Source organism: Actinomadura parmotrematis (assembly GCF_019458805.1).
Classification (GTDB): Bacteria; Actinomycetota; Actinomycetes; order Streptosporangiales; family Streptosporangiaceae; genus Spirillospora; species Spirillospora parmotrematis.
The window spans coordinates 54,992-103,355 of record NZ_JAIBOA010000027.1; the positions used below are offsets into that span (position 1 = coordinate 54,992).

Annotated in this window: 46 protein-coding genes and 1 pseudogene; 25 read left to right on the forward strand and 22 right to left on the reverse strand. The window is 74.9% G+C overall.

Going from position 1 to position 48,364, the window contains the following annotated elements; all coding sequences use genetic code 11:
- Nucleotides 1-44 precede the first annotated feature (44 nt).
- From K1Y72_RS31080 to fxsT, 4 genes are all read left to right on the forward strand, one after another.
- Nucleotides 45-377 (forward strand): effector-associated domain 2-containing protein, encoded by a 333-nt coding sequence (locus K1Y72_RS31080; protein WP_220170088.1) that lies wholly within the window; start codon nucleotides 45-47, stop codon nucleotides 375-377.
- Complete coding sequence (locus K1Y72_RS31085) at nucleotides 374-1,879, forward strand: VMAP-C domain-containing protein (protein ID WP_220170089.1); 1,506 nt, start codon at nucleotides 374-376, stop codon at nucleotides 1,877-1,879. The genes K1Y72_RS31080 and K1Y72_RS31085 overlap by 4 nt, the downstream gene beginning before the upstream one ends.
- A 213-nt stretch (nucleotides 1,880-2,092) precedes the next feature.
- Complete coding sequence (locus tag K1Y72_RS31090) at nucleotides 2,093-3,214, forward strand: AAA family ATPase (RefSeq protein WP_220170090.1); 1,122 nt, start codon at nucleotides 2,093-2,095, stop codon at nucleotides 3,212-3,214.
- A 77-nt stretch (nucleotides 3,215-3,291) separates the two neighbouring features.
- Nucleotides 3,292-7,662, forward strand: coding sequence for an FxSxx-COOH system tetratricopeptide repeat protein (gene fxsT / locus K1Y72_RS31095; protein ID WP_308287306.1), 4,371 nt, complete (start codon nucleotides 3,292-3,294; stop codon nucleotides 7,660-7,662).
- Here fxsT and K1Y72_RS31100 read toward each other — a convergent pair.
- Together K1Y72_RS31100 and K1Y72_RS31105 are read right to left on the reverse strand one after the other, a co-directional pair.
- The gene (locus K1Y72_RS31100; protein ID WP_220170092.1) at nucleotides 7,644-7,880 is read right to left on the reverse strand and encodes a DUF397 domain-containing protein; all 237 of its coding nucleotides are present in this window, start codon (nucleotides 7,878-7,880) and stop codon (nucleotides 7,644-7,646) included. The two genes, fxsT and K1Y72_RS31100, sit on opposite strands and share 19 nt — an antisense overlap.
- 433 nt (nucleotides 7,881-8,313) lie before the next feature.
- Nucleotides 8,314-8,535 (reverse strand): DUF397 domain-containing protein, encoded by a 222-nt coding sequence (locus tag K1Y72_RS31105; RefSeq protein WP_220170093.1) that lies wholly within the window; start codon nucleotides 8,533-8,535, stop codon nucleotides 8,314-8,316.
- 292 nt (nucleotides 8,536-8,827) lie between these two features.
- Between K1Y72_RS31105 and K1Y72_RS31110 the strand changes: the two genes are divergently transcribed.
- On the forward strand, nucleotides 8,828-9,709 hold the full coding sequence (locus K1Y72_RS31110) for an NAD-dependent protein deacetylase (RefSeq protein ID WP_308287307.1): 882 nt from the start codon (nucleotides 8,828-8,830) through the stop codon (nucleotides 9,707-9,709).
- Nucleotides 9,710-10,197: 488 nt separating this feature from the next.
- On the opposite strand, the gene K1Y72_RS31115 is transcribed toward K1Y72_RS31110, so the two are convergent.
- A complete protein-coding gene (locus tag K1Y72_RS31115; RefSeq protein WP_220170095.1) occupies nucleotides 10,198-10,380 on the reverse strand; it encodes a YegP family protein in 183 nt (60 codons plus the stop codon).
- Nucleotides 10,381-10,666: 286 nt separating this feature from the next.
- On the opposite strand from K1Y72_RS31115, the gene K1Y72_RS31120 reads away from it, so the two are divergent.
- The 4 genes from K1Y72_RS31120 to K1Y72_RS31135 are packed head-to-tail and all read left to right on the forward strand — an operon-like array spanning nucleotide 10,667 to nucleotide 13,116.
- Nucleotides 10,667-11,131, forward strand: coding sequence for a hypothetical protein (locus tag K1Y72_RS31120; RefSeq protein ID WP_220170096.1), 465 nt, complete (start codon nucleotides 10,667-10,669; stop codon nucleotides 11,129-11,131).
- The gene (locus tag K1Y72_RS31125; RefSeq protein WP_220170097.1) at nucleotides 11,128-12,357 is read left to right on the forward strand and encodes an NRAMP family divalent metal transporter; all 1,230 of its coding nucleotides are present in this window, start codon (nucleotides 11,128-11,130) and stop codon (nucleotides 12,355-12,357) included. The genes K1Y72_RS31120 and K1Y72_RS31125 overlap by 4 nt, the downstream gene beginning before the upstream one ends.
- Nucleotides 12,357-12,776 (forward strand): hypothetical protein, encoded by a 420-nt coding sequence (locus K1Y72_RS31130; RefSeq protein WP_220170098.1) that lies wholly within the window; start codon nucleotides 12,357-12,359, stop codon nucleotides 12,774-12,776. Before K1Y72_RS31125 ends, K1Y72_RS31130 begins: the two co-directional genes overlap by 1 nt.
- The gene (locus K1Y72_RS31135; RefSeq protein ID WP_220170099.1) at nucleotides 12,763-13,116 is read left to right on the forward strand and encodes a hypothetical protein; all 354 of its coding nucleotides are present in this window, start codon (nucleotides 12,763-12,765) and stop codon (nucleotides 13,114-13,116) included. Before K1Y72_RS31130 ends, K1Y72_RS31135 begins: the two co-directional genes overlap by 14 nt.
- Before the next feature lie 4 nt (nucleotides 13,117-13,120).
- Here K1Y72_RS31135 and K1Y72_RS31140 read toward each other — a convergent pair whose 3' ends face one another.
- From K1Y72_RS31140 to sigJ, 3 genes are read right to left on the reverse strand one after another with little or no spacing between them, the layout of a single operon-like run.
- Nucleotides 13,121-14,155, reverse strand: a complete 1,035-nt coding sequence (locus K1Y72_RS31140) for a 1-acyl-sn-glycerol-3-phosphate acyltransferase (protein ID WP_220170100.1) — start codon at nucleotides 14,153-14,155, stop codon at nucleotides 13,121-13,123.
- A 2-nt stretch (nucleotides 14,156-14,157) separates the two neighbouring features.
- Entirely contained in the window at nucleotides 14,158-14,994 is an 837-nt protein-coding gene (locus K1Y72_RS31145; RefSeq protein WP_220170101.1) for a patatin-like phospholipase family protein, read from the reverse strand.
- A 57-nt stretch (nucleotides 14,995-15,051) separates the two neighbouring features.
- Entirely contained in the window at nucleotides 15,052-15,984 is a 933-nt protein-coding gene (gene sigJ / locus K1Y72_RS31150) for an RNA polymerase sigma factor SigJ (protein ID WP_220170102.1), read from the reverse strand.
- A 164-nt stretch (nucleotides 15,985-16,148) separates the two neighbouring features.
- Between sigJ and K1Y72_RS31155 the strand changes: the two genes are divergently transcribed.
- The 5 genes from K1Y72_RS31155 to nrfD all read left to right on the forward strand — a co-directional run bounded on the left by K1Y72_RS31155 (nucleotide 16,149) and on the right by nrfD (nucleotide 24,080).
- The gene (locus tag K1Y72_RS31155) at nucleotides 16,149-17,612 is read left to right on the forward strand and encodes an MFS transporter (RefSeq protein WP_220170103.1); all 1,464 of its coding nucleotides are present in this window, start codon (nucleotides 16,149-16,151) and stop codon (nucleotides 17,610-17,612) included.
- Nucleotides 17,613-17,698: 86 nt separating this feature from the next.
- Nucleotides 17,699-18,877, forward strand: coding sequence for a zinc-dependent alcohol dehydrogenase (locus tag K1Y72_RS31160; protein ID WP_220170104.1), 1,179 nt, complete (start codon nucleotides 17,699-17,701; stop codon nucleotides 18,875-18,877).
- Between the two features lie 66 nt (nucleotides 18,878-18,943).
- On the forward strand, nucleotides 18,944-22,189 hold the full coding sequence (gene fdh / locus K1Y72_RS31165) for a formate dehydrogenase (RefSeq protein WP_220170105.1): 3,246 nt from the start codon (nucleotides 18,944-18,946) through the stop codon (nucleotides 22,187-22,189).
- A gap of 2 nt (nucleotides 22,190-22,191) precedes the next feature.
- Nucleotides 22,192-23,076 (forward strand): 4Fe-4S dicluster domain-containing protein, encoded by an 885-nt coding sequence (locus K1Y72_RS31170; RefSeq protein WP_220170106.1) that lies wholly within the window; start codon nucleotides 22,192-22,194, stop codon nucleotides 23,074-23,076.
- Entirely contained in the window at nucleotides 23,073-24,080 is a 1,008-nt protein-coding gene (gene nrfD / locus K1Y72_RS31175) for an NrfD/PsrC family molybdoenzyme membrane anchor subunit (RefSeq protein WP_220170107.1), read from the forward strand. The genes K1Y72_RS31170 and nrfD overlap by 4 nt, the downstream gene beginning before the upstream one ends.
- Nucleotides 24,081-24,087: 7 nt before the next feature.
- Here the strand turns inward: nrfD and K1Y72_RS31180 are convergent, their stop codons facing one another.
- From K1Y72_RS31180 to K1Y72_RS31190, 3 genes are all read right to left on the reverse strand, one after another.
- Nucleotides 24,088-24,885, reverse strand: a complete 798-nt coding sequence (locus tag K1Y72_RS31180) for an adenylate/guanylate cyclase domain-containing protein (RefSeq protein WP_220170108.1) — start codon at nucleotides 24,883-24,885, stop codon at nucleotides 24,088-24,090.
- Nucleotides 24,886-24,973: 88 nt separating this feature from the next.
- The gene (locus K1Y72_RS31185; RefSeq protein WP_220170109.1) at nucleotides 24,974-26,161 is read right to left on the reverse strand and encodes a PucR family transcriptional regulator; all 1,188 of its coding nucleotides are present in this window, start codon (nucleotides 26,159-26,161) and stop codon (nucleotides 24,974-24,976) included.
- Between the two features lie 482 nt (nucleotides 26,162-26,643).
- Nucleotides 26,644-26,790, reverse strand: coding sequence for a GPGG-motif small membrane protein (locus tag K1Y72_RS31190; protein WP_220170110.1), 147 nt, complete (start codon nucleotides 26,788-26,790; stop codon nucleotides 26,644-26,646).
- A 338-nt stretch (nucleotides 26,791-27,128) separates the two neighbouring features.
- Here K1Y72_RS31190 and K1Y72_RS31195 point away from each other — a divergent pair, with 338 nt between their 5' ends.
- The 3 genes from K1Y72_RS31195 to K1Y72_RS31205 all read left to right on the forward strand — a co-directional run bounded on the left by K1Y72_RS31195 (nucleotide 27,129) and on the right by K1Y72_RS31205 (nucleotide 30,229).
- Nucleotides 27,129-28,430, forward strand: a complete 1,302-nt coding sequence (locus K1Y72_RS31195) for a L,D-transpeptidase (protein ID WP_308287309.1) — start codon at nucleotides 27,129-27,131, stop codon at nucleotides 28,428-28,430.
- 153 nt (nucleotides 28,431-28,583) lie between these two features.
- Nucleotides 28,584-29,663 (forward strand): rod shape-determining protein, encoded by a 1,080-nt coding sequence (locus tag K1Y72_RS31200; protein ID WP_220170111.1) that lies wholly within the window; start codon nucleotides 28,584-28,586, stop codon nucleotides 29,661-29,663.
- A gap of 35 nt (nucleotides 29,664-29,698) precedes the next feature.
- Nucleotides 29,699-30,229, forward strand: coding sequence for a DUF1269 domain-containing protein (locus K1Y72_RS31205; protein ID WP_220170112.1), 531 nt, complete (start codon nucleotides 29,699-29,701; stop codon nucleotides 30,227-30,229).
- An 11-nt stretch (nucleotides 30,230-30,240) separates the two neighbouring features.
- Here the strand turns inward: K1Y72_RS31205 and K1Y72_RS31210 are convergent, their stop codons facing one another.
- A complete protein-coding gene (locus K1Y72_RS31210) occupies nucleotides 30,241-30,828 on the reverse strand; it encodes a lipocalin family protein (protein WP_220170113.1) in 588 nt (195 codons plus the stop codon).
- 188 nt (nucleotides 30,829-31,016) lie between these two features.
- On the opposite strand from K1Y72_RS31210, the gene K1Y72_RS31215 reads away from it, so the two are divergent.
- Nucleotides 31,017-31,868, forward strand: coding sequence for an oxidoreductase (locus K1Y72_RS31215; RefSeq protein WP_220170114.1), 852 nt, complete (start codon nucleotides 31,017-31,019; stop codon nucleotides 31,866-31,868).
- Between the two features lie 90 nt (nucleotides 31,869-31,958).
- A complete protein-coding gene (locus K1Y72_RS31220) occupies nucleotides 31,959-32,423 on the forward strand; it encodes a DUF3237 domain-containing protein (protein WP_220170115.1) in 465 nt (154 codons plus the stop codon).
- Between the two features lie 4 nt (nucleotides 32,424-32,427).
- Here K1Y72_RS31220 and K1Y72_RS31225 read toward each other — a convergent pair whose 3' ends face one another.
- The gene (locus tag K1Y72_RS31225; RefSeq protein ID WP_220170135.1) at nucleotides 32,428-33,261 is read right to left on the reverse strand and encodes a phosphoribosylaminoimidazolesuccinocarboxamide synthase; all 834 of its coding nucleotides are present in this window, start codon (nucleotides 33,259-33,261) and stop codon (nucleotides 32,428-32,430) included.
- Between the two features lie 114 nt (nucleotides 33,262-33,375).
- Nucleotides 33,376-34,137: pseudogene (locus tag K1Y72_RS31230) on the reverse strand (UTRA domain-containing protein); the annotation flags it as partial.
- 412 nt (nucleotides 34,138-34,549) lie between these two features.
- On the opposite strand from K1Y72_RS31230, the gene K1Y72_RS31235 reads away from it, so the two are divergent.
- Nucleotides 34,550-36,343, forward strand: coding sequence for a tetratricopeptide repeat protein (locus K1Y72_RS31235; protein ID WP_220170116.1), 1,794 nt, complete (start codon nucleotides 34,550-34,552; stop codon nucleotides 36,341-36,343).
- A gap of 101 nt (nucleotides 36,344-36,444) precedes the next feature.
- Here the strand turns inward: K1Y72_RS31235 and K1Y72_RS31240 are convergent, their stop codons facing one another.
- From K1Y72_RS31240 to K1Y72_RS31275, 8 genes are all read right to left on the reverse strand, one after another.
- A complete protein-coding gene (locus K1Y72_RS31240; RefSeq protein ID WP_220170117.1) occupies nucleotides 36,445-37,698 on the reverse strand; it encodes a hypothetical protein in 1,254 nt (417 codons plus the stop codon).
- On the reverse strand, nucleotides 37,683-38,063 hold the full coding sequence (locus K1Y72_RS31245) for a stress-induced YchH family protein (protein WP_220170118.1): 381 nt from the start codon (nucleotides 38,061-38,063) through the stop codon (nucleotides 37,683-37,685). The genes K1Y72_RS31240 and K1Y72_RS31245 overlap by 16 nt, the downstream gene beginning before the upstream one ends.
- On the reverse strand, nucleotides 38,060-39,154 hold the full coding sequence (locus tag K1Y72_RS31250) for a molybdopterin-dependent oxidoreductase (protein ID WP_308287310.1): 1,095 nt from the start codon (nucleotides 39,152-39,154) through the stop codon (nucleotides 38,060-38,062). The genes K1Y72_RS31245 and K1Y72_RS31250 overlap by 4 nt, the downstream gene beginning before the upstream one ends.
- Complete coding sequence (locus K1Y72_RS31255; RefSeq protein WP_220170120.1) at nucleotides 39,151-39,762, reverse strand: class I SAM-dependent methyltransferase; 612 nt, start codon at nucleotides 39,760-39,762, stop codon at nucleotides 39,151-39,153. Before K1Y72_RS31255 ends, K1Y72_RS31250 begins: the two co-directional genes overlap by 4 nt.
- Nucleotides 39,759-40,376: a TIGR04282 family arsenosugar biosynthesis glycosyltransferase gene (locus tag K1Y72_RS31260; RefSeq protein WP_220170121.1), complete on the reverse strand. Its 618-nt coding sequence runs from the start codon at nucleotides 40,374-40,376 to the stop codon at nucleotides 39,759-39,761. The genes K1Y72_RS31255 and K1Y72_RS31260 overlap by 4 nt, the downstream gene beginning before the upstream one ends.
- Nucleotides 40,373-41,026, reverse strand: a complete 654-nt coding sequence (locus K1Y72_RS31265) for a glycosyltransferase family 2 protein (RefSeq protein ID WP_220170122.1) — start codon at nucleotides 41,024-41,026, stop codon at nucleotides 40,373-40,375. The genes K1Y72_RS31260 and K1Y72_RS31265 overlap by 4 nt, the downstream gene beginning before the upstream one ends.
- Nucleotides 41,023-42,009: an NAD-dependent epimerase/dehydratase family protein gene (locus K1Y72_RS31270; protein WP_220170123.1), complete on the reverse strand. Its 987-nt coding sequence runs from the start codon at nucleotides 42,007-42,009 to the stop codon at nucleotides 41,023-41,025. The genes K1Y72_RS31265 and K1Y72_RS31270 overlap by 4 nt, the downstream gene beginning before the upstream one ends.
- Nucleotides 42,010-42,083: 74 nt before the next feature.
- Nucleotides 42,084-42,251, reverse strand: coding sequence for a hypothetical protein (locus K1Y72_RS31275; protein ID WP_220170124.1), 168 nt, complete (start codon nucleotides 42,249-42,251; stop codon nucleotides 42,084-42,086).
- Between the two features lie 30 nt (nucleotides 42,252-42,281).
- On the opposite strand from K1Y72_RS31275, the gene K1Y72_RS31280 reads away from it, so the two are divergent.
- The 4 genes from K1Y72_RS31280 to K1Y72_RS31295 are packed head-to-tail and all read left to right on the forward strand — an operon-like array spanning nucleotide 42,282 to nucleotide 44,542.
- Nucleotides 42,282-42,911, forward strand: a complete 630-nt coding sequence (locus K1Y72_RS31280; protein ID WP_220170125.1) for a hypothetical protein — start codon at nucleotides 42,282-42,284, stop codon at nucleotides 42,909-42,911.
- Nucleotides 42,912-42,952: 41 nt separating this feature from the next.
- The gene (locus K1Y72_RS31285) at nucleotides 42,953-43,549 is read left to right on the forward strand and encodes a sulfite oxidase-like oxidoreductase (RefSeq protein ID WP_220170126.1); all 597 of its coding nucleotides are present in this window, start codon (nucleotides 42,953-42,955) and stop codon (nucleotides 43,547-43,549) included.
- Nucleotides 43,519-44,238 (forward strand): ferredoxin reductase, encoded by a 720-nt coding sequence (locus K1Y72_RS31290; protein WP_220170127.1) that lies wholly within the window; start codon nucleotides 43,519-43,521, stop codon nucleotides 44,236-44,238. The genes K1Y72_RS31285 and K1Y72_RS31290 overlap by 31 nt, the downstream gene beginning before the upstream one ends.
- Before the next feature lies 1 nt (nucleotide 44,239).
- Nucleotides 44,240-44,542, forward strand: a complete 303-nt coding sequence (locus K1Y72_RS31295; protein WP_220170128.1) for a DUF6510 family protein — start codon at nucleotides 44,240-44,242, stop codon at nucleotides 44,540-44,542.
- Here K1Y72_RS31295 and K1Y72_RS31300 read toward each other — a convergent pair.
- Nucleotides 44,529-45,953, reverse strand: coding sequence for an MFS transporter (locus K1Y72_RS31300; protein WP_220170129.1), 1,425 nt, complete (start codon nucleotides 45,951-45,953; stop codon nucleotides 44,529-44,531). The two genes, K1Y72_RS31295 and K1Y72_RS31300, sit on opposite strands and share 14 nt — an antisense overlap.
- A gap of 106 nt (nucleotides 45,954-46,059) precedes the next feature.
- Between K1Y72_RS31300 and K1Y72_RS31305 the strand changes: the two genes are divergently transcribed.
- Entirely contained in the window at nucleotides 46,060-46,554 is a 495-nt protein-coding gene (locus K1Y72_RS31305; protein ID WP_220170130.1) for a winged helix-turn-helix transcriptional regulator, read from the forward strand.
- Between the two features lie 9 nt (nucleotides 46,555-46,563).
- Here K1Y72_RS31305 and K1Y72_RS31310 read toward each other — a convergent pair whose 3' ends face one another.
- Complete coding sequence (locus K1Y72_RS31310; RefSeq protein WP_308287312.1) at nucleotides 46,564-47,817, reverse strand: L-lactate MFS transporter; 1,254 nt, start codon at nucleotides 47,815-47,817, stop codon at nucleotides 46,564-46,566.
- Nucleotides 47,818-48,364: the final 547 nt, after the last annotated feature.

The following is a 48,364-nucleotide window of genomic DNA, read 5'->3' on the forward strand; positions in this document are numbered from 1 at the left end:
ACTGACGGGCGACGAGCCGGTGGAGAGCCCGCGAGGACGAGCGCATGACCGCTGCACCGTTTGACGAGCCGGACGGCCGGAACCCCGTGCTGCTCCTGGCGGAGGCGGTGGCGACGCTGCCGTCGTTCGTCCGCCCCGGCGGGCGCGACGCGCTCGTGCGGACGCTGCCGCCCGACATCGCCGCCGCGGTCCGGCAGGACGGCCGCCCCCTGATCCACTCCTTCAGCCTCGTGCAGGCGTGCCTCGACCGGCCCGGCGGGCTCGCCGCGCTCCTCGCCGCGCTGGAGGCGGTGGAGCACGGCTCGGCGCCCATGGCGCGCGTCCGGGCGATCGCGGCGCTGGTGCCCGCCGAGCGGTGGCGGGGTGAGCGCCGTTGAGCGACGGGCTCCGTCCCCTGCGAGCGGGACGCGGCAGGGCCGGCGGCGTCGACGTCGTGCGGGTCGCCGACGCGCTGGCCGACATCCGCCACCTGCACGACGAGAACGGCCGCGCCACCTTCGTCGGCGTCATCGGGGAGGTGCTCGGCGAGGCGCTGCCCGTCGAGCCGGCGCTGCACCTGCGGACCTACGCGTTCCAGGTCGTGCGCGCCTGCCTGGACCGGCCCGGCGGCGTCGCGGCCCTGCTCCAGGGGGTCCACTACATGGCCCGCGGCACCCACGCCGAGGCGCGCGTCCAGCGGCTCCTCGGCCCCGCCGACGACCTGCTGGAACCCGAGGCCGAGGACCACCTGCAGACCCTCCTCAAGGGCCTGCCGGTGCCGCTCCTCGGCCGGATCTTCCAGCTGGCGAGCGGCGGCAGCGGCCCGCCGCCCGACGCGCTGGACGACGCCTGGCAGGCGTTCTCCCTCCTGCTGGACGCCAACAGCATGCCCGGCCGCATGTCCCCGCACCTGTACTACGTGGCGCTGGTCCTGCTGGTGCTGGAGCGGACGGCGGGCCCCGCCGGGGAGCCGGGCTCGGGCGAGTCCTGGGCGGCCGAGCAGCTGCGCGCCTGGTACGACGCCGAGCAGGCCCGGCTCGGCGTCGGGGCCGCCGACGCCGCGGCGGAGCTGGCGCGGATCGGGGCGAGCAGGGAGCTGGGGGCGCTGTTCGAGGACCTCACCATCCACCTGATCGTCCAGCTGGAGGCGGCCGGCCCGGGCCTCGTCCGCGTCGCGCACTGGCACCAGTCCCACCCGCTGCGGTGGCGGCCGCTGCGGGGCGAGGACGCGACGGTCCCGCTCGCGGAGGTCCCCGACGTCGTCCGCGACCTCGTCCGCGAGGCCGAGACCGGCTGGGCCTACCGGCTGCGCGGCTCGCTCATGCTGCAGTTCGTCCTGCCCGACGACTTCCTGGAGGCGGACACCGCGCCCGACGCCTGGACGCGCGACCCGCCCGACGAGCCCTACCCGACGCCCCTCGGCATGGACTACGCGGTCGTGCTGCGCAGCCACCGCCGCATGTACGACCGGACCACCCACCGCCAGTGGTGGGAGCGGTGGGAGACGCTGATGGGCGCGGTGGGGTGCGCCGTGCACCGGGGCGACGGCGCCGACCCCCGCGAGCTCGGCGGGCGGCTGCTGCGCGAGCGCGGCATCGTGGCGTGCGTGCTGTCCTCGCCGCCCACCCGCGAACCCGGCCGGTCCGAGCTGCGCATGGCGCTGCGGATGGGCGTGCCGGTCGTCCTGTGGAACCGGAGCGGGCCGCCCGGCGGCGGGCCGCACGACGAGATGGAGCCGATCCTCGATGGCACCGATCTGCGCGAGCTCCCCGACACCGTCAAGCAGGTCCGGCGGCAGCGGCCGCCGACCGCCGCCGGCGGCGGCGCGGAGATCAGCCTGCTCTACGACAACCCCTGGCACTTCCTGGACGAGGTCCGCCCCCTGCGGCCGCCCGAGTGACACGGCGGCGCGCCCGGCGGGCGGCCCGGCGGGCGGCGCGGCGGACCGGGCCGATATCGGCGACCGTAACCCGTGCCGCAACCGGCCGCGCCCTTGCCATCGGGCGCCCGCCGGGGGAGCGTTGGGGACGACCGTCCGCAGCCGGGTCGACGCCCCCGTCCGCCGGCCGGCGCGGCGCCCGCGCACGCCCCCGGCCGGAGAGAGGCACCGCCGATGAGCGCCGACCAGCCCCCCGGCCGCCCGGCGGCCGCCCCGCGCGACGGGAACGGCGGCGGCCCCCCGGCGGGCGAGCGCCCGCCGGCGTGGTGGCTGTACCACGGCACCGGCCGGCCGCGACCCGATTTCGACCTGCGGCGGGAGCTGCCCGCCCCGCCGCCCTGGCGGACCTTCGGCGGCGGCGACCCGCAACCGCCGCCGCCCGAGGACGACGACTTCGCCCGCCGCCTCGGGCCGGTGGAGAACCTCCGCCCGACCGCCGCCGACCGGGCGGAGATCGAGGCGGTGAACGCCGCCCTCCTGCTCCGGCGGCCGCTGCTGGTCACCGGGCCGCCCGGCGTCGGCAAGTCGTCGCTGGCCTACCGGATCAGCCGGGAGCTGCGCCTGGGCCGCGTCCTGAGATGGCCGATCAGCAGTAGGAGCACCCTGGCCGGGGGCCTCCACGCCTACGACGCCGTCGGGCGGGTCCAGGCTGCCGCCGCGGAGCGCGCCGAACGCAGAAAAAATGATACAGAAACGGATATTGGGGATTTCTTGCGGCTCGGCCCGCTGGGCACCGCACTTCTTCCCCACGCCCTTCCCCGGGTGCTCCTCATCGACGAGCTGGACAAGAGCGATATCGACCTTCCGAACGATCTGCTGGACGTCCTGGAAGAAGGACATTTCCGGATCCCTGAACTGGAGAGAGTAAGCGGGAACTTCCCGCAGGTCAAGGTGCATACCGCTGATCCCGGGGTTAGGGCATTGGTCCGCAACGGGCATGTCCAGTGCGCCGAGTTCCCGCTTATAGTCATCACCAGTAACGGGGAGCGGGCTTTTCCGCCCGCCCTCCGCCGCCGCTGCCTGCACTTCGAGATGGAGGAGCCGGATGAGGAGCGCCTCGCCGACATGGTCGCCGCGCACTTCTCCGGCCATGCCGGGCCCGACGTGCAGCGCATGGTCGCCGACTTCCTGCGGCAGCGCCGGGCGCGCGGCGGACTCGCCATCGACCAATTGCTCAATGCGGCTTATCTGCTGAGGTCCGGGACCGGCGCCGAGACCGACGAGGCCGGCTTTCGGCGAATTCTCGATCTTATTTGGCAGCGGCTGAACGACGTCGAGCTGAAGGCGGTTGAGTGAACAGGCGAGCCCGCGGTGTCCGGCGCCAGGAAACGGCAGCTCCTGACGTCGCCGATACCCGTCTCGCCTTCCTCGACGTGTCCGACGCCCTGTGGCTCGCCGCGCACCGCCACGCCGCCGAGGCCGCCGCCGGCGGGACCCTCGGACCGGACGACCCCGCCCCGCCGGCGCCACCCCCGCCCGCCGGACGCGAGCCGGGCGTCCCGCCGCCCGCCGCGCCGCCGCGCGCGGACCGGTGGCCGGACGTTGCCAGAGAGGCGACAGCGAACGGTGGGGTGCGAGAGCCTGCCGAGGCAGACGATCACCGTGAGATCGGAAGCCGCATGCCCCGCGCCGCCGGCGTTCGCCCGGCCGCCGGCCGCGTGCCGGGCGGCGTCCCGGCCGCCCCGCCGGCCGCCGTCCCGCCGCTGCGCTCCGGCTCGCCCGCCGGCCTCCTGCCGGACGCCCCACCGCTCCCCGCGCGCCGCCTGCTCACCCGCGCCCTCGCGCCCCTCAAGCTGACCGTCGGATCGCGCCTCGGGGACGTGGAGCTCGACGAGGCCGCCACCGCCGAGCGGGCCGCGCAGGACCGGCTCTGGCTGCCGGAGTGCCGGCCCGTCCGCGAGCGCCGGTTCGACCTGGACGTCATCGTCGACGACGGCTCCCTCGCCCGGCTGCACCGGCCTCTCTACGAGGGGTTCGTCGACTGCCTCACCGAGCTCGGCGCCTTCCGGACCCTCCAGGTCCACCTGCTCGACACCGACCAGCGCGACGGCGCCGTCCCGCTGCTCCGCGGTCCCGGCCCCGCACCCGTCCCGCGCCCCGCCACCGGCCCGGGCGGCGGCCTCGCCGGCGTCCCGGCGGGCCGCCACCTGGTCATCGTGCTCACCGACGGCGCGGGCGCCGCCTGGCACTCGGGCGCCGCGCAGCGGCTGCTGGCCCGCTGGGGCGCGACGGCCGCGGTCGCCGTCGTCTGCCCGCTGCCGCAGCGCACCCTGCGCCGCACGGGGCTCGCCGTCCGGTCCGCGACCGTCACCGCGACGGCCGCCGGCACGGCCAACGGCCGCTACCGGATCGGCGGTCCGGCCGGCGGCCGCACGGCGGGCGAGGTGTGCGTCCCCGTCCTGGGGTTCGACCCCGACCGGCTGCACGACTGGGCGGAGCTGGTCGCCTGCGTGCGGCCCCGCTGGCACGGGCGGGCGGTCTTCTGCGCGCCGGACACCGCCGGCGACGCCGACCCGCCCGGAACCGGACGGGAGCCACCGGACCGCCGGGCGCGGCGCGGTGATCCCGACGCCGCCGCCGAGCTGGTGGACCGCTTCCGCGCCGCCGCTCCGCGGACCGCGTTCGACCTCGCCGTCTCGCTGGCCGCCGCCGCGCCGCTCAACACGCACGTCATGCGGCTGATCCAGCGCGAGCTCGTCCCGCGCTCGGGACCGTCCGACCTCACCGAGCTGCTCGGAAGCGGCCTGCTACAGGTTTTGCCGCCGGCCGCTCCTCGCCCGCCCGCCGAAGCGCTGGACGCCGCCACCTACGATTTCGTCCCCGGCGCGCGGGCGCACCTGCTGGCCGAGGGCCGCCGCTCGCACACCGCCCGCGTGCTGACCACGCTCAGCACGCACCTGGGCGACCTGATCCCGGTCCTCGGCGATCTCGGCGAGGTCGTCGCCGCACCCGGCGAAGCCCCGCCGCCGAACCTCACCCGCGACAACGTCGCCGTCGCCGCGCCTCTTCTGCACGCCCTCCGGGCCCTCTCCGGCAAGTACACGCCCCGCGCGAAAGCACTCGAACGCTCGGTAGAGGAGATCACGGAAGGGGCCTCTCCTTCCGCCGGGCCGGAAATCACGGCCGCCGATACCGGCGGCGATGACGACCGATCGGAACACGCGCATCCCGTCAAGCTCTTCCCTCCCCCGCCAGGAGTCGGTGTGACTATCAGGGACACCCCGCCCGCGCCCCCGAGAAGCCCCGAAGAGCCGCCTCCCATATGGGGGAATATACCGGCAAGGAACCGGAATTTCGTGGGGCGCGATGAAATACTCGAACTACTTCATGAACGCCTGTCCCAGGGCACGACGGCCGTTCTTCCCGAAGCGCTGCACGGAATGGGCGGCGTCGGGAAATCGCAGATCGCCATCGAGTACGCGCACCGGCACTCCACCGACTACGACCTCGTCTGGTGGATCCCCGCGGAGCGGCCGGGCCAGATCCAGCAGGCGCTCACCGAGCTGGCATCCCAGCTCAACCCGCTGATCAGTCCCGAGGCCAACGTCGCCGTGCCGGCCGTACGCGAGGCGCTCCGCCTCGGCCGCCCCTACCGCAACTGGCTGCTGATCTTCGACAACGCCGAGCAGCTGGAGGACGTGCAGAAGTTCTTCCCCACCAACGGGCCCGGGAAGATCCTGGTGACCTCGCGCAACCAGGCGTGGACGACGGTCGCCAACTCGCTGGAAGTGGACATCTTCAAGCGGGTGGAGAGCAAGAAGCTGCTGAACCTGCGCGGCCCGGGCCTCAGCGACGGGAGCGCCGACGAGCTGGCGTCCCTCCTCGGCGACCTGCCCCTCGCCATCGAGCAGGCGGCGGTCTGGCTCTACGAGACCGGCATGCCGGTCGACGAGTACCTCACCCTGTTCAAGGAGAAGCACGACCGGGCCGTCGAGCTGCTGGGCGACACCGCCCCCGCCGCCTACGACCTGCCGGTCGCCGCCGCGTGGAACGTCTCGCTGGACCAGCTCCGCGAGTCCAATCCGGGCGCCCTGCGGCTCCTCCAGGTCTGCTCCTTCTTCGCGCCCGAGCCGATCTCCCGCCGGCTGTTCAGCGGCGCCCGCCACGTCGACGGCCCGCCCGAGCTGCTCGACGTCCTGGGCGACCCGATCAAGCTGTCGCGCGCCTTCCGCGCCATCAACCAGTACGCCCTCGCCAAGATCAGCCACGGCACCGGCACGATCGCGCTGCACCGCCTCGTCCAGCGCGTCCTGATCGACCAGCTCACCGCGCAGGAGGCCGCCGAGCTCAAGCACTGCGGCCACCAGATGCTCGCGCAGGTCGACCCCGGCGACCCCGCGCTCAGCGAGAACTGGAGCCGCTACGCCGACCTGCTCCCGCACGTCCAGTACTCCGGCATCATCGACTGCGACGACAAGTGGGCGCAGCAGCTCGTCCTCAACGAGATCAACTTCCTCTGGCAGTGGGGCAACCACGACGGCTTCCTCGGCCTCTCCGAACGCGTCGTGCGGGCGTGGACCGACCGGCTCGGCGACGAGGCCGAGCAGACGCTGGCCGCCGGGCAGCTGTACGGGCGCGCGCTGCGCATCCTTGGCCGGTTCACCGAGGCCTACGAGCAGCACCTGCACGTGCGCGACATCTTCATGAAGAACCACGGCCCCACCGACGAGCGGACCCTGGAGGCGCAGACCCTGCTCGGCGCGGACCTGCGCTATCTCGGCAGGTTCACCGAGGCGCTGGAGCTGGACCGCGCGTCGTACGAGGTGATGCGGCGCCGCTTCGGCCCGAACGAGCCGATGACCCTCGACCAGGCCCACCTGCTCGCCATCGACCTGCGTCTCACCGGCGACCCGCGCGCCGCGCTGGAACTCGACACGAGGACCCGCGACACCAAGGCGCTCGAACTCGGCGAGAACCATCTCAAGACCATGGCCACCCACGTCGCCGTCGCGATCGACGAGCTGGAGCTCGGCCGGTACACCGTCGCGCGCGACCAGCTGCGGCAGATCGAGCAGCGCTACCGGACGCTGTTCGGCGAGGACAACCCCGGCACGATCGAGACCCTCAACGTGCTGGCGGTAGCCGAGCGGAAGACCGGCGCGCACGAGCGGGCCGCCGAGCTGTCGGAGAAGGCGCTGGCCACGTCCCGGATCCGGTACGGCGACCTGCACCCCGGCACGCTGGCCGCCGCCCTCAACCACGCCATCAGCCTGCGGCAGATCGGCGACCTCGAAGGGGCCGTCCGGCTGTCAGAGGGATCGGGCCGGCAGTACGCCGAGCTGTTCGGCCCCGACCACCCCAACACCCCCACGTCGCAGGTCAACCTCGCGGTCACGCTGCGGCTCGGCGGCCGCCCGAACCAGGCCCTCCAGCTGGACGAGGCGGCCCTCGCGAACCTCACCCGGTCGATGGGCGAGGAGCATCCGCGGAGCATCGTGTGCGCGATCAACCTGGCCAGCGATCTCGCCGCGCTCGGCCGCGTGGACGAGGCGCTGGAGAGGGGCACCGCGACCATGGCCGTCAGCGAGCGGATCCTCGGCGAGGACCACCCGACCTCGCTGGCCTGCTCCCTCAATCTCGCTTTCGACATGCTCGCCGCCGGCACCGACGAGGACGCGGCGAAGGCGCGGCTGAACGAGACGCTCACCCGCTACCGGGAGGTGTTCGGCCCGACCCACCCCGCGACGCTGGCGGCCGTGCAGAGCATCCGCGCGGACTGCGACATCTACCCCATTCCAGTCTGATCCCCCGCTCCGGCCGATGAGTCGAGCCGGCCGGAACGGATCGCCTCCAGAAGAGCGGCCGCCCCGCTCCGGGAAAGAGCCAGCCGGGCACGACCGGGATCCCTGCTGTCCCTGACCAGGATGCACGCGTCCAGCGAGGCGAGGCTCACACATCCGGTGCTGTCCGACCGCGAACTCTTGCGCCAGACGATCTCTCCCGCTCCACCCTGGCTGATCATTTGACCTCTTCCACCCTCTATCGAGGCTCAGTCGACCGAGTGAATGGGGACGCCGCTGTCCACCGGCCACATTTATCGCAATGTGTCGCGTTCAATTGTTTGACGGTCTTTCGAGGATCGAACGAACATGCCGTGCCATATCACACCCGACCGCATAACGCATTCGCGTCCACTCTAGGTCGGGGGAAACAGGATGTCCAGGCGGGAAGTCGACAGAGCACTTGACCCGGCGCCTGTAATGGAAAGCACATAAATACGGTTAACTGGCACCCGCAAGACGCCGCGCGGCCCTGGGCTGCGCATCCTCGCTTTATGCGCCGATGGACGTACGCTCCGGTTCAGGAACGCAGTGTCACCACCCCGACCGGACGCGCCACCGGGAGGCGGGGAGCGCTCCGACCCCCGCCTCCCGGCCTAATGCGACAGGGCGCCGTTAAAGGTCCAGGTCGCCGTTCTTCACCGCGCCCAGCAGAGCGCGCAGCTCACCGACCGAGAAGGCGAGCGCCGGCCCGTCCGGGTTCTTGGAGTCGCGCACGCCGCGCATTCCCCCGGCCGGCGCGAGCTCGACGCAGGTACCGATTTCCGGGTCGCCGCTGTAGGTGCTTTTGCGCCACTTGAGAGACGCCACGGTCGTGGCGGCCAGGATTCGAGCCATTTCCCTTACTCCCCGTTGCACTGGTAATGGAATACCCGGCACGACCGGACGGCCCTGCCGCGGCTCCGCCGAATCTACCGCTAGGATCTTGCCTGCGGGGCGCACTCGGAAAAGCCTGGCAACATTTGGGGAATATCCAGAATATCCCTTCAATCCTCGCGTTCGAACATGTTCCACGCTTTAGCACCCGGCTGGTTTATGAATGGCGACCGGCACGGATCCGTCCATTCACCGCCGCGCTCCCGCCCGGCCTGGGCGTCCGGCATCGCGCGCGGCGAGGCAGTATGGAGGGGTGAGCGTTGCGGGGGTGGGGGTCGAGGCGGCGTTCGAGCTGCTCGGCGAGCTCGTCGGCGAGGGCGAGGTGGTGGTGCTGAGCGGCGCCGGGCTGTCCACCGAGTCCGGCATTCCGGACTACCGGGGGCCGACGGGGCGGCGGCGGCCCGCGACGCCGATGACGTACCAGGCGTTCACCGGCAGCGCGGCCGCGCGGCAGCGGTACTGGGCGCGCAGCCATGTCGGCTGGCGGCACGTGACGGGGGCGGCGCCGAACGCCGGGCACCGGGCGGTCGCCGAGCTGGAGCGGCGCGGCCTGGTCGTCGGGACGGTCACCCAGAACGTGGACGGGCTGCACCGCGCCGCCGGGACGCGGGAGGTCGTCGAGCTGCACGGTGCGCTGGACCGGGTGCGGTGCCTCGGCTGCGGCGTCCGGTCGTCGCGGGAGGAGCTGGACGCGCGGCTGACGGCGGCCAACCCGGGCTGGAGCGCGGTGTCCGACGAGGTGAACCCCGACGGCGACGTGGTGCTGCCGGACGCGCTGGTGGAGGGGTTCCGGACGGTGGACTGCCTGCGGTGCGGGGGCGTGCTGAAACCCGACGTGATCTTCTTCGGGGAGAACGTGCCGGGCGAGCGGGTGGCCGAGTGCTTCGGGCTGGTCGAGCGGGCCGGGCTGCTGCTCGTCCTCGGGTCCTCGCTGGCGGTCATGTCGGGCTACCGGTTCGTGCGGCGCGCGGCGGAGCTCGGAACGCCGGTCGCGATCGTCAACCAGGGCGAGACGCGCGGCGACGCCGACGCCCTCCTGACCCTGGACCGCCCCCTGGGCCCCACCCTGACGGCTCTGGTGGACCACCTGGGAAGCCCCGCGTCAACCGACCACCCCGGCCATCCCGCCTCCTGACCACCTCGGCCGCCCAGTCGTCAGCGGACCGCCCCGGCCAGCCCGCGCCAGCAGCCCCCGGCCGGCCCGTGGCAGCGGGCCGCCTCAGGCCGGTTGGTGTCCTGGCAGGGGTCGCGAGGGGACGCCGCCGGGCATGGCCGCCCGAGTGGCCAAGAGTCGAGATGCGGCGTGTCGGGCACTTTCGGTCCTTGTAGCGCCCGCCATGCCGCCCCCAACGAGCGGTGACCACCCGGTCGTCCGACGTTGACGTGCGGCGTGTTGCCTGGTGGGAGCGTTCCCATGAGGCAACACGCCGCACGTCGACGAAGGGCGACCGGGTGGTCAGTGGCGCGCGACCGCCCCGGCCACGCGCGCGAGGGCGCTACCTGGCCGCGCGGGGCGATGCCGGAGGCGAGCCCCGCGCGGGCAGATCGCGAAGCGATGTCGCGCTCGCCCGAGGCGCGGTCAAGGGGTGAGCCGCCAGGCGAACCCCTTGGGCCGGGACTCGATCAACCCGTCTGGTCGTCGAGTTCGGCGTTGGGGGCGTTCTTCTTGACGGACTCGATGCCGTTGACGGCGGCGGACTTGCTCTCGTAGCTCTCGCTGGTCGCGATCACCTGCCCGTTGGTGGCCAGCAGGTTGAAATGGAACTTGCCGGTGCTGCCCTTCTTCAGGACGAACTTGGCGGCCATCGTGTGCTCCTCTCCAGCGGGGCGCGGCGTTCCGGACACGCTGCGCGTGGCCCTCATGCTGCCCAGCAAAGGGGACATGACACAGAAATCGCCGCTAGCTGGCAAAACACGTAAAAGTCGCAGGACGTGGCCCGTTCCGGCCGTCCCGCTTCAAAAGATCATCGTGGGGTAGACGAGGTCCGGAAGCGGGAGGCGGGACGATGGATCAAGGGCTGGTGCTGCTGGCCGCCTGGGGCATGTGGCTGCTGCTGGTCGCGGCGCTCGGGTACTTCCTGGCGCGCGGCCGGTGAGCGCGCGGGTGCGGGTGCGGCGGGCCGGGACGGCCGTGGTGGCGGCGGCGGTGCTCGCCGCGTCCGGCGGCTGCGCGAGCAGTTCGCGGAGCGACGGGGACTGGCGGCGCAAGACCGCCGAGACGGCCGAGGCCGCCGCGTCGGCGGTGCGGACCGCGGAGATCGGCGTGCGGGCCGCCAAGGGCGGCAAGGCGACCGGCCCCTACCTGTCGGTGCTGTTCAACGACGCCGACAAGGACCTGAACGAGGTGCAGAGCGGCTACCTGTCGCGGCAGCCGCCGAGCGTGGGCGCCGACAACCTGCGGGCCCGCGTCTCCGACCTGCTGGACGAGGCGGTGGACGCCCTGGACGCGCTGCGCATCGCGGTGCGGCGCGGGCAGATCGGGAAGCTCGCCGAGATCGGCAAGGGACTGCCCGCGCTCGCGGGGCAGCTCGAAGCGGTGCAGGAGGACCTGACGTGAAGCGCCTGCTCGCCGTCACGCTCGGCATCCTCACCGCCATCGGCGGGTTCGTCGACATCGGCGACCTCGTCGCGTCGTCGCTGGTCGGGGCCCGGTTCGGGTTCGCGCTCGTCTGGATGCTCGCGGTCGGCCTCGTCGGCATCTGCGTGTACGCCGAGATGGCGGGGCGGGTCGCGGCGGTGGCGGGGCGGCCGACGTTCGACCTGGTCCGGGAGCGGCTCGGCCCGCGCATCGGGCTCGCCAACCTCGCCGCGTCGCTGCTGGTGACGCTGCTGACGCTGGCGGCCGAGCTCGCCGGCGTCGCGCTCGCCGTCGAGCTGCTGAGCTCGGTGCCGTACCTGCTGTGGGTGCCGGCGGTGACGCTGCTCGTCTGGCTGGTCATCTGGCGGGTGCGGTTCGAGACCATGGAGCGGATCTTCGGGCTGCTCGGGCTGGTGCTCATCGTGTTCGTCGTCGCGGTGTTCCGGCTGGACCCGTCCTGGGGCGACGTCCTGCACCAGGTGACGCACCCCGCGGTGCCGCAGGGCGAGGGCGTCCCGACGTACCTGTACTACGCGATCGCGCTGTTCGCGAGCGCGATGACGCCCTACGAGGTGTTCTTCTTCTCCTCCGGCGGCATCGAGGAGAAGTGGAAGCCGAAGGACCTGGCGACGGTCCGCGTCAACGCGTTCCTGGGGTTCCCGCTCGGCGGCCTGCTCGCCCTGTCGATCATGGCGGCGGCGGCGCTGCTGCTGCACCCGGCCGGGGTCAGCGTGGACCACCTGTCGCAGGTGGTGCTGCCGACGTCGGTCGCGCTCGGCAAGTTCGGCCTCGGCCTCGCCCTCATCGGGGTGTTCGCGGCGACGTTCGGGGCGTCGCTGGAGACGGCCCTGTCGTCGGGGTACACCGTCGCGCAGTACTTCGGGTGGCGGTGGGGGAAGACGGCGGCGCCGCGCACCGCGTCCCGGTTCCACCTGGTGGTGATCGTGGCGCTGCTGGCGTGCTCGGCGCTGATCCTGACGGGCCTGGACCCGGTGAAGGTCACCGAGTACTCGCTGGTGTTCGCGGCGGTCGCGCTCCCGCTCACCTACCTGCCGATCCTGGTGGTCGCCAACGACCCCGAGTACATGGGCGAGCACGCCAACGGGCGGCTCGCCAACACGCTCGGCACGGTCTACCTGGTGATCGTGCTGGTCATCTCCGTCGCGGCGCTGCCGCTCATGCTCGCCACGAAGGCAGGTCAGTGATGACGGTCCACGGCCCCGACCCCGACGAGCGCGCGCCCGGCCGCGCCTACAGCGCCCGGTTCCACTGGCTGGACCGGCAGGTCGTCGCCGACGACGGCACCCCGATCAGCAAGGTCGACGACCTGGAGCTGGACGGGCGCGACGGCCGCCTGTACGCGACGGCGGTCCTCGTCGGCCCGGACGCGCTCGCGCCCCGGCTGCGCGGCCGCCTCGGCCGCCTCGTCGCGGCCGTCGCGCGGCGCCTCGCCGCGGCCGAGGGCGGCCGGCCGCCGCGCATCGACCTCGCGGACGTCGCCGCGGTCGGCGCGGCGGTGACGCTCCGCCCGTCCACCGGCGACCTGCGCGTGCACGCCCTGGAGGACTGGACCAGGGCCAACGTCATCGAACGCATCCCGGGAGCGCGCCATGCGTCTGGCTGACCTGATCGACGCCCTGGTGCTGGACGGCGCCGGGGACCTCGCCGGGCGCGTCACCGACGTCCGGCTGGTCGAGACCGCCGACGGGCTCGTGGTGGACGGCCTGGTGGTGTCGCCGAAGCGGCGCGGCCGGCTGCTCGCCTGGGACCACCGGCCGGTGGAGCGGCCCCGGATCCTCGGGGCGATCGCGCGGGCCGGGTCGCGGCGCGCGCGGTGGGTGCCGTGGGACGCGGTCGCCTCGCACGAGCCGCCCGGACGCCTCGGCGACCTCGGCACCGTCCGCCTCGACCGGGCCTCCGCCGACCTCGTCCCGCTCGCGGACGCCCAGCGGGAATGGGCCTGACGCGCTACTGAAGGCTGAGGCGGGTGGCCTCGTCGCCGCTCGCGCACGCGCCGATCCAGGCGTCCACCCGCTCCCACTGGGTGAAGAGCCAGTCGATGCGCTCCTCGCGGCCGGCGGGGATCTCGGCGGCGGGGATGCGCCACCAGTGCGCGCGGACGGTCCGCTCCAGCGGCACGTCGCGCCACACGTCGCGGGCGGTCGCCATGGCCTCCAGGCCGCTGTGCGCGACGAACACGACGTCGGCGTCGGGCGCGGCGGTGAGCGCGGCGATGACGCCGCTCGCGCGCGGCGCCATGACGTTCTCCATGCCGGCGCCGCGCACCGCCTCGCGGGGGCGGCGCTGGCGCAGCAGCCGGACGATGGCGCGGCGGCGGCGCGTCGGGGTGAAGTTGCCGCCCTCGGGGAAGATCACGACGGCGGCGCGCTCGCCGAGGCCGCGCGCGGCCAGCTCGATGCGCTCGGCGGCGCCGTCGCCGGGCCGCACCCACACGTTCGGCAGCCGGTTGCCGGCGATGTCGATGCACGGGTCGTACTGCAGGAACGCCTTCATGACGACGCGGGGCCGCCGCCGGTACTCGGTCAGCAGCGAGTGGACGAGCAGCAGCGCGTCGCCCGGCCCGGCGTGCCGGCTGAGCACGATGACGGGCCGGTCGGCGGCGGTCGCGCCGGGCGCCTCGGGGTCGGGCACGACGGTGCCGGTCTGCTCGATGCGCAGCCCGAGGTGGCGCTCGGCGGCGCCGTACAGGCCCGCGACGTAGCGGCGGATGACGGCGTAGTGCGCGTCCTGCAGCCGCGGGGTCTTCACGTGGAACGGGGCGCGGCACCACAGCAGCGCGCACTCCAGGACGGCGCGCGTCTCCAGCGTGCCCCACGCGACGGCGAAGGCGAGCAGCCGGATGGCGCGGCGGCGCCCGTTCCGGACGCGGGACGCGAGCGCCGCCGCCGGGAACACGACGGGGAACAGCGCCAGCACGAGCAGCGTGAGGACGAACAGCAGGGGGACGAACACCAGGCGGCGGATCACGGGGGGAGGCATCATCTCTACGTCCGCTCTTTCAAGTACTGCAAGGACGCCTGGTAGGCGCCCTCGACGTGCCCGGCGATGTTCGCGGCGTTGCGGTAGCGGACCTGGGCGAGGTCCACGCCGGCCTTCTTCGGCGGGCCGCCCGCGGGCATGACGTGCACGGTCACGTCGCCCGGCAGGTTCGCCATCTCCTCGAAGAACCGGTGCCGGCGCGCGATCTCGAAGGCGACCATGCCGACCTCCCAGGGGCGGCGCGGGGGCGCCAGGTCGCGGTCGATGCGGCCGACGTGCAGGACGTAGATCGTGTCGGCGCCGAGCTCGATGGCGCGGCCGACGGGGATGCTGTGCACGAGGCCGCCGTCGAGGAAGTGCTCGTCGCCGATCCGGACGGGCGGCAGCATGCCGGGGGCGGCGGAGGACGCCAGCACCGCCGGGATGAGGGGGCCGCTGGAGAACCAGTGCGCCTGGGCCTTCTCGATGCTGGCGGCCACGCACTGGAACGGCAGCTCCAGCTTCTCGAACGTCTCGACGGGCAGCACGTGCCGCAGCATCCGCTCCAGCGGCTCGGCCGAGTGCAGGTGGGTGCCCGAGCGGGCGAGCGTCCAGAGCCGCTCCCACACGCGGGCGCCGAGGGCCTCCTGCACCGAGTCGCTGGACCACAGGCGGGTGAGGCGCTCGACGGCGCGGTCGGGATCGGCGGCGACGGCGGCGCCGTTCATCGCGCCGATCGAGGTGCCGACGACGAGGTCGGGCCGGACGCCGCACTCGTGCAGGGCGCGCAGCATCCCGACCTCGTGCGCGCCGAGCACGCCGCCGCCCCCGAGCACGAACGCGGTCCGCGATTGACCTGCCACCGGCACCCCCTGGACGTCCTCTCCGGAGGATCTCCGTGGGAGAGCAGGGTAAACCGTTCAGTCCCGCCCGTCGATGCGGGCGAGCTTGTCCGGGTTGAGGACGGTGTAGACGCCCTCGATCCGGCCGTCGGCGTCCAGGTCCAGGACCATGACGGCGAACGGGGCGTCGTGGTCGAACAGCACCGCGGACGGGTCGCCGTTGACGGTGCGGTAGCGGACGTCCAGGGCGGCCGAGGCGGCGCGGCCGGACGCGGTGACCTCGCTGATGAGGCGGGCGACGCGGCCGCTGCCGCGCACGGGGCGCAGGGCGGCACCGCGCTTGCCGCCGCCGTCGGACCAGAGGGTGACGTCGGGCGCGAGCAGCTCCAGCAGGTCGGCGATGCCGCCGCCGAACGCGGCGGCGAGGAACCGCTCGGTGACCTCGCGTTGCAGGCGCGGGTCGGCGTGGTGGCGGGGGCGGCGGGCGCGGACGTGCGCGCGGGCGCGGTGCGCGAGCTGGCGGACGGCGGGCGCGGACCGGTCGAGGATCCCGGCGACCTCGGTGAGGGGGTAGCCGAACACCTCGTGCAGGACGAACACGGCGCGCTCCAGCGGCGACAGCGTCTCCAGCACCACCAGCAGCGCCATCGACACCGACTCGGCGCGCAGCACCGGGTCCGCCGCGTCCTCGGCGCCCGCGGCGGGCTCGACGAGCGGTTCGGGCAGCCAGGGCCCGACGTAGCTCTCCCGGCGGCGGCTGATGGCGGCCTGCCGGGCGAGCGCGGCGTTCACCGCGATCCGCACGAGGTAGGCGCGCGGGTTCCCGATCGGTTCGGCGGCGGCGTCGCGGTGCCGGGCGGCCCAGGCGAGCCAGGCGTCCTGGAGGACGTCCTCGGTGTCGGCGACCCCGCCGAGCAGGTTGTAGACGACCGAGAACAGCAGCTCGCGGTGGTCCGCGAACACCTCGGTCGCGGTGTCGGACGGGACGGCTCCGGGCTGGACGTCGGGCATGGCGGCCTCCTCGCGCTCGCCCCCTCAGAGGGCCCGCGCGCCCGAAGTGTGACATGGCGCGCCCGGATGTGATCTGCGCCTCCCCGTGTCACGTCCGGGCGGGGCGCCGCCCTCCTAGGGGGTGAACGGGCCACGCCCGCACCGAGTCCCCGGAGGCATCCGCCATGTCCGCACCCGATCCCGCGCCGGCCGTCCTCGCGACCGGCCGGGGCAAGCTCATCCTGCTGCTGCTCTGCACGATCGCGTTCGTCGACTTCATCGACGGCTCGATCGTCAACGTCGCCCTCCCGGCGATCCGCGCCGACCTCGGCTTCTCCGTCCAGGACCTGCAGTGGGTGCCGAGCGGCTACCTGCTCACCTACGGCGGGCTGATGCTGCTCGGCGGCCGCGCCGCCGACCTGCTGGGACGCCGCCGCGTCCTCGTCGCCGGGACGCTGCTGTTCGCGGCGTCCTGCCTGGCGGGCGGCCTCGCCGGGACGCCGGGCGTGCTGGTCGGCGCGCGGCTCGCGCAGGGCGCGGGCGCGGCGATGATGCTGCCCGCGGCGCTGTCGATCCTCACCACCACCTTCCGCGACGGCGCCGAGCGCGCCAAGGCGCTCGGCGTGTGGGGCGGCGTCGCCGGCCTCGCGTCGGCCGTCGGCGTCCTCGCGGGCGGGCTGCTCACCGAGGGGCCGGGCTGGCGCTGGGTGATGCTGGTGAACCTGCCGTTCGTCGCCGCCGCCTTGGCCGGCGTCCTCCTGCTGCTGCCCGCCGACCGGCCCGCCCGCGACGGGCGCGGCTTCGACGCGCCGGGCGCGGCGCTGGTCACCGGCGGGATGCTGCTGCTCGTCTTCACCCTGGTCAAGGCGCCCGACGCCGGCTGGGACGCGGCCCGCACGGTCGGCGGCCTCGCCGGGGCGGCCGTCCTGCTCGCCCTGTTCCTGCTGGTGGAGGCCCGCACCCGCGCCCCGATGCTGCCGCTGTCGATCCTCCGCGTGCGGGGGCTCGCCGCCGCCGACGCGACGCTGCTGGTCACCGCCGCCGGGATGCTGTCGATGTTCTTCTTCCTCAGCCTCTACATGGTGAACGTGCTGCACTACTCGCCGCTGGAGACCGGCTCGGCGTACCTGCCGCTCACCCTCGGCGTCGGGATCTCGGCGGGCGCCGCGTCCAAGCTGATGACGCGGACCGGGACGCGGCCGGTGCTCGTCGCCGGGCTGCTGGTGTCGGCGGCCGGGCTGTACCTGCTGTCGCGGATCCCGGTGGACGGCTCCTACCCCGGCGACCTGCTGCCCGGCCTGCTGGTCGCCTCGCTCGGGCTCGGCGCGGTGTTCGTCAGCGTGACGGCGGCGGCGAACGCGGGCGTCCCCGCCGAGCGGGCGGGCCTCGCCGCGGCGCTGCTGAACGCCTCCCAGCAGATCGGCGGCGCCCTCGGCCTGGCGATCTTCTCGGCGCTCGCGGCGTCCCGCACCACCGGCCTGCTGCACGACCGGCGCCCCGTCCCCGACGCCCTGACCGGCGGCTTCCAGCGGGCGCTGCTCGCCGGCTGCCTGTTCCTGGTCGCCGCCGCCGCCATCGCCCTCCGCGCCGGCAACGCCCGCGGCGAGGCGGCGACCGAGACCCCCGCGCCCGTCCCCGAACGCGTCTGAGCTGCGGCTCCGCCCGGAAGCGGTCGCCGCGTTTCGGCGGCCGCTTCCGGGTAGGGGACTTCCTCCGGCGACGAAAGGGAGCGAACATGAAGGCCGTCACCTGGCACGGCAAGCGCGACGTCCGCGTGGACACCGTGCCCGACCCGGTGATCGAGAAGCCCACCGACGCCATCATCAAGGTCACCTCGACCGGCATCTGCGGTTCGGACCTGCACCTGTACGAGGTGCTCGGGCCGTTCCTCAGCGAGGGCGACATCCTCGGGCACGAGCCGATGGGCGTCGTGGAGGCCGTCGGCGCGGAGGTCGCCCACATCAAGCCCGGCGACCGCGTCGTCGTCCCGTTCAACGTGTCCTGCGGGCACTGCTTCATGTGCGGCGAGAAGCTGTACGCGCAGTGCGAGACGACGCAGGTCCGCGAGTACGGCACCGGCGCCTCGCTGCTCGGCTACACCAAGCTGTACGGGCAGGTCCCGGGCGGACAGGCCGAGTACCTGCGCGTCCCGCAGGCCCACTTCGGGCCGGTCAAGGTGCCGGACGGACCGCCGGACGAGCGGTTCGTGTACCTGTCGGACGTGCTGCCGACCGCCTGGCAGGCCGTCGAGTGGGCGAACGTCCCCGACGGCGGGTCGGTCACGGTCCTCGGCCTCGGCCCGATCGGGCAGATGGCGGCGCGCGTCGCGCTGCACCGCGGGTACCGCGTCATCGGCGTGGACCTCGTGCCCGAGCGGCTCGCGCTCGCCGCCAAGCACGGCGTCGAGGTGGTGGACGCCAAGACCGGCGACCTCGCCGAGGCGATCCGCACGATGACCGACGGGCGCGGCACCGACTCGGTGATCGACGCGGTCGGGATGGAGGCGCACGGCTCGCCCGTCGGCAAGCTCGCCCAGACGCTCACCGGGTTCCTGCCCGACCGGGCCGCCGCGCCGCTCATGCAGCACGCCGGCGTGGACCGGCTCGCCGCGCTGAACTCCGCCATCGAGATCGTCCGCCGGGGCGGGACGATCTCGCTGAGCGGCGTGTACGGCGGCATGGCCGACCCGCTGCCGATGCTCCAGATGTTCGACAAGGGCATCACGCTGCGGATGGGGCAGGCGCACGTCAAGCGCTGGATCGACGACCTGCTGCCGCTGGTCGCCGACGACGCCGACCCGCTCGGCGTCATGGACCTCGCCTCGCACAAGCTGCCGCTGGACGAGGCCCCGCACGCCTACGAGATCTTCCAGAAGAAGCAGGACGGAGCGATCAAAATCCTGCTCAATCCCTGACCGCCGCGCGCATGCCCGGCCACCGGCCGGGTAGGCGCGCAGGGTCGGGGAGAGTGGGAGGTGCCCGTGGGCGCACGCGATCTGATCAAGCTGTGGCCGGTGTACCGGCAGCTCACCGGGGACGACCGGCTCGGCCGCGGCGCCGCGGCCGAGTCGGCGGTGACGCGGGGGCTGCGGCCCCGCACCGCCACCGCCGACAAGGTGGTGAAGTCGGTCTGCCCGTACTGCGCCGTCGGCTGCGGCCAGCAGGTGTACGTCAAGGACGAGAAGGTCGTGCAGATCGAGGGCGACCCCGACTCCCCCATCAGCCGCGGCCGGCTCTGCCCGAAGGGCTCGGCGTCGCTCCAGCTCACCACCGGCGACGCCCGCGGCCACAAGGTCCTCTACCGGCGCCCGCACGGCACCGACTGGGAGGAGCTGGACCTCGACACCGCCATGAACATGATCGCGGACCGGGTGGTGGCGACGCGCGGCGCGTCCTTCGACTGGCACGACGACGAGGGCACCCGCGTCCGGCGCACCCTCGGCGTCGCGAGCCTCGGCGGCGCCACGCTGGACAACGAGGAGAACTACCTCATCAAGAAGCTGTTCACCGCGCTCGGCATCGTCCAGGTGGAGAACCAGGCGCGGGTCTGCCACTCCTCGACGGTCGCGGGGCTCGGCACCAGCTTCGGGCGCGGCGGCGCGACGACGTTCATGCAGGACCTGCAGAACTCCGACTGCATCGTCATCCAGGGCTCCAACTACGCCGAGGCGCACCCCGTCGGGTTCCAGTGGGTGGTGGAGGCCAAGGCCCGCGGCGCGAAGATCATCCACGTGGATCCGCGGTTCACCCGGACGAGCGCGCTCGCCGACCTGTACGTGCCGATCCGCGCCGGGTCCGACATCGCGCTGCTCGGCGGCATCATCAACCACGTCATCGGCACCGGCGCCTGGTTCCGCGACTACGTCGTGAACTACACCAACGCCGCGACGATCGTCAGCGAGGACTTCCGCGACACCGAGGACCTCGACGGGCTGTTCTCCGGCCTCGACGCCGAGACCCGGCACTACGACTTCCACTCCTGGTCCTACGAGGGCCTGGACGTGGCGCCCGCGTCCGGCGACCGCGACTCCGGCTACGAGGCGCGCATCCGCGAGTCGGGGCGCGGCGAGAGCCACGGGGCGGGCGGCGCGTCCGTCGGCGAGGGCGAGCCGCGGACCGACCCGACGCTGGAGCACCCGCGCTGCGTGTTCCAGATCCTCAAGCGGCACTACTCCCGCTACACCCCCGAGGTCGTGCAGGAGGTCTGCGGCATCACGCCCGACCTGTTCGCCGAGCTCTGCGAGTCGCTCACCGCCAACTCCGGCCGCGACCGCACCAGCGCGTTCGCCTACGCGGTCGGCTGGACGCAGCACACCGTCGGGTCGCAGTACATCCGCGCCGCGTGCATCCTGCAGCTGCTGCTCGGCAACATCGGGCGGCCCGGCGGCGGCATCCAGGCGCTGCGCGGGCACGCCAGCATCCAGGGGTCCAGCGACATCCCAACGCTGTTCGACCTGCTGCCCGGCTACATCCCGATGCCGCACGCGCACGCCCACCAGGACCTGGACGCCTTCGTCGCCGCCGACGCGGCCGAGAAGGGCTACTGGGGCAACATGCGCGCCTACGTCACCAGCCTGCTGAAGGCGTGGTGGGGCGACGCCGCCACCGCCGAGAACGACTTCGCGTTCGACTACCTGCCGAAGCTCACCGGCAGCCACTCCACCTACGAGACGGCGCTCGCGCAGATGGACGGCGTCTGCAAGGGCTACTTCCTCATGGGCGAGAACCCGGCGGTCGGGTCCGCGAACGCCAAGGTGCAGCGGCTCGGCATGGCGAACCTGGACTGGCTCGTCGTCCGGGACTTCTCGCTCATCGAGTCGGCGACGTGGTGGAAGGACGGCCCGGAGATCGAGACGGGCGAGCTGCGCACCGAGGACATCGGCACCGAGGTGTTCTTCCTGCCCGCCGCCGCGCACACCGAGAAGGCGGGCAGCTTCACCAACACCAACCGGACGCTCCAGTGGCGGCACGCCGCCGTCGAGCCCGCCGGCGAGGCCCGCAGCGACCTGTGGTTCACCTACCACCTCGGCCGGCTGATCCGCGAGCGCCTCGCCGCCTCCGGCGACCTGGAACGCGACCGGCCCGTCCTGGAGCTGACCTGGGACTACCCGACCGAGGGGCCGCTGGACGAGCCGTCCGCCGAGGCCGTCCTCGCCGAGATCAACGGGTACGGACCGGACGGCGCGCACCTGTCGTCCTACGAGCAGCTGAAGGACGACGGCTCCACCTCCTGCGGCTGCTGGATCTACTGCGGCGTCTACGCCGACGGCGTCAACCAGGCCGCGCGCCGCAAGCCCGGCTCCGAGCAGGACTGGATCGCCGCCGAATGGGCGTGGGCGTGGCCCGCCAACCGCCGCATCCTGTACAACCGGGCGTCCGCCGACCCCGACGGGAAGCCGTGGAGCGAGCGCAAGGCGCTCGTCTGGTGGGACGCGGCGAAGGGCGAGTGGACCGGCCACGACGTCCCCGACTTCAAGGCCGACAAGGCGCCCGACTACCTGCCGCCCGCCGGCGCGACCGGCCCCGAGGGGATCTCCGGCACCGACCCGTTCGTCCTCCAGGCCGACGGCAAGGGCTGGCTGTTCGCGCCCGCCGGGCTCGTCGACGGGCCGCTGCCGACGCACTACGAACCGCAGGACTCCCCCTTCGACAACCCCCTGTACGGGCAGAGCCGCAACCCCGTCCGGCAAGTGTTCTCGCGCCGCGAGAACCGTTTGCACCCGAGCGGGTCCGAGCCGGGCGCGGACGTCTTCCCCTACGTGGTGACGACCTACCGGCTCACCGAGCACTTCACCGCCGGCGGCATGACCCGCTGGTCGCCCTACCTGGCCGAGCTCCAGCCGGAGTTCTTCTGCGAGATCTCCCCCGCGCTCGCCGCCGAGCGCGCGCTGGAGCACGGCGGCTGGGCGACGGTCGTCACGGCCCGCAGCGCGATCGAGTGCCGCGTCATGGTGACCGAGCGGATGACGCCGCTGCGCGTGCAGGGCCGCACGATCCACCAGATCGGGCTGCCCTACCACTGGGGCCCGAACGGGTACACGACCGGCGACGCCGCCAACGAGCTGTCGGCGATCGCGCTCGACCCGAACGTGCACATCCAGGAGGTGAAGGCGCTGACCGCCGACATCCGCCCCGGCCGCCGCCCGCGCGGCCCCGCCCTGCCCGAGCTGGTGCGCGAGTACCAACGGCGGGCCGGCATCACCGAGCGCACCGGAACGGGGGCCTAGCCATGGGACGCATCTCCGGACCCCTGCACGACGTCGCGGGCGACGCCGGCCACCACGACCACCCGCCCCGCATGGGGTTCTTCACCGACACCTCGGTGTGCATCGGCTGCAAGGCGTGCGAGGTGGCGTGCAAGGAGTGGAACGCCATCCCCGAGGACGGGCTGACGTTCACCGGCATGTCCTACGACAACACCCAGGGCCTGTCGGCCGACACCTGGCGGCACGTCGCGTTCATCGAGCAGCGCCGCCCCGTCGAGCCGCCCGAGGACTACGCGGGCGTCGACGTCCTCGGCATGGCCGCCGACGGCGCCGCCGCCGACTTCCGCTGGCTGATGGCCTCGGACGTGTGCAAGCACTGCACGCACGCCGCGTGCCTGGACGTCTGCCCGACCGGCGCGCTGTTCCGCACCGAGTTCGGCACCGTCGTGGTGCAGGAGGACGTCTGCAACGGCTGCGGCTACTGCGTGCCCGCCTGCCCGTACGGCGTCATCGACCAGCGCAAGGACGACGGCCGCGCCTGGAAGTGCACCATGTGCTACGACCGGATCGGCGACGGGCTGGAGCCCGCCTGCGCCAAGGCGTGCCCGACCGAGTCGATCCAGTTCGGGCCGCTCGACGAGCTGCGCGAGCGCGCCGCCGCGCGCGTCGAGCGGCTCCACGCCGACGGGGTGCCCGAGGCGCGGCTGTACGGCGCCGACCCCGACGACGGCGTCGGCGGCGACGGCGCGTTCTTCCTGCTGCTGGACGAGCCGGAGGTGTACGGGCTGCCGCCCGCGCCGGTCGTCACGACGCGGGACCTGCCCTCGATGTGGCGGCACGCCGGTGCCGCCGCCCTCACCCTGATCGGCGGCGTGACCGCCGCGTACCTGGCGGGACGGAAGCGATGAGCGAGGCCGAGGCCACCCGGGACGGGCTGCGGAACCAGCGGCCGGGACGCGAGGCGCGCGGCGCGGCGGGCGGCCCGAAGCGGCGCGGGCGGCGGCGGCGCGGCGAGGAGACGGTCGTCCCCGACGCCGAGTTCCGCTCCTACTACGGGCGGCCGATCATCAAGCCGCCGACGTGGAAGGCCGCCGACATCGCGGGCTACCTGTTCCTCGGCGGCCTCGCGGGCTCGTCGTCGCTGCTCGCGCTCGGCGCCGAGCTGACCGGGCGGCCGCGCGCCGCGCGGGCCGGGAAGATCGGCGGGCTCGGCGCGATCGGGCTGTCCACGGTGCTGCTGATCCACGACCTCGGGCGCCCGGCGCGGTTCGCCAACATGCTGCGGGTCGCCAAGCCGACGTCGCCGATGAGCATGGGCTCGTGGATCCTCATGGCCTACGGCCCGGCCGCCGGGGTCGCCGCCGCGACCGACGTCACGGGCCTGTTCCCGCGGATCGGGCGCGCCGCGACGGGGTGGGCGGCGCTCGCCGGGCCCGCCGTCGTGTCCTACACCGCCGTGCTGATCTCCGACACCGCGATCCCGGCCTGGCACGGCGCGCACCGCGAGCTGCCGTTCGTGTTCGCCGGATCGGGCGCGGCCGCCGCGTCCGGCCTCGTCCTGCTCGCCGCGCCGCGCTCCGAGACGGCCCCGGCGCGCACCGTCGCGGTGTTCGGGGCGGCCCTGGACCTCGCCGCGTCCCGGCTGCTGGAGCGCCGCCTCGGCCCGGTGGTCGCCGAGCCGTACCGGACGGGGCGCGGCGGGCGGCTGATGCACGCCGCGACCGCGCTGACGGCCGCCGGCGCTCTCGGCGCCGCGCTGCTCGCGGGCCGCTCCCGCCCGGCCGCCGCCCTCGCGGGCGCGGCGCTGCTGGCGGGCTCGGCCTGCACCCGCTTCGGCGTCTTCGCCGCCGGCGTCCAGAGCGCCACCGACCCCAAGTACACGATCGCCGCCCAGCGCCCCGCCCCCGAGTGACCGCCCGTCAGGGGGCGGACCAGGCGACGGGGTGGAGGGCGTGCTCGCCGTCGAAGCCCTTGAGGGACGCGCGGCGCGGCTCGTCGCGGAGGAGGCGGGCGGGGTCGGGGAGGGCGGCGGCGGTCTCGCCGCTGACGAGGATCTCGCCGCCGTCCGCCTGCGCGGCGACGCGGGCGGCCATGGCGACGGCCCGCCCGAAGTAGTCGCCGTCGCGGGAGACGGCGGCGCCGCGGTGGACGCCGATGCGCACCGCGACGCGGGCGCCGCCCCGCGCCCTGCCGTGACGCCCGGCCAGCGCGCGCTGGATCGCGGCGGCGGCGTCGAGCGCCCGCTCCGGATCCCCGAACGCGATCATGAAGCCGTCGCCCTGGGACTTCACGATGTGGCCTCCGCGGGCGGTGACCTCCCGGCGGACCAGCCGGTCGTGCGCTTTCAGGAGCCGCACCCAGGCCCGGTCGCCGAGCGCGCCGTTCAGCGCGGTCGAGTCGACGATGTCGGTGAACACGAAGGTGACGGTGCCGTCGGGCGCGGTGACGCGGACGAGCTCGGCGCGGTCCTCGGCGGCCCAGCGGGCGAGGTCGTCCAGGGACGCCACCAGCATGCCGCGGGCGCCGTGCCGGCGCAGCCGCGAGGCGGTGGTCACCGCGACCTGCACGGCCCGCTGCGTCCCCTGGAGGAGGCCGGACTCGGGGCGCGGCCGGGTCGCCTCCAGCAGCTCCGCGTAGCGGCGGCGCTCGCGGGCGAGCAGGACGGCCAGGACGGCCGCGGCGGCGAGGGCGAGGGCGGCGACGGCGGACGCGGCCATCGGCCAGAAGGCGGCGATGGCTCCTCCTCGGGTCGGGGGACCGGGAGCAGCACTCTACCCGTCGGTAACTTGCCGGGGGCGGCCGGGCTCAGTCGGGGTGCGGGCCGGTCTGGAACCAGTAGGTGACGGCCGCCTGGTACTCCAGGTTGCGGTCGGGGTCGCGGATGGCGGGGCCGAACGCCTCGTCCAGGCGGCGCACCCGGTAGCGGATGGTCTGCGGGTGCAGGTGCAGGAGCGTCGCGACCTCGGAGGCGTTGAAGCCCGTCTGGAGGCACCGCAGCAGCGTCTCCATGAGCGCCTCGCGGCTGCGCCGCACGTCGGTGAGCGGCGCCAGCAGCGTCGCCGCCAGGTGCTCCATGAGGTCGGCGCCGTGCCGCAGCACGAGCGGCACGGCGTGGTCGGCGGTGTGCACGGGCCCGCCGTCGCCCGGACCGGTGCGGGCGGCCAGCTCCAGCGTCCGGCGGGCCCAGCGCAGCGATGTGCGGACCTGCGCGAGCGGGACGGCGGGGCCGACCGCGGCCGTCCAGTCCTTCAGCTCGGCGGCGAGCCGGGCGCGCCCGCCGGGCCCCTCCGGGTCGGGGACGATCAGGCAGGGCTCCGGCAGGTGCAGGCCGGGCAGCGCGTCGGCGGGGACGCCGGGCCGCGGCCCCGCCGCGCCGGGGCGGCGGACGAGGGCGACGGCGGCGACCGTCCGCGGGACCGGCCAGCCGGCGTCCGCGGCGAGCCGCCGCACGTCCTCGGGCCGCGGGTCGCCGCGCAGGACCAGGTCCAGCAGGGCGCGGCGGCGCTGCAGGACGTCCCCGGCGGCGCGGGCGCTGTCGTAGCCCTCGGCCAGCGCGCCGGTGATCTCGTCGAGGTAGTACAGGACGTTCTCGGCGACCCGGGCGATGGCCGTCGGGGTGACGCCGGGGAACGACCCGGCGGCCTCGGTCAGCCGGTTGATCGCGACGCCGGTGCTGACCCGGAAGCACTCCTGCCAGGTGTCCTGCGGGATGCCCTCCTCGGCGACGAGCACGCCGAGGTCCCGGTAGAAGGCGCGCAGCTCCGCCAGCCCGCCGTCCCCGCCGGTGAGGACCTCGACGAACCGGCCGATGCCCCAGTGCACCGCCTGCGTCAGGAACGCGGAGTAGCGCGGGTCCTGCGGCCGCACCAGCGCCGGGAGCCGCGCCTCGATCTCGCCGACGGCCTCGGCGGAGACGTCCGCCAGGCGGCCGCGCAGCACGTCGCCGAGCTCCGCGGCCTGGGCGTCGGTCAGGTCCAGATCGGTCAGCCGCACGGCACTCGCCCCCTCGTGTAACTCAGGTCACACGATAGGGCCGAAACGGGCATAGGGGACCTTCAGCGAACGCGCAATCTCAGCGGGCCGAGGAGGGAGCGGACGCTGCCGAGCGCCACCGGCACGAAGACGGCGAGGGCGAGCGCGGCGTCCGCCGGGGAGACCGCCGGTCCCCGCAGCAACCCGAGGGCACGAGGGATCCCGCGTCTCAGCCTGGGCAGCGGGCGGCCGCCCGCCCTCGGCCGGAAGTGGGGGCGCCGGGCGCGCCCCGCGCGACTTCCGGACGATCCCGGAGGCGCCGGCGCCCTTATCCCGCGGCCGGGATTTCCGGCCGGAAAAGGTTTATCGGAAAGAACGCGGGCAGCCCCCGGCCGTAACGGCCGGGGGCTGTGCTACGGATGGGCCGCGATGGCCCGCCCGGTGCCCGATCCTGCCCGAGATCCCCGCTGAGCACGGCGTCAGCGGCGAACGCTCGGGCGGGGTCAATGGAAGATGCTGACGCCGCCGGGGCCGACGAGCAGGCCGACGATGATCAGCACGACGCCCCAGAGGATGTCGCGGCGGGCGATGAGGACGTAGATACCGGCGATGACCAGAATGACGGCGATGAGCCACAGAATGAATGCCATGCGCCAAAGGTCCCCCTAGAGAATGATGTCAAACAACTCCGCACTGCCTTTCTCCGGAAACCCTTGCGGACAAGGGTTTCCAGAGGTACGCGCCCGAGCCCCTTCCGCGTCGGGGCGCCGCGGGCACGACCGTCCCCCCGGCGAGCGGGTACCGTCCGCACGCACGTCCTGACGGAACGTGGTGGGGCGGGGCGGAAAATCAAGGGGTCTCGTGGTGAACCGGTGGGCCGGAGCGACCGTTGATACGTAGGGTGAACAAGTCGACGGCAAGCCCGTACAGGGCGAGTTTTTACCGATATTGTTCCCCTTTGGGGCTGTTGGGCTAAAGAAGGAACACCGTGCGACGGGGTACCACGTTCATCGCGCTCGGGCTCGCGCTCGGGCTGGTCTCGGCCTGCTCGTCGAACGGGACGGGCGGCGGCGACAAGACGACCACGCAGGAGGGCAAGGACGGCGCCCCCTCGGTCTCGATCACGCCGTCCAACCTGGCCAAGAACGCCGAGCCCGACAAGGGCGTCACGGTCACCGCCGCGGGCGGCACGCTCAGCCGGGTCACCGTCACCTACAAGGGCAGGCCGGTCCCCGGCGCCCTGTCGGACGACAAGACCACCTGGCGCTCCACCTGGACCCTCACGCCCGGCGGCCGCTACCAGGTCGCGGCCACCGCGACCGGCGCCAAGGGCAAGACCACCGACGCTACCAGCAGCTTCCAGGCCGACAAGCACGTCGCGGCCACCACCATCTCCCAGGTGATCCCGGCGACCGGCGAGAAGGTCGGCGTCGGCATGCCGATCCTCGTCCAGTTCAGCAAGGCCGTCCCGGTCAAGGCCCGCCCGGCGGTCGAGAAGGCCCTGGAGATCACCTCCACCCACCCGACCGAGGGCGCCTGGCGCTGGCTGAGCGCCGGCGAGTCGTTCAACGGCCTGCCGTCGGTGGCGTTCCGGCCGCGCAAGCCGTGGAAGGCCAACCAGAAGGTCACCATCACCGCGCACTACGCGGGCCTCCGCATCGGCGACGCGGTGTTCGGCGACAAGGACGTCAAGCACACCTTCACCATCGGCGACGCGCACACCATCACCGTCAACGCCAAGACCGACAAGCTCGTCGTCCGCAAGAACGGCAAGGTCGTGCGGTCGTGGGGCGTCAGCCTCGGCTCCGGCGGCGACGTGCAGGCCGACGGCGTCGACCACCTGCTCACCACCAGCGGCGTGCACCTCACGATGAACAAGAGCCGCCTGGAGCGCATGCGCCCGCCCGGCAAGAAGGAGGGCGACCCGGGCTGGTACGACGAGAAGGTGCCCTGGGCGTACCGGATCTCCAACTCCGGCGAGTACATCCACCAGAACATGGACGACCCGTCGTGCCTCGGCAACCGCAACTGCAGCCACGGCTGCGTGCGGTCCCCCGCCGGCGACGCGCAGTGGTTCTTCGGCTGGGCCTACCCGGGCGACATCGTCACGATCACCGGCACCAAGCGCAAGCTCGCCTGGACCAACGGCTGGGGCTACTGGCAGCTCCCGTTCGGCACCTGGACGCAGGGCGGCGCGCTGAAGAAGCCGGTGACGACCGCGCCGCACACCGCCGCGCCGGCGGCCGGCGCGTCCCCGACGGCCTCGCCGCCGGTGACGCCGGGCGCCTGACCGTCCCCGCACGCACGCCCGGACCGGGGCGGCACGCCCCGGCTTGGTGAACTCTTTGCACCCCCCAGGACCCCGCCTGGTCTTACCGACCTAGCGGACAGGTGAGGACTCTCAACGAGGAAACCACCAAGCGCCACGGTCCCGGGAGGAAGCGTGCATCTGCGGGACTTTCCCGGGCGGTCGACCGCCATCGACCTCGGCAGCGCCACGGTGCGCGTGCACGTCGCCGGACGCGGGATCGTCGCCGCCGAACCGGCCGCGCTCGCCCGCTGCACCGAGACCGGCCGGGTCCTCGCGATCGGCCGCGCGGCCGTGGACCTCGCCGAGCGGCGCCGCGGCGTCCGGCTCGTCCGCCCGGTCCGCGGCGGCGTGCCCGCCGAGCCCGACGACACCGAGGCGATCCTGCGGCGGCTGCTCCGCCACCACCACCGCAGCCGCTACCTGGCCCGGCCGCGCATGGCGATCACCGCGCCGAGCCTGCTCACGCCGCTGCAGCGCGAGGCCGTCTGCGAGGCGGCGTTCCGCGCCGGCGCCCGCAAGCTCACCGTGGTGCCGAAGCCGCTCGCGGCGGCGCTCGGCGCCGGGCTGCCCGGCCCCGGCAGCGACACCGCCGTCGTCGCCGACATCGGCGCGCACGTCACCGACGTCGGCCTGATCACGTTCGGCGGCCTCGCCGGTTCGGCGACGGCGCCGGTCGGCGGCGCCGACCTCGACCGCGCGATCGTGTCCTTCGTCCGCACCGAGCACCGCCTGCACATCTCCGCCGCCGCCGCCGAGCGGGTGAAGACCGAGCTGGGCGCGCTCGCGCCGCGCGGCCGCCGCCGCGCCCAGCAGATCCTCGTGCACGGCCGGGACGTGCGGACGGGCCTGCCGCGCGCCGAGGTGCTCGCCGCCGACGACGTGCACGCCGCGATCGCCGCGCCGGTGGACGCGATCGTCGAGGCCGTCACGAGCGGCCTCGCGTCCTGCTCGCCGGACATGGCCGCCGAGCTGGTCTCGGGCGGCCTCACCCTGACCGGCGGCACCGCCGCGCTGCGCGGCCTGGACCGCCGCGTCCACGAGGCCACCGGCCTGCCCGTGCGGGTCGCCGCCGACCCGGCGGACGCCGCGGTGAAGGGCGCCGCGGCGATGCTCGCGCTCGGCGGCGCGTCGCCCGACCCCGACGTCCGCTCCGGGCGGCGCGGGTCGCTGCTGCCGTCGCCGCCGCAGCCGTGGCCGGTCCGCTCCCTCTGACCGCTCCGATCCGCACCGACCGACGGGATGTGCCCATGAGCGACCTGATCGCCATCGCCTACAACGACCTGGAGACCGCGCAGCAGGCCCGCGCCCAGCTCATCGAGCTGCAGAAGCAGCACCTGGTCGAGCTGTCGGACCTGGTGGTCGTCGAGCGCAGGCAGGACGGCAAGATCAAGCTGCACCAGTCCAACAACCTGCTGGCGGGCGGCGCGCTCGGCGGCGCCGCCTGGGGCGGCCTGATCGGGCTGATCTTCCTGAACCCGCTGCTCGGCATGGCGATCGGCGGCGCCACCGGCGCGGCCGTCGGCGCCGCCACCGACGTCGGCGTCGACGACGACTTCATGCGCCGCCTCGGCGAGGGCCTCACGCCGGGCGCCGCCGCGGTGTTCGTGCTGGTCGACCACGCCAGCCCGGACAAGGTCGTCCCGCAGATGGCGCGGCTCGGCGGGCAGATCATCCAGACGTCGCTGTCCAACGACGCCGAGGAGGCGCTCCGCGAGGCGATCGCGGCCAACGGCCGCCCCGCGGACGCCGTCCACCGCGAGACCGCGCCGCAGTCCTAGCGGCCGCGGTCCTAGCAGAAGGGCGCGGCCGTGGCGGCGCCGCCGTCCTGCGGGGTGCTCTTGAGCGTGCAGGGGTCGATGCCGGCCCCGCGCAGGGCCGCCCTCGCGGCGGCGGCGTCGTCCGCCGCGAGGGCGGGCGTGCGCGACAGGACGAAGCCGCTCCGGCGGCCCGCGTCGGTGACGGCGGCCCACCGGTAGCCGCCGTCCAGGCCGACCACGATGTAGTTGGCGCCGGTGCCGTGGGCGTAGGAGCCGTTGAAGCCGAGGAACGACACGTTCAGGCGCGCGTTCGTCGCGTCGAGCGGCTTCGCGTCGCCCGTGACGGTGCTCTTGATCCCGAACACCGACCGGCAGGCGTTCTTCACCGAGACGGTGCCCGCCGCGCTCAGGGCGTAGTCGGCGGTGGCGTTGCGCAGGCACTGGATCTCGTACCAGGCGGGCACGGACGCCACCTGGTACCAGTGCCCGACGTAGCGCTGCACGTCCACCGACGGGACGGGCGCGGGCGGCGCGGGCGCCGCGCTCGCGGGCACGGCCGCCGCGACCAGCGCCCCCGCCGCCACCAGACTCCCCAGCAGGACCTTGTTCGTGGAACGCATCGCCGCTCTCCTCCTCGCCACCCTGCACCGCTTTGCGCAAGTTTTGCCCAACTTTCCCCGAAGGCTGGCTCGCCAAACGGCTTCGCGACGATCGGGCGTGAACGCCGAGGCCGCACCTCTTGCGCCCGCGTGCACGAGCGCGCCCGGGAGGGTGGCAGGCTGGGAACGATCTTCGAGGAGGGCACGACATGACGACCGATCTCCCCGGCGGGGCGCTGCGCCTCGCCGACGACCTCGTCCTCACCCGCATCGGCTTCGGGGCGATGCAGCTCGCCGGGCCCGGCGTGTGGGGGCCGCCGCGCGACCGGGACGAGGCGCTGCGGGTGCTGCGCGCCGTCGTGGACGCGGGCATCACCCACCTGGACACGAGCGACTACTACGGCCCGCACGTGGTGAACGAGCTGATCCGCGAGGCGCTGCACCCCTACCCCGGCGACCTGCGCATCGTCACCAAGGTCGGCGCGCGGCGCACGCCCGACAAGGGCTGGCCGCCCGCGCTGTCGCGCGACGAGCTGGTCCGCGCCGTGCACGACAACCTGGAGCGGCTCGGGCTGGAGGCGCTCGACGTCGTCAACCTGCGGATGAGCGACGACCGGGACATCACCGAGCCGCTGTCGGTGCTCGCCGGGCTGCGCGACGAGGGCCTGGTCCGGCACCTCGGCGTCAGCAACGTCAGCGCGGAGCAGTTCGAGGCGGCGCTCGGCGTCGCGCCCATCGTCGGCGTGCAGAACTACTACAACGTCGCCAAGCGCGACGACGACGCGCTCGTGGACCGCTGCGCCGAGCTCGGCATCGCGTACGTGCCGTTCTTCCCGCTCGGCGGCTTCCAGCCGTTGCAGGCCGAGGCACTGCACCGGGTCGCCGCCGACGTCGGCGCGACCGACCGGCAGGTGGCGCTCGCCTGGCTGCTGCACCGGTCGCCGGCGATCCTGCTGATCCCCGGGACGTCGTCCGTCGCGCACCTGCGCGACAACATCGCCGTCGGCGCGCTCGACCTGCCGGCGGAGGCGCTGCGCACCCTGGACGCCATCGGCGGCTGAACGGGCGCCCCCTCCCGTGATGCAACGCTGTTGTACATCAGCGTTGCATCACGTAGCCTCCTGCCCTGCCCCCGGCATCAGGAGAGCCCCGTGACGTCCTTCGCCCCCGCCCTGTCCTTCGCCTTCGAGATCCGCGCCCGCGTCGCGCCGTCCCTGGACGTCGCGCGCGGCGGCCCGGTCACCGAGTTCACCCCGATCACCGGCGGGACGGTCGCCGGGCCGCGGCTGACCGGGACCGTCCTCGCCGGCGGCGGCGACTGGAGCAGCACGAGCAGGGCGGACGGCGTCTGCCGGCTGGAGGCCCGCTACCTGATCCGGGCCGACGACGGCGCCGTCATCGACATCGTCAACCGCGGCTTCTACCGCCCGGACGCCGGCACCGCCGCGCAGCGCGACGGGGACCTGACGGTGGCGGCGGACGGCCTGTACTTCCGCACCTCGCCGGTCTTCCACACCGACGCTCCGGCGCACCGCTGGCTCGCCGAGACGGTGTTCGTCGGCCTCGCCCGCGACGAGGACGACGTCATCGCCATCCGCCTGTACGCCGTCGAGTAGCGCCTCAGCCGGTCCAGGTGGTGCCGGTGAGCCGCTCGTAGACCTCGACGTAGCGGGCGCGGGTGGCCTCGACGATCTCGTCGGGGATCTCCGGGCCGGGGGCGGTGCGGTCCCAGTCCAGCGTCGCCGACCAGTCGCGGACGAACTGCTTGTCCAGCGAGTTCTGCGGGCGGCCCGGCGCCCAGCCGTCGGTCGGCCAGAACCGCGAGGAGTCGGGGGTGAGGACCTCGTCGGCGAGGACGAGCGTGCCGTCGGGGGCGCGGCCGAACTCCAGCTTGGTGTCGGCGATGACGATGCCGCGCCGCGCGGCGACGGTCGCGCCGCGCCGGTAGACCTCCAGGGTGGCGGCCTTGAGGCGGGCGGCGGTGTCCGCGCCGATCTCGGCGACGACGTCGTCGTAGGTGATGAACTCGTCGTGGCCCTCGGTCGCCTTGGTCGTCGGCGTGAAGATCGGCTCGGGCAGCCGGGACGCCTCGGCGAGGCCCGCGGGCAGCGCGACGCCCGACACCGTGCCGGACTTGCGGTACTCGGCGAGGCCGAGCCCGGCGAGGTAGCCGCGGGCGATCCACTCGACCGGGAGCATCTCCAGCCGCCGCACGCGGATCGCGCGGCCCGCCCACTCGGCCGGCACGTCGGTCGCGGAGATCACGTGGTTCGGCATGACGTCGGCGAGCCGGTCGAACCACCACAGCGAGAGCTGGGTGAGGATCTTCCCCTTGTCGGGCACCTCGGTCGGCAGCACCACGTCGTAGACGCTGACCCGGTCGGAGGCGACCAGGACCAGGTCGTCGCCGTCGGCGTAGACGTCCCGGACCTTGCCGGAGTGCAGCAGTTCCATACCTGTCCCTCGGTCGGTGATCTCGTACTCGTAGGTCATCCAGCGGCCGGCGACCGAGACGGACTCGCCGTACTCCAGCACGCCGCCCGCGCCGTCGCGGATCCAGTTGCGGCCGCGCAGCACCGGGTCGCCGGGCGCGACGCGGAGGTCGGCGGCCTCGCCGGCGGTGGCGGCGCCCGCGGTGAACTGGTCGGTCTGCGGGCCGCCGACGGCGCGGCCGGTGGCGCGGCCGACGCGCGCGGGCGTGCCGCCGACGCTGCGGGCGGCCAGCAGCTCGGGGACGGCGTCCGCGAGCGCGCCGTCCAGCCAGGAGGTGGACGCCGACACCGGGACGCCGTCGCGGGAGGTGACCCGGCGGCGCCGCACGACGGGCGCGCCGGGCGCGAGGCCGAGGGCGTCGGCGACGTGCGGCGGCGCGGGGACGAGCCCGGCGGCGCGGATCTCGGCGCGCTCGGCGCCGCCGTGGACGCGGCCGGTGCGGGCGGCGGCGGCCAGCCGGTCGCGGGGGGCGGGCAGCGTGCCGCGCGTCGTCACGATGGTGCCGACGCCGGGGACGCCGACGGCGAGGCCCTCGGCGCGCAGCGCGGCGAGCGCCTTGGTGGCGGTGGCCATCGACACGCCCCAGTCGCTCATGATGCGGCGGGTGGAGGGGACGCGGTCGCCCTCGGCGAGCGCGCCGGACTCGATCCGCGCGCGGATCTGCTTGACGACCTGCAGATACGGCGGATCGGCCCGGATGATGCCGCGGTCCATGTGCCCTCCCGCGACGGAGTGTACTAGTGCACTAGGCACCCGCTCCGAGCTGTCGCGACGCCAGGCCGCCCCTCTCGCCCGCAGGTGACGATTCCGTGCCGGCGGTCCCGGAACCGTCACCATCCGCGACGAGCCCGTGCGGAGCGTCCACCATCTGGGACGCGGCCCGGTGACGCCCGGTCGCAGCCCGTACGCGCAGGGCCTTCGCGGCAGGGAGACGCCGCCCTGGTCGCACGTCGCACGGTGTCCGGACAGTGGACCCGTCAAGAGCGTTAAACGCAACGCCGCGTCCACATCGGGTCAATCGCGCCGTCAGGCGGGGACTAACCGACATATTGGACCTTTCGTGAGAATCTCACAGGAGGTGTCCGTGAAGAAGATCGTCGTGCGCCGGACCGGTCCCGTCGCCCTGCGCGGCGCGGCGAGCGCCAAGCACGTGGGCTGAGGAGCCGCCACCGGTCCGCCGGCCGCCCCCGGGACCGCACCGGCGGTTCCGGGCCTCGGCCGGCCCACCCCGACGACGAGGGGCGCTGCGATGAAGATCTCCGCCGACCGCCGGCTGCGCGGTCCCTACACCGCCGCCGGCGCGCTGCTCGGCCCGCTGGCCGCCGAGGCGCTGGAAGCCCATCCCGAGATCCTGTCCCGGCACGCCGCCGTCCTGCGGGCGCTCGCGCCGGACGCACCCGACCTCCCGGCCACCGTCCGCCCGCTGGTGGACCGCGTCCCGGACGCCGAGCGGGTGCTCGTGCCCGCGCCCCGGCGGACGCTGCGGCTCGCCAACGGCGCCGCCGAGTTCGTCCGCGAGCACCTGGCCCGCCGCGGCCGCCCGCTGGAGGTGACGGTCACCGCCTACGCCGAGGCGGACGCCGCCGACCGGGAGCTGCTCGCGGTGCTGCGCCGCCGCGTCGACCCGGCGCTGCTGCGGATCCACCTGGTCGAGGAGGGCCCGGCCGCGCCCGCGCTCCGCCCGCGCGAGCACGACGCGCTCGCCGCGCGGGCGGCCGCCGGCGGCCTCGCCGGCCCGCGCCTCGGCGCCGTCCCCTACCACCGGGCGCGCGGCACCGACCCGCTGCTCGCGGCGGCCGCGCACCGGTACGCGACGGGCCGCTGCCTCGCGCTGGGCTGCCACCGCGCCGTCGCCGAGCTCGGCGCCGCCGGCCTCGCGCTCGCCGACCCGGCCGCCGACCCCGACACCTGGTGGGGGCTCGTCCACGACACCGCGACCGCGCTCGGCGCGACCGGCCGCGAGGACGAGGCCGCCGCGCTGCTGCACGCCGCGCGGCGCGGCACCGCCGACCCCGTCCGGCACTCCACCATCGCCTACACCCTCGCGATGCTCGCCGTCCGCCACCACGACCCGGCCCGCCGCGACCCGGCGGCGGCGCTGGAGTGGGTCAACACCGCGATCGCGCTCTGCGCCCACCTGCCCGACCGCGCCGAGCGGGCCGTCAAGCTCGGCTTCGACCTGAACGGCAAGGCGCTCGTCGAGATGCGGCGCGGGCGCCCCGCCGAGGCGCTGGACCTCGTCCAGGAGGCGATCGGCCTCGCCGAGCGCGACCTGCCCGCCGGGGCGCAGCCGGTGCACCGGATGGTGCTGCTCGCCAACCGGGCGCGGCTGTTCGACCGGCTCGGCCGCACCGGCGAGGCGCTCGCCGACTGGGACGCGGTGATCGCCGCCGACCCCGCCTACCCCGACTACTACATCGACCGCGGCAACCTGCGGCTCCGGCTCGGCCGCACCGGCGACGCGGTCGCCGACTACGAGGCGGCCATGCGGACCGGGCCGCCGTCCGCCGAACCCCACTTCAACCGGTCCCAGGCCCGGTACGCCGAAGGCGACCTGGACGGGGCGCTCGCCGACCTGGACCGCGCGCTGGAGCTGGAGCCCGACTTCCTGGACGCCCTGGTCAACCGGGCCGGGCTGCTCGCCGCCGCCGGGGAGCACGAGGCGGCCCGCGCCGACTGCGACGCGGGCCTCGCCGCCGACCCCGGCAACGCCTGCCTGCTCGCCGCCCTCGGTCAGGTCGAGCTCGCCGAGGGCGACCGGGGGCGGGCGCGGGCCTGCTTCGACCGGGCGCTGGAGGCCGATCCGGGGCTCGCCGCGGCCTGGGCGGGCCGGGCGGCGCTGGCGTTCGAGTCCGGCGACCCCGAGGCCGCCGTCCGCGACCTCGGCCGCGCCCTGGACCTCGGCGAGGACCCCGCCCTCCTCTACAACCGCGCCGTCGCCCTCCGCGCCGCCGGCCGCCCCGCCGAGGCCCGCGCCGACCTGGAGCGGGCCGCCGAGCTCGACCCCGACGACACCGACATCCGCACCGCCCTCATCCGCTGACCCCCCGGTCACCGTTCGTTGAGATGCGGCGTGTTGGGCACTTTCGATCTCCACGGAGCCCAACACGCCGCATCTCAACCTCGTGGCGGCGGCCGGGCGGGTTACCAGTGGGAGTGGACGAGGGCCTGGAGGGCGATGGCCGTCGCGGCCTGGGCGGCGAGCCAGGGGCGCGTTCCGATACGGCTCGGGGTGAGGGCGGCGAGCGGGAGGAGCCAGGCGGCGAACGGCACCCAGATGCGTTCGACCTCGCCGCGTGTGACTCCCGACAGGTCCAGCGCCAGGACGCCGACGAGCGCGGCGGCGGCGAGGAGCGCCACGGGCGCCTCCGGCGGCATCCGGCGGCGGAGCGCCCGCGCGGCGGCGGGACCGGCGGCGGCGACGGCCGGACCGGTCAGCAGGGCGAGCACCGCGAGGTTCCCGACGAGGTAGAAGGCGTAGGAGCGCTGCGCCGAGCCGCCGGAGATCAGGTAGGTGGCGTGCGTGGCCGCCACCCCGTCCGGCCACCAGAACCCGCCGAGGGTGAACGCGGCGGGCACGACGGCCAGCCCCGCGAGCATCGGCCACCAGCGGGGCCGCTGCAACAGGACGACGACGGCGGGGACGGCGAACAGCGGCAGCAGCCCGTAGCTGAGGTAGGGCAGCGCGCCGAGGACGAGCCCGCCCGCGAGCGCCCGGCGGCGCGCCAGCAGCGCCGTCCCCCACGCGGCGACGCCGAGGAAGAGCGCGTCCATCGTCGTGGCGACCCACACCGCGAGCGGCGCGAGGGCGAGGAACGGGACGGCCGCCCGCGCGATCCGCTCCCCCGCGACGGCCCGGACGGTGACGGCGACCGCGGCGGCGGCCGAGGAGCCCGCCGCGATGATCAGCGCGGCGGCCCAGCCGGTGCCGTGCAGGCCGGCCGCGTCCAGCGTCCACACCAGCAGCGTCGGCAGCGGCGGATGGCCGCGCACGTGCGTGGTGTAGCCGGCGAGGCGCTCGGTGAAGGTGCGCAGCCACAGCGCGGGGTCGGCGTCCACGGCCGGGATCGCGACGGGGTACTCGGTCGGCGCGTCCAGCGGGCGGTGCAGGGCGTCCCAGCCGTCGCTGAGCGCGAGCACGATCGCCCAGCCGGCGGCGGCGGCCCAGGCCGCCAGCAGCAGCGGCCGCCACGCCATGCGCCGCGCCAGCGGCGGCAGGACGGCCACGGCCAACGCCGCGTAGGCGACGGCCGGAAGCATCTGCCAGGTCAGCAGCCGCGCGGACGCGTGCAGGGGAGGCAGCAGGTCGCCCTGTGTGTGCGCGGCGCGCGTCCCGATGGCGAAGACCGCCGCGATGAACGCCGCCCAGAGCGCCGCCGCCCTCATCGTCGCCGCCACCACACGACGGCGGCCACCGCCGCGACGACGGCGAGGACGATGAGCAGGTTCCAGCCGTAGTGCAGCGGCAGGATCGACGGGTTGTCGGGCCGGGCGCCGAGCCGCAGCACCATCGGCAGCGCCACGAGGGTCAGCACGCCTCCGACCGCCAGCGCGCCCTGGAGCACCGGGCGCCGCGTCACCACGGCGCCCACCAGCAGCACGGCGGGCGCGAAAACGGCGTCGTGCAGTACCGCGCCGCCCGCGAACCAGACCGCCCAGCCGAACAGGTCCGGCACGTGCGCGACGATCCCGTACGCGCCGATGCCCATGAGGACGGTCCCGACCGCGTACGCCCCGTACCGGGCCGCCGTCGTCCCGTTCACGCGACCACCAGCCCGCCGACCCACTTGGTCTGCATGACGCCCGGCCGGTCCGGCGCGATCAGCCGGCAGGGGGCGCCGTGATCGAGCGCGAGCGGCTCGCCGTTCAGGCCGAGCGCGAGCAGCGTCAGCCCGTCGTGCCAGTGCCGCGGCTCGACCCAGGACGTGCGGTAGGCGCCGTAGCGCTCCAGCGACTCGACCCGCACGCGCGCGCCGTCCGCGACGCCCGCGAGGCGCAGCACGTCGCGCAGCCGGACGCCCTCCCAGTCGCCGGACGCGCTCCAGCCCTCCACGCAGGCGATCGGCAGCCGGACCGTGCGGACCGGCAGCGCCCGCAGGTCGGCGAGCGACAGCGACAGCTCCCGTCCGACGGCACCGGTCACGCGCAGCCGCCACTCCGGCGGCACCGCCGTGATCCCGGCCGCGTAGGCGGTCTTGTTGACGGGCAGGCGCTGCGGGCCGGTGCCGGGGCGGCGCGGCGCGAGCAGCGCCAGCCGGGCCAGCGGCGACAGCGTCTCGCCGACCGTGGCGAGCGCGACGGCGCCGGACGCCGCCGCGACCGTCAGCAGGAACGCGCGGCGCGGCACCGCGTCCTCGGGCCGCGTCATGACGGTGTGCCGCACCTTGGACGCCTGGTTCGCGACGTGCACGACGAGCGCGCCGACGACCAGGTAGGCCGTCCAGTAGTGCGCGACGGTGAAGAAGAACGGGAAGGGGTACCAGTAGGCGATGTTGAACAGGCCGGTGGCGAGCTGGAACACCGCGCCGCCGACCAGCACGAACACCGCGCCGCGCTCGATCGCCTGCCCCGCCGACCGGAACGGCGGCCACTGGAACAGCCGCGGGTAGACCGTCCACAGCTTGGCGAGCAGCAGCGGGATCGTGGCGAGGCCGCCGATGACGTGCAGGCCCTGCGTCACGCGGTAGAGGTTCACCGGTCGCGAAGGCCAGTGCAGCCAGCCCGGTGGGTGCTGCATGAAGTGGCTGATCAGGCCGGTGACGAACGCCGTCCCGAAGGAGACGCCGAGGGCGATGCCGAGCCACGCCGCCACCCGCTCGTCGTGCAGGCGGCTGGTGAACCGGCCCGCGATCACCTCAGCAGGGCCGCGAACCAACGTCCCGCCTCCTCCCATATCTCGGCGACGCGGTAGCCGCCCGCGGCGGCGGCGATGTCGTCGGCCGACACGACCGCCCATGCGAACCACTCGCCGGTGACGCGCCCGCCGCGCAGCCGGACCCGCTCCACCACCGACGGCGTGCCCGGCGGCGCGACCTCGGCGAGCAGCCGCCCGCCCGGCGCGAGCAGCTCGGCGGCGCGGCCGAGCAGCGCCGCCGGGTCGCCGCCGATGCCGATGTTGCCGTCGGCGAGCAGCACGGTCGCGTAGCCGCCCGCGCCGGGGACGTCGCCGAACACGTCGCGGACGAGCGCCGGGCCGCCCGCCGCGACGGTGAGCGCGACGGCGTGCGGGGCGACGTCGATGCCGAGCGCGAGCACGCCGCGGGCGGTGAGCGCGGCGGTGAACCGCCCCGGACCCGAGCCGACGTCCAGGGCGGGCCCGGTACATCGGTCGAGCAGGCCGTGGTCGCCGGGCCGGAGCGCCCGCCAGTCGTCCACCGGCAGCGGGCGGCGGTGCCCGGCGGCGTCCTCGATCTCCACCCGGCCGGTGCCCGACAGCGCCCGCGCGTACAGCTCGCCGATCACGCCGGGACGCCGTTCAGGGCGGCCGCGAACCGGGTGTGCGGGGCGGCGCGGGCGACCTCGGCGGCGTCGGCGGGGGTGTCGACGTCGGTGAGGGCGGGCAGCGTCGCGACGCGCAGGCCGGCCAGGCGGGCGAGCTGGCGGCGGCCGGTGTCGTCCCGCGACATGGGGACGCCGAGCAGCAGCGCCGGGTCGGGGACGCGCAGGCCGAGCAGCCAGAAGCCGCCGTCGGTCGCGGGCCCGAACACCGCGTCGTGGTCGGCGAGGGCGGCCGTCGCCTCACCCAGCAGCGCGGGCGTGACCTGCGGGGTGTCCATGCCGACCAGGACGAGCGGGCGGCCCCGGTAGGCGTCGTCGAAGGCGTGCGCGAGGCGCTCGTCCAGGCCGTCCCCGCGCTGCGGCAGCACCGTGAAGCCGTCCGGGAGCCACGGGCCCGGCCGCCCGGCGAGGGCGAGCGTGCGCGCCCCGGCGGGGGTCGCGGCCACCGCGGCCAGGGTGTCGGCGAGCGCGGCGGCGGCGAGCTCCGCCGCCCGCTCGGGCGTGTGGACGGGCGTGAGGCGCGTCTTCACCCGGCCCGGCACCGGCTCCTTGGCGATGACGAGGAGGTCGGCGGTCATGCCGGCACCTCGGCGAGGACGCGGCGCATGTCGCGGACGGCGCGGACGGTGCCGCGCGCCGTCCCGGTGACCTTGGACCGGCCGTTGCGCGGCAGGTACGGCACGTCCAGCTCGTCGATCGCCCACCCGGCGCGGGCCGCGCGCAGCACCATCTCCAGCGGGTAGCCGAAGCGGCGGTCGGCGAGGCCCAGCGCGAGCAGCGACTCCCGGCGCGCGGCGCGCATCGGGCCGAGGTCGTGCAGGCGGGTGCCCGCGCGGCGGTTCAGCGAGCGGGCCAGGACGGCGTTGCCGAGCCGCGCGTGCGCGGGCCAGGCGCCGCGCCCGGCCGGGCGGCGGCGGCCGAGCACCAGGTCCGCGCCCGCGTCGAGGGCGGCGGCGAGGCGCGGCAGCTCGCCCGGGTCGAGCGAGGCGTCGGCGTCCATGAACGCGACGACGTCCGAGGTCGCGGCGCCGAGGCCCGCGTGGCAGGCGGCGCCGAACCCGCGCCGCTCCTCGCGGACGACGAGCGCGCCGTGCGCGGCGGCGACCTCGCCGGACCCGTCGGTCGAGCCGTTGTCCACCACGATCGCGCGGTGGCCGGGCGGCATCCGGTCCAGCACCCACGGGAGCGCCGCCGCCTCGTCCAGGCAGGGCAGGATCACGTCGATCACGCGGGCACCCCCGCGAACTCCGCCATCCCGTCGGCGAACGCGACCCCGGCGGTGTAGCCGAGCTCGCGGCGGGCCCGCTCGGGGCTCGCCACGATGTGCCGGACGTCGCCGAGGCGGAAACCGCCCGTCACGACCGGTTCGGGACCGCCGTAGGCGGCGGCGAGCGCGGCCGCCATGTCGGCGATGGTGCGGGGCGTGCCGCTCGCCACGTTGTAGGCGCGCGACGCGCCCGGCGTCCCTTCCTGCTCCAGCGCGAGGACGTTGGCGCGGGCGACGTCGCGGACGTGGACGAAGTCGCGGCGCTGGCCGCCGTCCTCGAACACCAGCGGCGCCTCGCCGCGCTCCAGCCGCGACCGGAACAGCGCGGCGACGCCCGCGTACGGGGTGTCGCGCGGCATCCGCGGCCCGTACACGTTGTGGTAGCGCAGCGCCGTGACCGAGCCGCCGACCGCGCGCGCCCACGAGGCCGCCAAGTGCTCCTGCGCGAGCTTGGTGTCGGCGTAGACGTTGCGGGGGTCCAGCGGCGCGTCCTCGGTGACCGTCCCGGGCGCGAGCCGGGCGCCGCACTCGGGGCAGGCGGGCTCGAACACGCCGGCGGCGAGGTCGTCCTCGGCGCGCGGCCCCGGCCGCACCGTCCCGTGCCGGGCGCACGCGTAGGCGCCCTCGCCGTAGACGACCATGGACGAGGCGAGCACCAGCCGCCGCACCCCGGCGCGCGCCATCTCCGCCAGGAGCACGGCGGTGCCCTGCACGTTGACCGACGAGTAGTCCGGCATGTCGGACACGTCGACGCCGAGGCCGACCTTGGCGGCCTGGTGGCAGACGGCGTCCGCGCCTTCGAGCAGGCGCGCGACGGCCGCCGCGTCCCGCACGTCCCGCCCGTCCCGGAGGTCCAGCGTGCGGACGGCGTGCCCGGCCGCGACCGCCGCCTCGGCGACGTGCGAGCCGATGAACCCCGACGAACCTGTGATCAGCACCTGCATGGGGCCGACGCTAGGTGTCCGGAGGCCGCCCGCCCGGTTCCAGCGCGGTCCCGTACGCACCTCGTAAGATTTGTTTACCCGCCCGACGCGCCGCCGCCCTCCCCGGCGACCCGCTCGTGCAGCCGCTGCCGGATCTCGTCCGGCGTGTACGCGCGGCGCCGCCGCTCCTGCCGCGCGATCACCGCCCCGGTGGCCGCGACCCCGACGAAACCGGCGATGCCCAGCGCCTTCCACCACTTCATGCCCCCACCGTAGTGACTAAGGTGGCGATCATGGCTGGCACGAGCATCGGCCTCGACGAGGCCGCCGAGCTGACCCGCACCGGCGACGTCTGGCTGTTCCGCGGCCGCACCGCCGCCGACCGGGCCATCCGCACCATGACCAACAGTCCCGTCAACCACGTCGGCATGGCGATCGTGCTCGACGACCTGCCGCCCCTCATGTGGCACGCCGAGCTGGGCCGCTCCCTCACCGACATGTGGACCGGCAGGAACCAGCGCGGCGCCCAGCTCCACGACCTGCGCGAGGCCGTCACCACCTGGTGCACCCGCTACGAGCAGCGGGCCTGGCTCCGCCAGCTCGAACCGCCCGCCACCGCGGCGATGGAGGACGCGGCGCTCCGCACCGTCGCGCGCCTCGACGGGACCCCCTTCCCGTCCACCACCCGGATGGCGTCCCGCTGGATCCGCGGCCGCGTCCCGGTCCGGCGGCCGAAGGAGCGCGACCTGAACCTGGAGACCGCGTTCTGCGCCGAGATCGTCGCCTCCACGTACCAGGACATGGGGCTGCTCGCCCGCGACCGGCGGCCCAACTGGTTCGACCCGGGCCGCTTCTGGAGCGGCGACGAGCTGGAGCTCCAGGACGGCGCCACCCTCGGCGGCGAGATCAAAGTCGTGACGTAACGCCTGCTTGGCGGCCTCACAATGGGGGGACGAGGTGATCTATGAGCATTGTTTCCCGGGGTTTCCACGGCCGCCGCGGCGGTGACCCCGCGCTGCCGCCCGGCCAGTACCTGACCGAGGACTTCCCCGTCCTGTCCGCCGGGCCGACGCCGCGCGTCCCGCCGGCCGCCTGGACCTTCACGATCACCAACGCCGCCGGCGCGAGCCGCCGGTGGACGTGGCGGGAGTACCTGGCGCTGCCCGCCGAGCGGCCGCACGTCGACATCCACTGCGTGACCAAGTGGTCCAAGCTCGGCACCGACTGGGAGGGCGTCTCGCTCGACACGCTCTTCGAGGAGGTCGAACCGGACGCCCCGTACGCCATGATCGAGTGCTACGGCGGGTACACCACCAACCTGCCCGTCGAGGACCTGCTCGACGGCAAGGCGTGGGTCGCGCACGGCTTCGGCGGCGAACCGCTGCATCCCGAGCACGGCGGCCCGGCGCGGCTGCTCGTCCCGCACCTGTACTTCTGGAAGTCGGCCAAGTGGGTGAGCGGCATCCGGCTGATGGACCACGACGAGCCCGGCTTCTGGGAGGCCGCGGGCTACCACAACTATGGAGACCCATGGCGCGAGCAGCGGTACGAGGGCGACTGACCTGGACGGCGGCGCGCCTCGCCGCCGTCCGCGACGAGACCGCGTCCGCGCGGACGCTCACCTTCGCGGTGCCGGACTGGCCGGGCCACCTGCCCGGCCAGCACGTCGACGTCCGCCTCACCGCCGAGGACGGCTACGTCGCCGAGCGGTCCTACTCGCTGGCGAGCGCCGAGGGGGTGGAGCTGACGATCCAGCGCGTCCCCGACGGCGAGGTCTCGCCGTACCTGGCGGACGTCCTGGAGGTCGGCGACGAGATCGAGCTGCGCGGCCCCGTCGGCGGCTGGTTCGTGTGGCGCGGCGGCACGGGCCCGGTGGTGCTCGTCGGCGGCGGGTCGGGCATCGTCCCGCTGATGGCGATGGTCCGCGCCCACCGGGCGGCGGGCGGCGCGGCGCCGTTCCACCTGCTCTACTCGGTGCGGACGCCCCGCGACGTCTACTACGCCGCCGAGCTCGCCGAACCGCGGCCCGGCCTGGAGGTCACCCTCCTCTACACCCGGGAGGCCCCGCCCGGCCACGCCCGGCCGCCGGGCCGGATCGGCCCGGACGACCTCGCCGGCCTCGCCCGGCCCGCCGACTGCTTCGTCTGCGGCCCGACCGGCTTCGTCGAGGCGACGTCCACGCTGCTCGTCGACCTGGGCCACGATCCCCGCCGCATCCGCACCGAACGCTTCGGCCCCACGGGAGCCTGACATGCCGACCGACAACAGCACACCGCCGAACGGGGCCGCCCCGGCCGCCGGACACGTGGACGGCAACGCGCTGGCGGGCCCGCTCGGCGAGCTGCTGAACGCGGACGTGACGTCGATGACGAGCCAGTGCGCGCACTGCGGGCGGAGCGGCGCCTTCGCCGAGCTGCGCGTCTACGCGCACGCGCCCGGCTGGGTGGCGCGCTGCCCCGGCTGCGACGGCGTGGTCCTGAAGCTCGTCCGCAGCGCCGGCCGGGTCTGGCTGGAGCTCGCCGGCACCGCCCGCTGGAACCTCACCCTGAGCTGACCGCCCGGCTCGCGTCCGCCGGGAGGGCCGCGTCCGGCGGCGCGGCGCCCGGCCCGGCGGGGGTGCGGAGGCCGAACGCCGTGACGGCCGCGCCGAGCAACGCCGCCGCCACGGGGACGACCAGCCCGGCGCGCAGGCCGTCCAGGCCCGAACCGGCGGCGACGCTGACGGCGGTGACGGCCGACAGGCCGAGCGCCGTGCCGAACTGCATGGAGGTGTAGAGCAGGCCGCCCGCCAGGCCCTGCTCGTCCTCGGCGACGCCCTCGGTGGCGGCCATGGTGAGCGGCCCGTACGCCAGGGAGAACGCCACCCCGAGCGACAGCAGCGCGGGGAGCATGGCGGCGTAGGTCCAGTCCGCCCCGACGGGAAGGAACAGCGCGTACGCGGCCGCCGCGAGGACGAGGCCGCCGAACAGCACGCGGGCGTTCCCGAAACGGGCCACCAGGCGCGGCGTCAGGACGGGCGCGAGGACGGTGTCGACACCGATCACCAGCATGGCCAGGCCGGTCTGCAGCGCGCTCCAGCCGCGCACCTCCTGGAAGTACAGGGTGGCCAGGAACTGGAAGCCCGCGAACGCGGCCAGGAACAGCAGCGCGGCCACGTTGACGCGCACGAGCGGCGCCGAGCGCAGCGTCCCGAGCCGCACCAGCGGGGACGCGGACCGCCGCTCGACCGCGCCGAACAGCCCGAGCAGCGCCAGGCCCCCGGCGAGCACGCCGGCCGTCAGGCCCGGACCGTCGCCGGGACGCTCCAGCCGCACCACCCCGTACGCCAGCAGCAGCATCGCCCCGGTGAGCGCGCCGGCCCCCGCCACGTCGAAGCCGCCCGCGGGGCGCTCGCCGCCCGGATCGCGGACGAGGGCCAGCGCCGCCACCAGGATCAGCGCCGCCAGGACGACCGGCGCGAAGAACACCCACCGCCAGCCGAACGAGACGAGCACGCCGCCCGCGACGACGCCGAGCGAGAACCCGCCCGCCGCCGTCCCCGCGTACACGCCGAGCGCCCGGGTGCGGGCCGGCCCGTCTGGGAACGCCGAGGTGACCAGCGCCAGCCCGGCGGGCGCCATGAAGGCGGCCGCGACCCCGGTGACGAACCGGGCGACCAGCAGCACCCACCCGCCGGGGGCGAACCCGCCGAGCCCGGAGAAGACCAGGAACACCGCGAGCCACGACACGAACATCCGGCGGTGCCCCAGCAGGTCGGCGGCGCGCCCGCCCAGCAGCATGAACCCGCCGTAGCCCAGCACGTAGGCGCTGACGACCCCGCCGAGCATGCCGGTGGACAGGCCCAGGTCGGCGCGGATCGCCGGCAGCGCCACGTTCAGCATCGCCACGTCGATCCCCTCCAGGAAGATCGCGCCGCACAGCACCAGCAGCACGGCCCGGGCGCGTCCCGCGTCGGATGCGGTCATCGGCCCCCGCCCCCTCTCGTCGCGGGAACCGGGCCCGGGGCGGTTCCCCGAGAGCATGCCGGTTCCCTCTTGTTACCGACAGCATCATCGGAGACCATCGGGGACCATGGAAGACGGCACTTTCGAGTCCCTCGGGCACTGCGCGGATACCGGCGTCGACGACGACGTCCTCCAGTGGGACCAGCGCGCCGACTGCGAGGTGCGGCAGATCCTCGACCGCGTCGCCGACAAGTGGTCGCTGCTGGTGATCGCCTTGCTGGACAAGCGCAGCCTGCGGTTCACCGAGCTGAAGCGCGCGATCGACGGGGTCAGCCAGCGGATGCTGACCCGCACGCTGCGGCAGCTGGAACGCGACGGGCTGGTGAGCCGGACCGTGCACCCGACCGTCCCGCCGCGCGTGGACTACGCGCTGACGCCGATGGGCGCGTCCCTGCACAGCACCATCCGCGCCCTGGTCGGCTGGACCGAGGAGCACCAGAACGCCATCGCGGCGGCCCGCACCGCCTACGACGCCCGCGCCGCCGCCGAACGGGAGGCGGCCGAGCGCGCGGCGGCCGGGCGCGACGCCGTCGCCCGCGCCGCCCTGCCGGGGGGCGGCTGACCGGCGGCGTCAGGCGAAGGCGGGGACGGGCGCCGGGGCCGGGGCCGGGGCCGGGCGGCGGACGGTGCGGGCGGCGCGGCGGCCGGGCGGGGTGGTGAGGCCCGGGAGGGCCGTGGCGGCGAGGGCGACGACCGCGAGGGTCGTGAAGGCGTTCTGGTAGCCGCCGCTCGCGGCGAGGGCCGCGACGAGGAGCGGGCCGACGACGCCGCCGATGCTCCAGGCGATGTTCATCAGCCCGTAGATCGCGCCCGCGTTGGTGAGGCCGAAGAAGTCCCCGGCGGTCGCGGGCATGACCGCGTAGCCGCCGCCGAAGTTGGCGAAGACCACCGCCGCGAGGGCGATGAACGCGACCGGCGAGGACGCGTAGGGGACGGCGAGCAGGCAGGCGCCCATCAGCGCCAGGATCATCGTGAAGATCCGCATCCGGCCGTACCGCTCCGACATCGCGCCCCAGAAGATGCGGCCCGCGCCGTTGAACAGGCCCATCCCGCCGGTGAGGGCGGCCGCCGCGGCCGGGCCGATGCCGGTGATCGCGGTGGCGGCGCCCGCGGTGACCGCGACGAACCCGATGCCCGAGACGGTGTTCAGCGTCAGCATCGCGGTGAGCAGGTACCACTGGCGCGTCCGCAGCGCCTCCGCGCAGGTGAAGTCGCCGCGCCGGCCGGCCGGGCGGGCCGCCGGCGGCGGGTTGCGGAACAGCGTCGCGCCGCAGGTGGTGAACACCAGGTAGCAGACGCCGAGCGGCAGGAACGCGCGCGTCGGCACGGTCCGGTTGGCCTCGACGAGGTACTGGGCGAGCGGCGAGGTCAGCACCGCGCCGAACCCGAACCCGCCGACCGCGACGCCGGTGATCAGGCCGCGCTTCTCGGGGTACCACTTCTGCAGCATGGCGACCGGGACGATGTAGGCGATGCCGAGGCCGATGCCGCCGACGACGCCGTAGGCGAGCAGCAGGAACCACAGCTCGCCGCGCCCGGAGGCGAGCGAGGCGAGCAGCGCGCCGGTCGAGTAGAGGACGCCGCCGAGCAGCGCCGCGGCGCGCGGCCCGCGCCGGTCCTGGAGGCGGCCGCCGAGGTAGGTGCCGACGAACACGATGCCGATGGCGACCGAGAACGGCAGCACCGCCTGCGCCCTCGTCAGCTCGAACGCGCCGGGCTGCTGGAGCGCCCGCGCGATCACCGACCAGGAGTAGATGCCGCCGAGCGACGCCTGGAACAGCACGGCGCCGCCCGCGATGGCCAGGCGCGGCGGCCCGCCCGCCACGGCACCGGTCCGCCGATGCCGCCCCGGAACCCGCTGCCGCTCCCCCGCCCCCACGGACGACCGGGGATCCACCCGATGCCGCTCCCCAGGACGCGCATCACCGATCCGACCACCCGCCGCGTCCACCTCCTCCGCGTACAGCTCGCCCACGTGCGAACCGGCCCCGCCAGGGCCGGCCGCAGCCGAGCCGCTCGGATAAGGATTCGTCGTAGACGAGCCGCTGCCGTACAGACCCGCCTCGCGCGAGCCGACCCCATACAGACCCCCCACGGACGAGTCGACCGCCGCCCGGTCGACCGCATAAGGGCCGGTCGTATTCGAGCCGACCGCGTGCGAGTCGGGCGCGTGCGGCCCGGCCATGTGCGAGCCGGACACGCCTGGCCCGGCCGTGTGCGGGCCAGGCACGTGCGGACTGGCTGCGTGCGGGCCGGTCGTGTGCGAGTCGGGCGCGTGCGAGTTGGCCGTGTGCGGGCCGGTCGTGTGCGAGCCGGGCGCGTGCGAGTTGGGTGCGTGTGGGTCGGACGCGTGCGAGCCGGGCGCGTGCGAG

Coding starts and splice junctions, on each gene's coding strand:
- K1Y72_RS31205 (WP_220170112.1), top strand. CDS start 29,699: ATGAGCGACCTGATCGCCATCGCCTACAACGACCTGGAGACCGCGCAG.
- K1Y72_RS31210 (WP_220170113.1), bottom strand. CDS start 30,828: ATGCGTTCCACGAACAAGGTCCTGCTGGGGAGTCTGGTGGCGGCGGGG.
- K1Y72_RS31130 (WP_220170098.1), top strand. CDS start 12,357: ATGACGGTCCACGGCCCCGACCCCGACGAGCGCGCGCCCGGCCGCGCC.
- sigJ (WP_220170102.1), bottom strand. CDS start 15,984: ATGCCCGACGTCCAGCCCGGAGCCGTCCCGTCCGACACCGCGACCGAG.
- K1Y72_RS31275 (WP_220170124.1), bottom strand. CDS start 42,251: ATGAAGTGGTGGAAGGCGCTGGGCATCGCCGGTTTCGTCGGGGTCGCG.
- K1Y72_RS31190 (WP_220170110.1), bottom strand. CDS start 26,790: ATGGCATTCATTCTGTGGCTCATCGCCGTCATTCTGGTCATCGCCGGT.
- K1Y72_RS31260 (WP_220170121.1), bottom strand. CDS start 40,376: ATGACCGCCGACCTCCTCGTCATCGCCAAGGAGCCGGTGCCGGGCCGG.
- K1Y72_RS31290 (WP_220170127.1), top strand. CDS start 43,519: ATGGCGCGAGCAGCGGTACGAGGGCGACTGACCTGGACGGCGGCGCGC.
- K1Y72_RS31235 (WP_220170116.1), top strand. CDS start 34,550: ATGAAGATCTCCGCCGACCGCCGGCTGCGCGGTCCCTACACCGCCGCC.
- K1Y72_RS31155 (WP_220170103.1), top strand. CDS start 16,149: ATGTCCGCACCCGATCCCGCGCCGGCCGTCCTCGCGACCGGCCGGGGC.
- K1Y72_RS31285 (WP_220170126.1), top strand. CDS start 42,953: ATGAGCATTGTTTCCCGGGGTTTCCACGGCCGCCGCGGCGGTGACCCC.
- K1Y72_RS31100 (WP_220170092.1), bottom strand. CDS start 7,880: ATGATCAGCCAGGGTGGAGCGGGAGAGATCGTCTGGCGCAAGAGTTCG.
- K1Y72_RS31170 (WP_220170106.1), top strand. CDS start 22,192: ATGGGACGCATCTCCGGACCCCTGCACGACGTCGCGGGCGACGCCGGC.
- K1Y72_RS31160 (WP_220170104.1), top strand. CDS start 17,699: ATGAAGGCCGTCACCTGGCACGGCAAGCGCGACGTCCGCGTGGACACC.
- nrfD (WP_220170107.1), top strand. CDS start 23,073: ATGAGCGAGGCCGAGGCCACCCGGGACGGGCTGCGGAACCAGCGGCCG.
- K1Y72_RS31305 (WP_220170130.1), top strand. CDS start 46,060: ATGGAAGACGGCACTTTCGAGTCCCTCGGGCACTGCGCGGATACCGGC.
- K1Y72_RS31140 (WP_220170100.1), bottom strand. CDS start 14,155: ATGATGCCTCCCCCCGTGATCCGCCGCCTGGTGTTCGTCCCCCTGCTG.
- K1Y72_RS31180 (WP_220170108.1), bottom strand. CDS start 24,885: ATGGCCGCGTCCGCCGTCGCCGCCCTCGCCCTCGCCGCCGCGGCCGTC.
- K1Y72_RS31295 (WP_220170128.1), top strand. CDS start 44,240: ATGCCGACCGACAACAGCACACCGCCGAACGGGGCCGCCCCGGCCGCC.
- K1Y72_RS31270 (WP_220170123.1), bottom strand. CDS start 42,009: ATGCAGGTGCTGATCACAGGTTCGTCGGGGTTCATCGGCTCGCACGTC.
- K1Y72_RS31225 (WP_220170135.1), bottom strand. CDS start 33,261: ATGGAACTGCTGCACTCCGGCAAGGTCCGGGACGTCTACGCCGACGGC.
- K1Y72_RS31135 (WP_220170099.1), top strand. CDS start 12,763: ATGCGTCTGGCTGACCTGATCGACGCCCTGGTGCTGGACGGCGCCGGG.
- K1Y72_RS31115 (WP_220170095.1), bottom strand. CDS start 10,380: ATGGCCGCCAAGTTCGTCCTGAAGAAGGGCAGCACCGGCAAGTTCCAT.
- K1Y72_RS31300 (WP_220170129.1), bottom strand. CDS start 45,953: ATGACCGCATCCGACGCGGGACGCGCCCGGGCCGTGCTGCTGGTGCTG.
- K1Y72_RS31215 (WP_220170114.1), top strand. CDS start 31,017: ATGACGACCGATCTCCCCGGCGGGGCGCTGCGCCTCGCCGACGACCTC.
- K1Y72_RS31080 (WP_220170088.1), top strand. CDS start 45: ATGACCGCTGCACCGTTTGACGAGCCGGACGGCCGGAACCCCGTGCTG.
- K1Y72_RS31090 (WP_220170090.1), top strand. CDS start 2,093: ATGAGCGCCGACCAGCCCCCCGGCCGCCCGGCGGCCGCCCCGCGCGAC.
- K1Y72_RS31105 (WP_220170093.1), bottom strand. CDS start 8,535: ATGGCTCGAATCCTGGCCGCCACGACCGTGGCGTCTCTCAAGTGGCGC.
- K1Y72_RS31280 (WP_220170125.1), top strand. CDS start 42,282: ATGGCTGGCACGAGCATCGGCCTCGACGAGGCCGCCGAGCTGACCCGC.